59 protein-coding genes, 1 tRNA gene and 1 riboswitch (2 of these 61 running past the window's edge) are annotated in these 53,668 nt (G+C 68.5%); of the genes, 27 read left to right on the top strand and 33 right to left on the bottom strand.

Going from position 1 to position 53,668, the window contains the following annotated elements; all coding sequences use genetic code 11:
* From OM960_RS03955 to OM960_RS03940, 4 genes are all read left to right on the top strand, one after another.
* A protein-coding gene (locus tag OM960_RS03955) for an MBL fold metallo-hydrolase (protein ID WP_432759507.1) crosses the window boundary here: on the top strand, nt 1-679 show its 3' portion. The gene continues 383 nt to the left of window position 1, outside the view; the window shows 679 of its 1,062 coding nt (coding positions 384-1,062); its start codon lies off the left edge, out of view; its stop codon occupies nt 677-679.
* Nucleotides 676-1,128 (top strand): DUF6173 family protein, encoded by a 453-nt coding sequence (locus OM960_RS03950; RefSeq protein ID WP_263335755.1) that lies wholly within the window; start codon nt 676-678, stop codon nt 1,126-1,128. The genes OM960_RS03955 and OM960_RS03950 overlap by 4 nt, the downstream gene beginning before the upstream one ends.
* 119 nt (nt 1,129-1,247) lie before the next feature.
* The gene (locus OM960_RS03945; protein WP_263335466.1) at nt 1,248-1,382 is read left to right on the top strand and encodes an aa3-type cytochrome c oxidase subunit IV; all 135 of its coding nucleotides are present in this window, start codon (nt 1,248-1,250) and stop codon (nt 1,380-1,382) included.
* Between the two features lie 24 nt (nt 1,383-1,406).
* On the top strand, nt 1,407-2,033 hold the full coding sequence (locus OM960_RS03940; protein ID WP_263335467.1) for a hypothetical protein: 627 nt from the start codon (nt 1,407-1,409) through the stop codon (nt 2,031-2,033).
* Between the two features lie 12 nt (nt 2,034-2,045).
* On the opposite strand, the gene OM960_RS03935 is transcribed toward OM960_RS03940, so the two are convergent.
* Nucleotides 2,046-3,101 carry a hypothetical protein gene (locus OM960_RS03935; protein WP_264771118.1) on the bottom strand — a complete coding sequence of 352 codons (1,056 nt, stop codon included), beginning with the start codon at nt 3,099-3,101 and terminating at the stop codon, nt 2,046-2,048.
* 33 nt (nt 3,102-3,134) lie between these two features.
* Entirely contained in the window at nt 3,135-3,605 is a 471-nt protein-coding gene (gene greA, locus OM960_RS03930; RefSeq protein WP_263335469.1) for a transcription elongation factor GreA, read from the bottom strand.
* Nucleotides 3,606-3,958: 353 nt separating this feature from the next.
* On the opposite strand from greA, the gene OM960_RS03925 reads away from it, so the two are divergent.
* The 4 genes from OM960_RS03925 to OM960_RS03910 all read left to right on the top strand — a co-directional run bounded on the left by OM960_RS03925 (nt 3,959) and on the right by OM960_RS03910 (nt 8,774).
* Complete coding sequence (locus tag OM960_RS03925; RefSeq protein WP_263335470.1) at nt 3,959-5,608, top strand: electron transfer flavoprotein-ubiquinone oxidoreductase; 1,650 nt, start codon at nt 3,959-3,961, stop codon at nt 5,606-5,608.
* The gene (locus tag OM960_RS03920) at nt 5,608-6,039 is read left to right on the top strand and encodes a DUF1493 family protein (RefSeq protein ID WP_264771117.1); all 432 of its coding nucleotides are present in this window, start codon (nt 5,608-5,610) and stop codon (nt 6,037-6,039) included. Before OM960_RS03925 ends, OM960_RS03920 begins: the two co-directional genes overlap by 1 nt.
* Nucleotides 6,040-6,226: 187 nt before the next feature.
* Nucleotides 6,227-7,936: a tetratricopeptide repeat protein gene (locus tag OM960_RS03915; protein WP_264771116.1), complete on the top strand. Its 1,710-nt coding sequence runs from the start codon at nt 6,227-6,229 to the stop codon at nt 7,934-7,936.
* Nucleotides 7,926-8,774: a 4-(cytidine 5'-diphospho)-2-C-methyl-D-erythritol kinase gene (locus OM960_RS03910; protein ID WP_263335473.1), complete on the top strand. Its 849-nt coding sequence runs from the start codon at nt 7,926-7,928 to the stop codon at nt 8,772-8,774. The genes OM960_RS03915 and OM960_RS03910 overlap by 11 nt, the downstream gene beginning before the upstream one ends.
* 4 nt (nt 8,775-8,778) lie before the next feature.
* Here the strand turns inward: OM960_RS03910 and OM960_RS03905 are convergent, their stop codons facing one another.
* The 4 genes from OM960_RS03905 to ilvD form a co-directional block, all read right to left on the bottom strand.
* Nucleotides 8,779-9,153 carry a hypothetical protein gene (locus OM960_RS03905; protein WP_264771115.1) on the bottom strand — a complete coding sequence of 125 codons (375 nt, stop codon included), beginning with the start codon at nt 9,151-9,153 and terminating at the stop codon, nt 8,779-8,781.
* Nucleotides 9,154-9,163: 10 nt separating this feature from the next.
* Nucleotides 9,164-9,952: a DUF6478 family protein gene (locus tag OM960_RS03900; protein ID WP_264771114.1), complete on the bottom strand. Its 789-nt coding sequence runs from the start codon at nt 9,950-9,952 to the stop codon at nt 9,164-9,166.
* Between the two features lie 82 nt (nt 9,953-10,034).
* Nucleotides 10,035-10,694, bottom strand: a complete 660-nt coding sequence (locus tag OM960_RS03895; protein WP_263335475.1) for a hypothetical protein — start codon at nt 10,692-10,694, stop codon at nt 10,035-10,037.
* Nucleotides 10,675-12,408, bottom strand: coding sequence for a dihydroxy-acid dehydratase (gene ilvD / locus OM960_RS03890; RefSeq protein ID WP_263335476.1), 1,734 nt, complete (start codon nt 12,406-12,408; stop codon nt 10,675-10,677). Before ilvD ends, OM960_RS03895 begins: the two co-directional genes overlap by 20 nt.
* Before the next feature lie 133 nt (nt 12,409-12,541).
* Here ilvD and OM960_RS03885 point away from each other — a divergent pair, with 133 nt between their 5' ends.
* The 4 genes from OM960_RS03885 (at nt 12,542) to OM960_RS03870 (ending at nt 16,750) form a co-directional block, all read left to right on the top strand.
* Nucleotides 12,542-13,435: a CPBP family intramembrane glutamic endopeptidase gene (locus tag OM960_RS03885; protein WP_263335477.1), complete on the top strand. Its 894-nt coding sequence runs from the start codon at nt 12,542-12,544 to the stop codon at nt 13,433-13,435.
* A gap of 74 nt (nt 13,436-13,509) precedes the next feature.
* Nucleotides 13,510-14,427: an acetyl-CoA carboxylase, carboxyltransferase subunit beta gene (gene accD, locus OM960_RS03880; RefSeq protein WP_263335759.1), complete on the top strand. Its 918-nt coding sequence runs from the start codon at nt 13,510-13,512 to the stop codon at nt 14,425-14,427.
* Nucleotides 14,428-14,513: 86 nt separating this feature from the next.
* On the top strand, nt 14,514-15,788 hold the full coding sequence (locus OM960_RS03875) for a bifunctional folylpolyglutamate synthase/dihydrofolate synthase (RefSeq protein WP_432759506.1): 1,275 nt from the start codon (nt 14,514-14,516) through the stop codon (nt 15,786-15,788).
* A 245-nt stretch (nt 15,789-16,033) separates the two neighbouring features.
* The gene (locus OM960_RS03870; RefSeq protein WP_264771112.1) at nt 16,034-16,750 is read left to right on the top strand and encodes a hypothetical protein; all 717 of its coding nucleotides are present in this window, start codon (nt 16,034-16,036) and stop codon (nt 16,748-16,750) included.
* Nucleotides 16,751-16,801: 51 nt separating this feature from the next.
* Here OM960_RS03870 and OM960_RS03865 read toward each other — a convergent pair whose 3' ends face one another.
* Both OM960_RS03865 and zapE read right to left on the bottom strand, forming a co-directional pair.
* Entirely contained in the window at nt 16,802-17,701 is a 900-nt protein-coding gene (locus tag OM960_RS03865; protein ID WP_264771111.1) for a bestrophin family protein, read from the bottom strand.
* Nucleotides 17,702-17,873: 172 nt separating this feature from the next.
* Nucleotides 17,874-18,971 carry a cell division protein ZapE gene (gene zapE, locus OM960_RS03860; RefSeq protein ID WP_264771110.1) on the bottom strand — a complete coding sequence of 366 codons (1,098 nt, stop codon included), beginning with the start codon at nt 18,969-18,971 and terminating at the stop codon, nt 17,874-17,876.
* Nucleotides 18,972-19,126: 155 nt separating this feature from the next.
* Between zapE and OM960_RS03855 the strand changes: the two genes are divergently transcribed.
* The gene (locus OM960_RS03855; RefSeq protein ID WP_263335482.1) at nt 19,127-20,365 is read left to right on the top strand and encodes an MFS transporter; all 1,239 of its coding nucleotides are present in this window, start codon (nt 19,127-19,129) and stop codon (nt 20,363-20,365) included.
* A 64-nt stretch (nt 20,366-20,429) separates the two neighbouring features.
* Here the strand turns inward: OM960_RS03855 and OM960_RS03850 are convergent, their stop codons facing one another.
* The 9 genes from OM960_RS03850 to mbfA all read right to left on the bottom strand — a co-directional run bounded on the left by OM960_RS03850 (nt 20,430) and on the right by mbfA (nt 28,443).
* Nucleotides 20,430-21,341 carry an ornithine cyclodeaminase family protein gene (locus OM960_RS03850; RefSeq protein ID WP_264771109.1) on the bottom strand — a complete coding sequence of 304 codons (912 nt, stop codon included), beginning with the start codon at nt 21,339-21,341 and terminating at the stop codon, nt 20,430-20,432.
* Nucleotides 21,338-21,961, bottom strand: a complete 624-nt coding sequence (locus OM960_RS03845) for an HAD family hydrolase (protein ID WP_263335484.1) — start codon at nt 21,959-21,961, stop codon at nt 21,338-21,340. The genes OM960_RS03850 and OM960_RS03845 overlap by 4 nt, the downstream gene beginning before the upstream one ends.
* Nucleotides 21,962-22,025: 64 nt before the next feature.
* The gene (locus OM960_RS03840) at nt 22,026-23,009 is read right to left on the bottom strand and encodes a DMT family transporter (protein WP_263335485.1); all 984 of its coding nucleotides are present in this window, start codon (nt 23,007-23,009) and stop codon (nt 22,026-22,028) included.
* A gap of 54 nt (nt 23,010-23,063) precedes the next feature.
* The gene (locus OM960_RS03835; RefSeq protein WP_264771108.1) at nt 23,064-23,510 is read right to left on the bottom strand and encodes a YaiI/YqxD family protein; all 447 of its coding nucleotides are present in this window, start codon (nt 23,508-23,510) and stop codon (nt 23,064-23,066) included.
* Nucleotides 23,507-24,940 carry a Si-specific NAD(P)(+) transhydrogenase gene (gene sthA, locus OM960_RS03830; RefSeq protein ID WP_263335487.1) on the bottom strand — a complete coding sequence of 478 codons (1,434 nt, stop codon included), beginning with the start codon at nt 24,938-24,940 and terminating at the stop codon, nt 23,507-23,509. The genes OM960_RS03835 and sthA overlap by 4 nt, the downstream gene beginning before the upstream one ends.
* A 3-nt stretch (nt 24,941-24,943) precedes the next feature.
* Entirely contained in the window at nt 24,944-25,777 is an 834-nt protein-coding gene (fghA, locus tag OM960_RS03825; protein WP_263335488.1) for an S-formylglutathione hydrolase, read from the bottom strand.
* A gap of 12 nt (nt 25,778-25,789) precedes the next feature.
* Nucleotides 25,790-26,719, bottom strand: coding sequence for an AEC family transporter (locus OM960_RS03820; RefSeq protein WP_264771107.1), 930 nt, complete (start codon nt 26,717-26,719; stop codon nt 25,790-25,792).
* Nucleotides 26,720-26,761: 42 nt separating this feature from the next.
* Nucleotides 26,762-27,457 carry a nitroreductase family protein gene (locus OM960_RS03815; protein ID WP_264771106.1) on the bottom strand — a complete coding sequence of 232 codons (696 nt, stop codon included), beginning with the start codon at nt 27,455-27,457 and terminating at the stop codon, nt 26,762-26,764.
* An 8-nt stretch (nt 27,458-27,465) separates the two neighbouring features.
* On the bottom strand, nt 27,466-28,443 hold the full coding sequence (mbfA, locus tag OM960_RS03810; RefSeq protein ID WP_263335491.1) for an iron exporter MbfA: 978 nt from the start codon (nt 28,441-28,443) through the stop codon (nt 27,466-27,468).
* Nucleotides 28,444-28,609: 166 nt separating this feature from the next.
* Here mbfA and OM960_RS03805 point away from each other — a divergent pair, with 166 nt between their 5' ends.
* Together OM960_RS03805 and OM960_RS03800 are read left to right on the top strand one after the other, a co-directional pair.
* Nucleotides 28,610-28,792: a hypothetical protein gene (locus OM960_RS03805; protein WP_263335492.1), complete on the top strand. Its 183-nt coding sequence runs from the start codon at nt 28,610-28,612 to the stop codon at nt 28,790-28,792.
* A gap of 103 nt (nt 28,793-28,895) precedes the next feature.
* Complete coding sequence (locus tag OM960_RS03800; protein ID WP_263335493.1) at nt 28,896-29,528, top strand: TetR/AcrR family transcriptional regulator; 633 nt, start codon at nt 28,896-28,898, stop codon at nt 29,526-29,528.
* Here OM960_RS03800 and OM960_RS03795 read toward each other — a convergent pair.
* Together OM960_RS03795 and OM960_RS03790 are read right to left on the bottom strand one after the other, a co-directional pair.
* A complete protein-coding gene (locus OM960_RS03795) occupies nt 29,525-30,241 on the bottom strand; it encodes an NYN domain-containing protein (RefSeq protein ID WP_263335494.1) in 717 nt (238 codons plus the stop codon). The genes OM960_RS03800 and OM960_RS03795 overlap by 4 nt on opposite strands.
* Before the next feature lie 42 nt (nt 30,242-30,283).
* Nucleotides 30,284-30,766, bottom strand: a complete 483-nt coding sequence (locus tag OM960_RS03790) for a GNAT family N-acetyltransferase (protein ID WP_263335495.1) — start codon at nt 30,764-30,766, stop codon at nt 30,284-30,286.
* Nucleotides 30,767-31,030: 264 nt separating this feature from the next.
* On the opposite strand from OM960_RS03790, the gene OM960_RS03785 reads away from it, so the two are divergent.
* Entirely contained in the window at nt 31,031-31,798 is a 768-nt protein-coding gene (locus OM960_RS03785) for an ion channel (protein ID WP_264771105.1), read from the top strand.
* Between the two features lie 38 nt (nt 31,799-31,836).
* Here the strand turns inward: OM960_RS03785 and OM960_RS03780 are convergent, their stop codons facing one another.
* Complete coding sequence (locus OM960_RS03780) at nt 31,837-32,370, bottom strand: GNAT family N-acetyltransferase (protein WP_264771104.1); 534 nt, start codon at nt 32,368-32,370, stop codon at nt 31,837-31,839.
* 129 nt (nt 32,371-32,499) lie between these two features.
* Here OM960_RS03780 and OM960_RS03775 point away from each other — a divergent pair, with 129 nt between their 5' ends.
* Both OM960_RS03775 and OM960_RS03770 read left to right on the top strand, forming a co-directional pair.
* Nucleotides 32,500-32,928 carry a MarR family winged helix-turn-helix transcriptional regulator gene (locus OM960_RS03775; RefSeq protein WP_263335500.1) on the top strand — a complete coding sequence of 143 codons (429 nt, stop codon included), beginning with the start codon at nt 32,500-32,502 and terminating at the stop codon, nt 32,926-32,928.
* Nucleotides 32,929-32,999: 71 nt separating this feature from the next.
* Nucleotides 33,000-33,407 (top strand): hypothetical protein, encoded by a 408-nt coding sequence (locus OM960_RS03770; RefSeq protein WP_263335502.1) that lies wholly within the window; start codon nt 33,000-33,002, stop codon nt 33,405-33,407.
* 85 nt (nt 33,408-33,492) lie between these two features.
* Here OM960_RS03770 and OM960_RS03765 read toward each other — a convergent pair whose 3' ends face one another.
* A complete protein-coding gene (locus tag OM960_RS03765; protein WP_263335504.1) occupies nt 33,493-34,620 on the bottom strand; it encodes an S-(hydroxymethyl)glutathione dehydrogenase/class III alcohol dehydrogenase in 1,128 nt (375 codons plus the stop codon).
* 83 nt (nt 34,621-34,703) lie between these two features.
* Between OM960_RS03765 and OM960_RS03760 the strand changes: the two genes are divergently transcribed.
* From OM960_RS03760 to OM960_RS03750, 3 genes are all read left to right on the top strand, one after another.
* Complete coding sequence (locus OM960_RS03760) at nt 34,704-34,976, top strand: I78 family peptidase inhibitor (RefSeq protein ID WP_263335506.1); 273 nt, start codon at nt 34,704-34,706, stop codon at nt 34,974-34,976.
* A 64-nt stretch (nt 34,977-35,040) separates the two neighbouring features.
* Entirely contained in the window at nt 35,041-36,690 is a 1,650-nt protein-coding gene (locus tag OM960_RS03755) for a Y-family DNA polymerase (protein ID WP_264771103.1), read from the top strand.
* A 62-nt stretch (nt 36,691-36,752) separates the two neighbouring features.
* The gene (locus tag OM960_RS03750) at nt 36,753-37,103 is read left to right on the top strand and encodes a DUF2794 domain-containing protein (RefSeq protein ID WP_263335509.1); all 351 of its coding nucleotides are present in this window, start codon (nt 36,753-36,755) and stop codon (nt 37,101-37,103) included.
* A 78-nt stretch (nt 37,104-37,181) separates the two neighbouring features.
* Here the strand turns inward: OM960_RS03750 and OM960_RS03745 are convergent, their stop codons facing one another.
* The 3 genes from OM960_RS03745 to OM960_RS03735 all read right to left on the bottom strand — a co-directional run bounded on the left by OM960_RS03745 (nt 37,182) and on the right by OM960_RS03735 (nt 39,869).
* Nucleotides 37,182-38,021 carry a C40 family peptidase gene (locus OM960_RS03745; protein WP_264771102.1) on the bottom strand — a complete coding sequence of 280 codons (840 nt, stop codon included), beginning with the start codon at nt 38,019-38,021 and terminating at the stop codon, nt 37,182-37,184.
* The gene (locus tag OM960_RS03740) at nt 38,018-39,403 is read right to left on the bottom strand and encodes a leucyl aminopeptidase family protein (protein WP_264771101.1); all 1,386 of its coding nucleotides are present in this window, start codon (nt 39,401-39,403) and stop codon (nt 38,018-38,020) included. The genes OM960_RS03745 and OM960_RS03740 overlap by 4 nt, the downstream gene beginning before the upstream one ends.
* Nucleotides 39,404-39,488: 85 nt before the next feature.
* A complete protein-coding gene (locus OM960_RS03735; protein ID WP_264771100.1) occupies nt 39,489-39,869 on the bottom strand; it encodes a hypothetical protein in 381 nt (126 codons plus the stop codon).
* 149 nt (nt 39,870-40,018) lie between these two features.
* Here OM960_RS03735 and OM960_RS03730 point away from each other — a divergent pair, with 149 nt between their 5' ends.
* The 4 genes from OM960_RS03730 to OM960_RS03715 all read left to right on the top strand — a co-directional run bounded on the left by OM960_RS03730 (nt 40,019) and on the right by OM960_RS03715 (nt 42,772).
* Entirely contained in the window at nt 40,019-40,666 is a 648-nt protein-coding gene (locus tag OM960_RS03730; RefSeq protein ID WP_263335516.1) for a carbonic anhydrase, read from the top strand.
* A 112-nt stretch (nt 40,667-40,778) separates the two neighbouring features.
* Nucleotides 40,779-41,756 (top strand): sodium-dependent bicarbonate transport family permease, encoded by a 978-nt coding sequence (locus OM960_RS03725; RefSeq protein WP_264771099.1) that lies wholly within the window; start codon nt 40,779-40,781, stop codon nt 41,754-41,756.
* A 2-nt stretch (nt 41,757-41,758) separates the two neighbouring features.
* On the top strand, nt 41,759-42,070 hold the full coding sequence (locus tag OM960_RS03720) for a DUF3240 family protein (protein WP_263335519.1): 312 nt from the start codon (nt 41,759-41,761) through the stop codon (nt 42,068-42,070).
* A 78-nt stretch (nt 42,071-42,148) separates the two neighbouring features.
* A complete protein-coding gene (locus OM960_RS03715; RefSeq protein ID WP_264771098.1) occupies nt 42,149-42,772 on the top strand; it encodes a tetratricopeptide repeat protein in 624 nt (207 codons plus the stop codon).
* Nucleotides 42,773-42,788: 16 nt separating this feature from the next.
* On the opposite strand, the gene bluB is transcribed toward OM960_RS03715, so the two are convergent.
* From bluB to OM960_RS03680, 7 genes are all read right to left on the bottom strand, one after another.
* Entirely contained in the window at nt 42,789-43,553 is a 765-nt protein-coding gene (gene bluB, locus OM960_RS03710) for a 5,6-dimethylbenzimidazole synthase (RefSeq protein WP_263335522.1), read from the bottom strand.
* A gap of 44 nt (nt 43,554-43,597) precedes the next feature.
* Nucleotides 43,598-43,779: riboswitch (cobalamin riboswitch) on the bottom strand.
* Nucleotides 43,780-43,889: 110 nt separating this feature from the next.
* On the bottom strand, nt 43,890-44,486 hold the full coding sequence (locus OM960_RS03705) for a hypothetical protein (RefSeq protein WP_264771097.1): 597 nt from the start codon (nt 44,484-44,486) through the stop codon (nt 43,890-43,892).
* Between the two features lie 3 nt (nt 44,487-44,489).
* Nucleotides 44,490-45,512 carry an aspartate-semialdehyde dehydrogenase gene (locus tag OM960_RS03700; protein ID WP_263335526.1) on the bottom strand — a complete coding sequence of 341 codons (1,023 nt, stop codon included), beginning with the start codon at nt 45,510-45,512 and terminating at the stop codon, nt 44,490-44,492.
* Nucleotides 45,513-45,609: 97 nt separating this feature from the next.
* Nucleotides 45,610-46,818: a trans-sulfuration enzyme family protein gene (locus OM960_RS03695; RefSeq protein WP_263335527.1), complete on the bottom strand. Its 1,209-nt coding sequence runs from the start codon at nt 46,816-46,818 to the stop codon at nt 45,610-45,612.
* A gap of 96 nt (nt 46,819-46,914) precedes the next feature.
* Complete coding sequence (locus OM960_RS03690) at nt 46,915-47,535, bottom strand: glycosyltransferase family 29 protein (RefSeq protein WP_263335529.1); 621 nt, start codon at nt 47,533-47,535, stop codon at nt 46,915-46,917.
* The gene (locus OM960_RS03685) at nt 47,532-48,584 is read right to left on the bottom strand and encodes a glycosyltransferase family 4 protein (RefSeq protein ID WP_264771096.1); all 1,053 of its coding nucleotides are present in this window, start codon (nt 48,582-48,584) and stop codon (nt 47,532-47,534) included. Before OM960_RS03685 ends, OM960_RS03690 begins: the two co-directional genes overlap by 4 nt.
* 44 nt (nt 48,585-48,628) lie before the next feature.
* Nucleotides 48,629-49,813, bottom strand: coding sequence for an MFS transporter (locus OM960_RS03680; RefSeq protein ID WP_264771095.1), 1,185 nt, complete (start codon nt 49,811-49,813; stop codon nt 48,629-48,631).
* Nucleotides 49,814-49,912: 99 nt separating this feature from the next.
* Between OM960_RS03680 and thpR the strand changes: the two genes are divergently transcribed.
* The gene (gene thpR, locus OM960_RS03675; RefSeq protein ID WP_264771094.1) at nt 49,913-50,455 is read left to right on the top strand and encodes an RNA 2',3'-cyclic phosphodiesterase; all 543 of its coding nucleotides are present in this window, start codon (nt 49,913-49,915) and stop codon (nt 50,453-50,455) included.
* Between the two features lie 257 nt (nt 50,456-50,712).
* On the opposite strand, the gene OM960_RS03670 is transcribed toward thpR, so the two are convergent.
* Nucleotides 50,713-50,789, bottom strand: a tRNA-Pro gene (locus tag OM960_RS03670).
* Between the two features lie 180 nt (nt 50,790-50,969).
* On the opposite strand from OM960_RS03670, the gene OM960_RS03665 reads away from it, so the two are divergent.
* Nucleotides 50,970-52,565, top strand: coding sequence for a Na/Pi cotransporter family protein (locus OM960_RS03665; RefSeq protein ID WP_264771093.1), 1,596 nt, complete (start codon nt 50,970-50,972; stop codon nt 52,563-52,565).
* A gap of 88 nt (nt 52,566-52,653) precedes the next feature.
* On the opposite strand, the gene leuB is transcribed toward OM960_RS03665, so the two are convergent.
* Nucleotides 52,654-53,668 carry the 3' portion of a 3-isopropylmalate dehydrogenase gene (gene leuB / locus OM960_RS03660; protein ID WP_264771092.1) on the bottom strand. The gene runs 92 nt beyond the window's last position, so 1,015 of the gene's 1,107 nt are visible here — the last part of the coding sequence; its start codon lies beyond the right edge, outside the window; its stop codon occupies nt 52,654-52,656.

Below are 53,668 nucleotides of genomic sequence, written 5' to 3'. Positions count from 1 at the left end.
CGAACATCCCGTCCCGGTGGCCGAGACGCTCGAATTCTGGCGCGCGGCCGGAATGGCACCCGATCTCTTCGCGGCGCGCGCCGCCGAGCGGCCGTTCAACTTCTGCGACGTCGTCGCGCCCTTGCCGCTCGGCTATACCCGGATTGCCGAGGGCCAGCGGCTCAGGATGGGAGGGCGCGACTGGACTGTCCGCATCGGCCACGGCCATGCGCCCGACCACGCCACCTTCTGGGAGGTGGGCGGCAATCTCGTCATCGGCGGCGACCAGCTCCTGCCGTCGATCTCGGCCAATCTCGGCGTCTACGCCTCAGAGCCCAGCGCCGACCCGGTCGCCGAGTGGATCGCGAGTTGCGAGGCCTTCCGCCCCCATGCCCGCGCGGGCCAGCTCGTCCTGCCCGGCCACAAGCTGCCCTTCACCGGCCTGCCCACACGGCTCATCCAGATGATCGAGAATCATACCGGCGCGCTTGCCCGGCTGCAGGCGCATCTGACGACGCCGCGCACCGCCGCCGAATGCTTCGCGCCGCTCTTCAAGCGCCCCATCGGCGAGGGCGAATACGGGCTCGCTCTGGTTGAAGCGGTCGCGCATCTGAACCATCTTCTCCATGCGGGCCTTGCGGTGCGCGCGAAACGCGAAGACGGAGCCTGGCTGTGGCAGACCACGAACCCACCGACATGATCCATACCTCGGCCGAGGTCCACGAAGCCTCCGCCCTTCCCTGCGCGCGGGTCGTGCACACCGCGCCGGACGCGCCGAAGACCGCGGAGCTGGAACCCCTGCCCCAAAGCGTCGCCGCCCAGCCGATCGAGGAGAAGAGCCCGGCGCAATGGGCCTATGAGCGGCTGATCCTCTACATAAAAAATTTCGAGGCCCAGCTCGACAACGAGCACGAGGTGGCGATGGGCTTCACCGGCGGCGATGCCGGGGTGCTCCGGATCGAGGGGATCGGCTATTTCGACCCCGACATCGTGACCTTCTATGGCCGCGACGACGACGGCGGCCGCAACCAGCTGATCCAGCATGTGAGCCAACTCAACGTGATGCTGCGGGCCCTGCCCAAGGCGCCCGAGGTCGAGGAGCCACGCCGGATCGGCTTCCGCCTCGCCGCCGATCTCGACCGCAATTGACATCGCCTGCGACCGTGCCGCCGCGGTCGCCTCGAAGCGGGCCATGTTGTGCCGGCGGGGCGTGACAGGCCGCGCCAAATCGGCTATTCGAGGCGAAACGCGAACGCAGGAGCGACGATATGGCCGAACACAAGCACGGCAGCATGGATATCCGGACCCAGGAAAAGACCTTCGACGGCTTCGTTCGCTTCGTGACCTGGGGCGCGGCGATCTCGATCCTCGTGCTGATCGTCCTCGCGCTCGCCAACGCGTGATTCCGCCGGAAACCTGATCCGACGATGCGCCGGCTCGCCCTCACCCTCATGCTGCCGCTCGCCCTCGCGGCCTGCGGCGCCGAACCCGTCTGGGCGCCGGACGAGGCCGTAACCCGCGCCCGCTTCATCTCGGGCCAGCCGCCCTCGATCACGCTTTATACGGTCGTGCGCAAGAACGGCGGTTCGGGCGAGCATTCGGGCCTCCTGATCGACGCGAGCCAGCGGGTGATGTTCGATCCGGCGGGCACCTGGCACCATCCCTGGGTGCCCGAGCGCAACGATCTGCACTACGGCATCACCGAGAAGATGCGGAAGTTCTATATCGACTACCATGCGCGCGAGACCTACGACGTGATCGAATACCGCATCCCGGTCAGCCCCGAAGTGGCCGAGATGGCGCTCCGCCGGGCAGAGTCCTACGGCGCGGTCAACAAGGCCTTTTGCGGCAGTTCGGTGAGCGACATCCTCACCGGCCTGCCCGGCTTCGAGACCATCCCGCGGACCTTCTTTCCCAACAAGGTCATGAACGCCTTCGCCGAGCTTCCCGGCGCGACGATGAAGGTCCACCACGACGGCGATCCGGACAACAATTCCGGCGTCCTCCTGGTGCAGGCGAAATCGACGGTGGAAATCCAGAACATCAACAACTGAGCCCCGGCTGGCTCAGTCGAAGATCCCGGTCACCCGGCCGAGCAGCATGAAGGCGCGCGCGGTCCGGGTCTCGGCCAATGCCGTGATCTCGGCGTCGCTCGCGTTCTTCTCGAACTCGGTGACGGTCCGGTCGAACTGGCGCAGGAAGTGATGCGCCGCGTCGCGGAAGATCGTGTCCTGCCGCATCCGCCCCGCGGTGAGGGCGAGGCTCGAGCGGTCGCGCACACCGCCGAGACCGGCGATCACGCGGCCGCGCTCGCCTTGCGCGAAGCGGCGCCAGATCTCCGGCCGCGGCTGGTCGGGCACGAGGTCGTCCATGTAGATCCCGTCCTGGCTGAGGAGCGTCAGGACGTCCTGTGCGGCACGGATCAGCTTGGCAAGACCGCGATCCTCGAGCGCCCGGCGCAGCGCCCGGAATCCCTCGTTGTCGTTCGGGCCTTCCGGGAAGTTCATCGCCCGGACGAAATCCGCGACCGAGACCGGCGCAGCGAGCGCCTCGGCCGGGGTACCGAGCGCCAGCGCCGGCTGATCGTCGCCCGCGGCGGCGGGCTTCGGGGCGCGCAGCGCCGCCTTGCGATCGACGACCGGCTCGGGCGCGGCACCGTCGCGGCGCGAGGCGAAGGTGGCAACGGCGCTCACCGGCTGGCGCGCCGTCGTCACGATCTCGTCAAGCCGCCGCTCGACCGCGCCGCGCGCGGCCCCGCCGGCCTGGGCCTGGCTCACATAGGCATGCCTCATCGCGTCGATCGCCGCCTGCAGCCGCTGCGTCTCGGAGCGCATCTGGCGCGCAGTCTTGAGCGAGATCGCGGCGATCCAGATCAGCGCGATTGGCAGGAAGATCGCGACCAGCACCATGATCGAGCCAAGCGCACCACCAGAGCCCGCCGTTTCGCCGGCGAACAGGTAGAAGCCGCCCACGAGCGCCAACCAGACCAGGCTGACCGCCCCCGCCACGATGTCGCCGGGCGCGATGCCGCGATCCGATTGGAGTCGCGAGTAGATCCCGAAATCGGCGGGGGCATCGGCCGGGGGCTCGGTCCCCGCCGTGGTTTGCTGCTCTTCCGACATCTGGCGTCCCTCCGCGTCCCGCCCGGGCCCCGATCAGACGTAGCGGATGCTCAGGACTTCGTAGCTCTTCTCGCCGCCAGGCGTGCGCACCTCGACGCTGTCACCAGCGTCCTTGCCGATCAGCGCGCGGGCAAGCGGCGAGCGGATATTGAGAAGGCCGCGCTCGATATCGGCCTCGGCCTCGCCGACGATCTGGTAGGTCCGCTCCTCGTCGCTGTCCTCGTCGACGAGCGTCACCGTGGCGCCGAACTTGATCGCGCCCGAGAGCTTCGCCGGGTCGATGACCTCGGCGCGGCTGAGAATCGCCTCGAGTTCCTTGATCCGGCCCTCGACGAAGCTCTGGCGTTCGCGGGCGGCATGGTATTCGGCGTTTTCCGACAGGTCGCCATGCTCGCGCGCCTCGGCGATCGCCTTGATCACGGCGGGGCGCTCCACCGTCTTCAGGGCCTTCAACTCCTGGTCGAGCGCGGCATGCCCCGCGCGGGTCATCGGTATCTTTTCCATCTTCGCCCGTAATAGAACAATGCCCAACAATGCCAGCGCGCTGCGCAACACTAAGCTGTAAACCCGGTTCGCCGCCGGAAAGTCAATAGCCGGGCGCCGACGCGCCGGTCAGGCAGCGAGAAAACGCGTCGGGCGCGCGGGCAGGATCTGGCCCGAACCCGACGGGGGCGGCGCGAATCCTGCCGCTTTTGGCGCGTTTCCCGGAGCGCAGGCGCACTATTGTCGGCGCCGAACGGCAGGGCGGACGGCGCGCGGATTCTGCGCGGCGTCATTGTTGCGTCATGCCACTCGGTAAGCTAACGATCTTGCGCGACGGATGAGGCACTCAGGCAGGCGCAGGGAAAGGAACAGGAATGGCCCAGATCGAACGGGAATCGATGGAATATGACGTGGTGATCGTGGGTGCCGGCCCGGCAGGGCTTTCGGCCGCGATCCGCCTCAAGCAGCTTGACGCCGACCTCAATGTCGTCGTGCTGGAAAAAGGCTCCGAGGTCGGCGCGCATATCCTGTCGGGTGCGGTTCTCGATCCCGTGGGCCTCGACGCGCTCATTCCCGACTGGAAGGAGAAGGGCGCCCCGATCAAGACCGAGGTCAAGGCGGACAACTTCTACATGCTCGGCGAGGCCGGCAAGATCCGCATCCCGAACTGGCCGATGCCGCCCCTGATGAACAACCACGGCAAGTACATCGTCTCGATGGCCAATGTCTGCCGCTGGATGGCCGAGCAGGCCGAGGGCCTCGGCGTCGAGATCTTCCCGGGCTTCGCGGCCTCCGAACTCGTCTACGGCGAGAACGGCGAGGTGAAGGGCGTCGTCGCGGGCGTGATGGGCTTGAATGCGGACGGCACGCCGGGCCCGAACTTCGAGCCGGGCATGGAACTGCACGGCAAGTACGTCTTCATCTGCGAAGGCGTGCGCGGCTCGCTCGCCAAGGAGATCATCGCCAGGTACGACCTGTCGAAGGGCCACTGCCCGCAGAAGTTCGGCATCGGCATGAAGGAGATCTGGGAGATCGACCCTGCCAAGCACAAGGAGGGCACGGTCACCCACACGATGGGCTGGCCCCTTGGCAAGAACGCCGGCGGCGGGTCGTTCATCTACCACCTCGAGAACAACCAGGTCTATGTCGGCTTCGTGGTGCACCTGAACTACCAGAACCCGCACCTCTATCCCTACATGGAGTTCCAGCGCTTCAAGCACCACCCGATGGTCGCGGAGCTTCTGAAGGGCGGCAAGCGCGTGGCCTACGGTGCCCGCGCGATCTCCGAGGGCGGCTGGCAGTCGATCCCGAAGGTCGTGGCGCCGGGCGCCGCACTTCTGGGCTGCTCGGCCGGCCTCGTGAACGTGCCGCGGATCAAGGGCAACCACAACGCGATGCTCTCGGGCATTGCCGCGGCCGAAGCCGCCCACGCGGCGATCAAGGCCGGACGTTCGGGTGACGAGCTTGCCGCCTACGAGACCGAGCTGCGCACAGGGCCGGTGGCCAAGGATCTGAAAAAGGTGCGCAACGTGAAGCCGATGTGGTCGAAGTGGGGAATGATCCCGTCGCTCGTCCTCGGCGGCTTCGACATGTGGACCAACAACCTCTTCGGGGTCTCGCTCTTCGGCACGCTGAAGCACGGCAAGAGCGACGCGGCCGCGACCGGCGAGGCGTCGAAGTTCCCGGTGATTGACTATCCGAAGCCCGACGGGGTCCTGTCCTTCGACCGGCTCACCAACGTCTCCTTCTCCTTCACCAACCACGAGGAGAGCCAGCCGGCGCATCTGAAGCTCAAGGATCCGTCGGTTCCGATCTCGGTCAACCTGGCGAAATACGCCGAGCCGGCGCAGCGCTATTGCCCGGCCGGCGTCTACGAGGTGGTCGAGAAGGACGGCAAGCCGGAATTCGTGATCAACTTCCAGAACTGCGTCCATTGCAAGACCTGCGACATCAAGGACCCGAGCCAGAACATCAACTGGACGACGCCGCAGGGCGGCGACGGCCCGAACTACCCGAACATGTGATGGCCGCGCCCGGCCGCCGGGACGTCGCCGCCTTCGTCGAGGAACAGCTCGGCAGGCGGCTCGACCCGGTGGCCGAGGCCGACATCCTTGCCGCGACCGGCTGCGACGGCGACGGCGACGACGCCTTCGCGTTCCTCGAAGCCTTCGCAACCCGTTTCGGCACCGACCTGTCCGGTTATCGCTGGGAGTTCCATCATGCCGACGAGGGGTCGCTGTTCGATCCCGGCTGGCCGTTCCGTCCTCCCGGCCGCAGAGTGGCGCGAATCCCGATCTCTCTCGACCTCCTGACGGAGGCGGCGCAACGGCAGATCTGGCCGCTTTACTATCCGCCCCATCGCCCTGACCGCAGGCGGTTCGACCGGTTCCACCTTCCAATCGCCGTCGCGCTCGTCATCGCCGTGGTTCTCGTCCTCGCCCGCATCGCTGGGTGATTCGCACGCACCTCACGCCACGGCCGCAAAGCGCCGACTCTCCGGTAACGAGCACGCGAAACGCCGCCACAGCCGGGGGACTGCCCCAAAACCGACATAATCCATGTCCGATTTACGCAAAGCAACCGTTGCTTTGAGACGCCCGGGCCACTACGTTCGCGCCACGATCGTTCGGAAGGAGACCCACGTGCCGCAAGTGCGCCCCCTGCCCCTCGTTCTCGCCCTTGCCCTCACATTTGGTACCGTCCAGCCTGCTTTCACGGCAGATGGCGTGGCGGGTCCGTACCTTGCCGGACGGATTGCCAGCCGGGTGTCGGACTATGATGTGGCGGCGGAGTACTTCAACCGGGCTCTTCTGTCGGACCCGAACGATGCCGGGCTGCTCGAGAACGCGATGATCGCCCAGATCGGACGCGGCGCGATCGACAAGGCGCTGCCGATGGCGCAGCGGCTCGACGACGCCGGTATGTCGAGCCAGATCGGCGATCTGGTGATTCTCGCCGCCCTGGTTCGCAACGGCCAGTTCGAAGCCGCGCTGGACGAGCTCGACGGCGGCCGCACTGGCGGCCCGCTGGTCGACGGCCTGTTCCGCGCCTGGTCGCTCGTCGGCATGGGGCGCATGGCCGACGCGACAGCGGCTTTCGACGCGGTCGCGAGCAACGAAGGCTCGCGCGCGTTCGGCCTCTATCACAAGGCGCTGGCACTCGCGGCGGTGGGCGACTTCGAAGGCGCCGACTACATCTTCTCGGGCGAGGCGGATGGACCGCTGCGCGCCACCCGCCGCGGCGTCATCGCCCATGCACAGATCCTCAGCCAGCTCGAGCGCAACGGCGACGCGGTGGAGCTGATCGACGCGATCTATGCCGAGACCGGCGATCCCTCGTTCTTCGCGCTGCGCGAGGAGTTGGCGGCGGGCAAACCGGTTTCCTTCACGGTGATCCGCAACCCGACCGACGGCCTTGCGGAAGTCTTCTACACAGTGGCGAGCGCCCTCAACACAGAAGCGGCCGACGTCAACACGCTCGCCTTTGCCCGGCTTGCGGAATACCTCGCGCCGGACCAGTCGGAATCGGTGCTGCTCTGCGCCTCGATCCTCGAAGCCCAGGGCCAGTTCGCGCTGGCGAACGAAGCGTTCAACCGCATCTCGCGCAACGATCCCGCCTATGTCGCGGCCGAGCTCGGCCGGGCCGACGCGCTGATCGCGGGCGACAAGGCCGATGCTGCAATCGAGGTGCTGCAGCAGCTCAGCCGCGATCATGCCGACCGCTCCGACATCTGGGCCGCGCTTGGTGACACGCTACGCCGTCAGGAACGCTTTGGCGAAGCGGCAGACGCCTATGACAAGGCTGTGGCGCTCTTCACCGAAGAGGATCCGGCCCAGTGGGTCATCTACTACACCCGCGGCATCGCTTACGAGCGCGAGAAGGAGTGGCCGAAGGCCGAGGCCGATTTCCGCAAGGCGCTGGCGCTCAATCCCGACCACCCCTCGGTGCTGAACTATCTCGGCTATTCCTATCTAGAGATGAACACCAATCTCGACGAGGCCATGGCGATGATTGAACGCGCGCTGGCCGGGCGGCCCGACAGTGGCGCGATCACCGACAGCCTCGGCTGGGCGCTCTACCGGCTCGACCGCTATGACGAGGCGGTCGGCCACATGGAGAACGCGGTCGAACTGATGCCGCTCGACGCGGTGATCAACGACCACCTCGGCGACGTCTACTGGGCCGTCGGACGCAAGCGCGAGGCGGAGTTCCAGTGGAAGCGCGCGCTCTCGCTCGAACCGGCGACGGAAGAGGAAGCCCAGCGGATCCGCCGCAAGCTCGAGGTCGGACTCGACCTCGTGCTGAAGGAGGAAGGCGCCGAACCGCTCAAGTTCACCAAGAATGGCCAATGAGTCCTTCGCCGCGGCGAAGGTCAATCTGACGCTGCATGTCACCGGCCGGCGGGCCGACGGCTATCACCTGCTCGACAGCCTCGTGGTCTTCGCCGGCACCGGCGACCGGATTCGCGTGTCCGAGAGCGAAAGCCTCGGGCTGACGATCACCGGCCCGGAGGGAGCGGGTCTCGACGCCGGGGCCGACAATCTCGTGCTGCGCGCGGCGCGGGCTTTCGAAGTCGAGCGCGGCGCCGCGATCGAGCTCGACAAGCAGCTTCCGGTCGCCTCGGGCATCGGCGGCGGCTCTGCCGATGCGGCGGCGACGCTGAGCGCGCTCGCAAGGCTCTGGAACCTGCCGCTGCCGGCACCCGACGCGGTGCTCGCGCTCGGCGCCGACGTGCCGGTCTGCCTTGCCGGCAGACCGGCGCGGATGCGCGGCATCGGCGAGCGACTGGACCCGGTCGGGGGACTGCCCGAGGGGCTGGCGCTGGTGCTCGTCAATCCCCGCGTCGCCGTGCCGACGCCCGCCGTCTTCGCCGCGCTTGAGCGTCGGGACAATCCGCCAATTACCGAGATCCCCAAGGGCTGCGATGCGACCGACTTCGCGCTCTGGCTCGCGGTGCAGCGCAACGATCTCGAAGCGCCCGCGATCGCCATTGCCCCGGTGATCGCGGAGGTTCTTGCCGCGCTTCGCGCCTGCGGCGGTCTTTTGTCGCGGATGTCGGGATCCGGCGCTACCTGCTTCGGCCTATTCGCCGACCTTGCCGCCGCCACGCGTGCCGCGCGCCGGATCAGCATCGAGAAACCCGGCTGGTGGACCAGGGCCGCGCCGGTGCTGTCCGCGCCGGCGGCCTGAGCCCTCAGCCGGCGGCCTCGGCGCAGTGCCGCCGGAACGCCCTCTTCAGGAGATCGAGCTCGGCCCTGAGCAGGTCGAGTTCGGCGCGGATGTCGTCCTCGATCGCGACACCCGCGATGATCGTGAACTGGCCGAGCCGCTCACCGCTCGCGGCATCCTGAACGAGGAAGGTCTGCACCCCGTCCGACAACGCCGCCACCGGGATCGGCACCGACACCATCCAGGTGCCGGCCCGTGCCGCCGCCGCGACGGTGACGCCGTCGAGCTGGCGCTCCCGGTGCCAGATCTCGATCCGCGGCGGGGTCGGACCCGAACCGCCCAGTTCCGCCTCCCAGCGCCCCGCGCTGATCCGTCCACTGCCCAGAACGGCCGTCGTCATCGTCCCACCCTCACATCTCCGCCCGCGCCCGCCGGCTCAGCGTCACGTCGCGGAGCACGAACTGGTTCATCTCCGGTTTCTCGAAGATCAAGTCGATCCAGGCCCGCTCCAGCCGCTTCTCGTTCATCTTCGTGTGGGCGAGGTCGAACTCCGCCACCAATGCACCGTCTGCGGGCGCCACCCCGTGCACGACCTGCTCGGTGTTCGGCCCGTGCTTCAGGTTCAGCCGCACGAAGATCTTCCGGGGGGTTTCCACTTCAAGAGCGGCATCCAACCGGACGATGTGGTGCAGTGTCAGCCCGTCGACCGCCGCCGGCGGCAGCTCGATCACCAGCGACAGGAACGATCCCTCGAACCGTAGCACGTCCAGCTTCAACCCGTAGGGCGGAAGGTCGTCTGCACCCGCGTTCCGGATCTGGCGCAGCGTCACCTCGCGTGCGGGGCAATCGTGAAACAGCGTCGCCTCCGATCCGATTGCGCTGCGCGGTTCGGCCGGGGCGATGCCGCCCGGTGTTACCGGAGCGCGCCAGATCTCCGGCCGCCAGGCCCAGTCGCTCATTGGCGGACGGCGGATCGCCCGCGCGCCGCTCTCCGCCTGCGCCAGCCGCCCGTCGGCAACCCGCAGCAGCCGGTCGAGTTCGCTCCGAAGCTGGCGGGCCGGGCCGTGCAGGCGCCGCAGCACCGAGACATCCGCCGTCTCCGCACGCGACGCGATGCGCTGCCAGCGTTGCAGCGTACGCCTGAAGAGCACCTGCTCCAACAACCTGTCGTAGATCCGGGTCATCGCCTGCGTGGCCATCGTAACCTTGTCGCGTGAGCGAAACTGCACTTCTTATCGTTGTGTTTACGACACGGGGCAACCCTGGTTGCCCCGCGCTGGGTCAGGATGCCGGTTCGGTGGCGGTGGCCGCCGGTACCGGATTGACCGCCTTCATCTGCGCGACGAACCCCTCAAGGGCCCGGCGCTTCTCCGCCGCCGTGAGCGGCCGGTCCTGAAGGCCAAGCGCCGACAGCGTCACGATTCGCCCCTTGAGCGCGAGAATTGCGCGCCAGTATTCCGGCTCCACCGCCCGGCCATCCGACGCCGAGGCATCGCTGAGCCGCAGGTAGAGCACGTCGCCTGCCGCCGCCACTTCTTCCACCGTCACCGTCTCGGCCTTGCCCGAGCGGCTCAGGGCGGCGCGGCCGGGGGCGGAGCGGAAGAAGGCGGCAAGCCCCTCGAAGCTTTCCGCCATCGGCGCCGAGAGCGGCGCGCCGGGCAGGACCGAGGCGGTCAGCACCGCCGGCCGCACCGGCTGTGCCGCCGTCCGCGAGCCGGAGATCGCGGCGCAGGAGCCCAGAAGCACGAAGGCGCCCTCCGCCCCGTCACGGCTGACGCTCCTGTCGATGCAGTAGCCGGACGGGCCGGTCACCGTCACCTCGCCACCTGCGACGATGATCGCCCGGCTCGCGCCGCCGAAGCCGCTCGCCGCGCAGGCCGCGAGCCCGAGGCCGGCGGCCAGCGCGACGGCGGCCCTGGTCTTACTGGTCCATGTAGACATGACGCTCGGCCCTTGCACCGGGATGCGTCACCGCGCCCTTGCGGGCGCCACCAACGAGCTGCGCGTATTTCCAGAGCGCCCCGGAAGCGTATTGGGTCGGGCGCGGCCCCTTCCATTCGGCCTTGCGGCTCGCCAGCTCGTCGTCGGAGAGCGCAACCGACAATTCGCCGGTGATCGCGTTCAGCGTGATCATGTCGCCGTCCTTGAGAAGCGCGATCGGCCCGCCATGCGCCGCCTCGGGGCCGACGTGGCCGACGCAGAAGCCGCGCGTCGCGCCCGAGAAGCGGCCGTCGGTGATCAGCGCCACCTTCTTGCCCATGCCTTGGCCGGACAGCGCCGCCGTGGTCGCCAGCATCTCGCGCATCCCCGGACCGCCTGCCGGTCCCTCGTTGCGGATGACGATGACCTCGCCCTCCTTGTAGGCGCGCGCCTTCACCGCCTCGAACGCATCCTCCTCGCATTCGAAGACCCGCGCCGGGCCGGTGAAGACCTGCTCTTCCGGCTTCATGCCCGCGACCTTCACGATGGCGCCGTCCGGCGCGAGGTTGCCCTTCAGGCCGACGACGCCTCCGGTCTTGGTGATCGGGCTCGCCGAGGGATAGATCACGCGCCCATCGGCCTCGCGGGTGATGAGGTCAAGCTCCTCACCCATCGAGCGGCCCGACGCCGTGATACAATCCTCGTGGATCATGCCAGCCTTGCGCAGTTCCTTCATCACCACCGGCACGCCGCCCACCTCGTAGAGGTCCTTGGCGACGAACTGGCCGCCGGGCTTGAGGTCGACGAAATAGGGCGTGTCATGGAAGATGTCGCAGACGTCGAAGAGGTCGAAGTCGATCCCCGCCTCGTGCGCGATCGCCGGCAGGTGCAGCCCCGCATTGGTGGAGCCGCCGGTGCAGGCCACGACCCGCGCCGCGTTCTCCAGCGCCTTGCGCGTCACCACGTCGCGGGCACGGATGTTCTTCTCGATCAGGTTCATCACCGCCTCGCCCGAGGCCATGCCGTATTCGTCGCGGCTCTCGTAGGGCGCGGGCGCGCCCGAGGAGTTGAGGAGCGCAAGCCCGATCGCCTCGGACACGCAAGCCATCGTGTTCGCCGTGAACTGGCCGCCGCAGGCGCCCGCCGAGGGGCAGGCCACCCGCTCCAGCACCGCGAGCTCGGCATCCGAGTAGTTGCCAGCCTGATGCTTGCCGACCGCCTCGAACACGTCCTGAACGGTCACGTCCTGGCCATTCAGCCGGCCCGGCAGGATCGAGCCGCCATAGATGAAGACCGACGGCACGTTGAGCCGCACCATCGCCATCATCATCCCCGGCAAGCTCTTGTCGCAGCCGGCAAGGCCCACGAGCGCGTCATAGCAATGGCCGCGCATCGTCAGTTCGACCGAATCCGTGATCGCCTCGCGCGAGGCGAGCGAGGAGCGCATGCCCTCATGCCCCATCGCGATGCCGTCGGTGACGGTGATCGTGGTAAACTCGCGCGGGGTGCCGCCGCCGACCTTCACGCCCTGCTTCACCGCCTGAGCCTGCCGGTTCAGCGCGATGTTGCACGGTGCCGCCTCGTTCCAGCAGGTGGCCACGCCCACCCAGGGCTGGTGGATCTCCTGCTCGGAAATGCCCATCGCGTAGAAGTAGGACCGGTGCGGCGCCCGCGCGGGGCCCTCGGTCACATGGCGGCTGGGCAGTGCGGACTTGTCGAAACGGCGGTTCTTCATGGGCTGGCCTCCCGTCAAATGTCGGCCCTGCAATAGGCGAGCGCGGCGCGGGACACAAGAAGTGCCGCGCGCGAGAAGGTGCCGATTCCGCCGATTGTGGGCGCCCCCGAGAGCGGCTAGCCTCGCGGGAGCCATGATCCGCGCCTACGCTTCCCACGAGGACTATGTCGCGCCCGCCCGCCGCCGCCCGGCGCTCTGGCGGCTCTTGCCCGCATCGGCGCTGATCGTGGCTGCCTACCTCCTGCCGATCCTCGGCCTCAGCACCTGGCTCAGCGTCCAGTACGGACAGCCCGTCGCCGACGCGATGATCCGCCGGATGCTGGCCGGAGAGACGCCGGGCGGGATGCTCCTGCTCCTATGGTCCTTCCTCGGGCTCGCGCTCGGTCCGATGGCGGCGGTCCGGATCTTCCACCGCCGCAGCGCCGGCACGCTGATCGGCCCCTCGCCGAGAAGCGCGCTGCGCGACTTCGCCCGCGTCCTCCTGCCGATCCTCGCGCTCGAGATCCTGCTGCTGCCCCTGGCACTCCTCGGGCTCGAGGTCCGCCCCGGCCTCGGCTTTCTCGCGTTCCTCGGCTACCTGCCACTGGCGCTTCCCGGCATCCTGATCCAGACCGGAGCGGAGGAGCTGGTGTTCCGTGGCTACCTCCAGCAGCAGCTCGCCGCGCGCTTCCGCTCGCCGTTGATCTGGATCGGCATCCCCTCGGTGCTCTTCGCCTGGGGCCACTACCTGCCGGAGGATTTCGGCCCGAACGCCTGGCTGGTCGCACTCTGGGCCGCGGTCTTCGGCCTTCTCGCCGCCGACCTCACCGCACGCACCGGCACGCTCGGCGCGGCGCTCGGCTTCCACGCCGCCAACAACATCTCTGCGCTTCTCATCGTCGGACTCGCCGGCAATCTCGACGGGCTCGCGCTCTGGACGGTGATCTTCGACCCCGCCGACCCCGACGCTGCGCGCCCCGCACTCCTGCTCGATTTCGCCTCGATGGTGATCGCCTGGCTGGTCGCCCGGATCAGCCTGCGGGTCTGATTGCAATTCCCGCGCGCCCGGACTATCTGGAGGGCTTGACCGGCCCCCGCCGACCCGAGCTCAAGGCAGATGCGATGAACTGGATCACCAACTACGTCCGGCCGACGATCAATTCGCTGTTCTCGCGGCGCGAAGTGCCCGACAACCTGTGGACCAAGTGCCCCGAATGCGGGACCATGCTGTTCCACCGCGAGCTGACCGAGAACCTCAACGTCTGCACCAATTGCGACCACCACCTCGCGATCAGCCCGCGCGACCGCTTCGCCACGCTGTTCGACGGCGGCATCTTCAGCGAGGTGAAGGTGCCCGAGCCGATCGCCGACCCGCTGCATTTCCGCGACCAGAAGAAATACCCCGACCGCCTCAAGTCCGCCCAGAAGGCAACCGGCGAGAAGGAGGCGATGCTGGTTGCCGAGGGCGAGATCGGCCGCACGCCGATCGTCGCCGCGGCCCAGGACTTCGCCTTCATGGGCGGCTCGATGTCGATGTATGTCGGCAACGCGATCATCGCCGGCGCCGAACGCGCGGTGAAGCTGAAGCGCCCCTTCGTGCTCTTCTCGGCCGCCGGCGGCGCGCGCATGCAGGAAGGCATCCTCGGCCTCATGCAGATGCCGCGCACCACGATCGCGGTCGAGATGCTGAAGGACGCGGGCCTTCCCTACATCGTCGTCCTGACCCACCCGACCACCGGCGGCGTGACCGCCTCCTACGCGATGCTCGGTGACGTCCAGATCGCCGAGCCGAACGCGCTGATCGGCTTCGCGGGCGCCCGCGTCATCGAACAGACGATCCGCGAGAAGCTGCCCGAGGGCTTCCAGCGCTCCGAGTACCTCCTCGACCACGGCATGCTCGACCGGGTCACCCACCGCAAGAAGCTGAAGGACGAACTCACCGGGATCCTCCGGATGCTCACCCGCCAGCCCCCGGCGGTGAAGGGCGACCTGCCGAAGCCCGAGGCGAAGCCGGCCCCGAGCAGCATCGCCGCGAAGTAACCTTCATCTTGCCGAAAACATCCTCGGGGGGTCCGGGGGGCAGACAGCCCCCCGCGCCGACGCCCGACCCCAGCGCCAGCGAGGCCATGATGTCCCAAGGTTCCGACCTGATTCTCGCGCGCATGTTCGCGCTGCATCCCAAGATCATCGACCTGACGCTCGACCGGGTCTGGCGCCTCCTCGAAGCCCTCGACCATCCCGAACGCAAGCTGCCGCCGGTGATCCACATCGCCGGCACCAACGGCAAGGGCTCGACCCAAGCGATGATCCGCGCCGGGCTCGAGGCGATGGGCGACACCGTCCACGCCTATACCTCGCCGCATCTCGCCCGCTTCCACGAACGCATCCGCCTCGCCGGGGACCTCATTTCCGAAGATCACCTGACCGAGATCCTCGAAGAATGCGAGGCGGCCAACGGCGGCATCCCGATCACCTATTTCGAGATCACGACCTGTGCGGCCCTCCTCGCCTTCGCGCGCAACAAGGCCGACTGGACGCTGCTCGAGGTCGGCCTCGGTGGCCGCCTCGACGCGACCAACGTCGTCGACCAGCCGCGGCTCTCGATCATCACCCCGGTGTCGATCGACCACCAGCAATACCTCGGCGAGACGCTCCCCGAGATCGCCGGCGAGAAGGCCGGCGTGATCAAGCGCGGCGTGCCGTGCGTCGTCGGCCCGCAGGAGCCCGAGGGCCTCGCGGTGATCGAGGCGAAGGCCGCCCGCCTCGGCGCGCCGCTCCTCGCCCACGGCCAGCACTGGAACGTCTGGGAGGAACGCGGCCGGCTGATCTTCCAGGATGAGAACGGCCTTCTCGACCTGCCGCTGCCGAACCTTCCCGGCCCGCACCAGATCGACAACGCCGGCGCGGCGCTCGCAGCCCTGCGCCATCTCGGCGCGACCGAGGCCGCCTGCGAGGCCGCGGTGACGAAAGCCTACTGGCCCGCCCGGATGCAGCGCCTCGGCCACGGCCCGCTCGTCGATGCGGGGGGGGCTTGCGAGCTCTGGCTCGACGGCGGCCACAACCCGGCGGGCGGCATCGCCGTCGCCGCCACCCTCGCGCGGCTGCCGGCGAAGCCCACCCACATGATCCTCGGCATGCTCAACACCAAGGACATCGCGGGCTACCTGCGCCCGATCGCCGCCGCCGCGAAGACGCTCACCGCCGTCTCGATCCCCGGCGAGGCCAACACGCTGACAGCGGAACAGACGCAGGAGGCCGCCGCCAGGGCCGGGATCGAGGCCGGCACCGCCGAGAGTGTCCTCGCCGCTGTGCAGGCAATCGCCGCCAAGGATCCCGGCGCCCGGATCCTGATCTGCGGCTCGCTCTACCTCGCCGGCGGCGTGCTGAGGGAAAACGGCTGACCCTGCCCCGGCAGGGTCGACCGAACAGCCCGGCGCCCCTGTTGCTGCCTCCGAGGCAGTCCGGACAGCTGAGCATCCAAGAACAGCCACTTCCCCGGTGCTGCACTGAGGCGGCAATGGCGGCTTGACAGGCCGCGCCACTCGCGACCTAGTAAAGAGGGCGGCAATTCACTCACCCATGCCGCGTGCCGACCGCAGAAGATCGGTGTTCGGCTCGCAGGTTCTCAAACGATCGGTTTCCGAGATTGCGTTTCCTGATCAGCCTCCTTTGCGCGGCTCTCGTGTCCCTCGCCGCCGCGCGCGCGGACACCATCAGGAACCGAACCGACGGCCTGGTGACGCTCGGGACGCGCACGTTCGATTTGCGCAAGAGGACGCCGATCCAGGATCTTCAGGTCGAGAATGAATTCGTCTCGCTCTCGGATGTCGACTGGATCTGGGATCTGACGCAAGCTGATCCACATCTGCAAAACACGGTTATCCATATCAAGGATCAAACTGCATTGCATGCGGGCGTAGAGCCAACATGGGCCCCGGACGCAGCGTCACGCTTTCACCCTGATCCGACTCTGCCGCCGCTTTTTGATCTCGACGGCTATAAGGTCGGCTGGCAGGGCCTCCATGAAGCGCCTGCGCGGGGTGACGTCCTTATCTTCCCCGAGTTTGACTCGAAGCGCTTCTATGCGCGTTGCGGTTTCGATCGCGCAGAGCCGAAGCCAATATTCTGCGCCGTGAGTTTCCGCTATATCCCGGATCGAAATCTCTTGGTTACGACGCGCATATATCAGGTGACTGCGCCGCTGAACAACTTTGCCGAGATCGCGGCGCGGGTCGAGGCATTGGTGAGATGTCTCGACGTCACCGAGGCGCTTCGCGCGGGCGAGAAGATCCCGGCGATCCCCGACCTCGTGCCCGCCGATCTCGCGGCGGGCGGAAGGTGCCGAGCGATGCCGTCGAGCTGAACCTCCGGGCCGGTATCGCAAGCCGCACCGATAGCGCAGCCCCGCGGCACGTCAGCTGAGGACTCCGTCCACCGGGCGCAAAGGTTCCGGCGGCTCGCGGCCGAGCGCCTCGGCGGCGGCGATCTCAATCACCCGGCACATCGCGTCGAGGGGCAGGCCGTTCGCGGCGTCGCGGAACGGGTGCTCGAGCTCGTCGCTGACCGCGTTGAGGCCGAAGAAGACATAGGCGACGGCCGCCGCCACGGCGGGCGCGAAGCCGCCTGCGTTCTCGATCAGCGCGAAGGGCAGGATCAGGCAGTAGAGGTAGCTGGTGCGAAGGACGAGCAGCGAATAGACGAAGGGGATCGGCGCCGAGGCGAGCCGTTCGCAGCCCGCCTGCGCGAGCGCGATCCCCGAGAGCCGCTCGGCGAGCGCGCGCTGGCCCATGTCGGAGAGCCGCCCGGCCTCGGCCTCGGCGCGCAGGACGGCCGCGATGGCGCGCAGCGCCGCGTCGGGCGGGTTGCGGCGGCTGGCATGGTCGGGGGCGGCCGGATCCCATGCCGCCGCGGCGGCGATGGCGTCGGTGCCGCGCAGCCAGCCGCGGTGGAGATGGGCGAAACCAGCGAGGCCCTCCATGACCGCCGCGCGCGCGGGTCCCGCCCCGAGGAACAGTTGCGTCTCGCGGCCGAGGCTGCGCGCGTCGGCGATGAGTTGCCCCCAGAGCTTGCGCGCCTCCCACCAGCGGTCATAGGCGGCGTTGTTGCGAAACCCGAGGAACAGCGACAAGGCCACCCCGAACACGCCCATCGCCGGGATCGAGACATGCGGCAGCGCGACGATGTGACGGTCGACGAGGAGCACGCCGAGGGCGAAGAGCGCGAAGGCCATGATGCGGCCGGCGATCCTCGGCACGATCGAGCCCTGCATGACGAGGAGCAGCTGGATGAGGCTCGGCGTGTCGCGGACGATCATCAAGGCCCTCCGGGGCGCGGCGGTTGCGGACGGCCCTTGGTGCCGCGGCGCGAGCGGAGCCGCGCGCACGAAGGCGACATCGCGATGACGGCGACCGGCGTTCCGGGGGGCGGCCGTCCGGTCCGGCATCGAGCCCGCCCGGACGGCGCTGCCGCGGGACATGCCGGGCCGGCTACTCCGCCGCCCGGCCGAGGCCCCAGTCGCGGCCCTGCATCTCGCGCAGCCGGCTCGCGGTGCGCTCGAACTCGAAGGCGCCCTCGCCCTCCACATAGAGCCGTTCCGGCGTGTCGGCGGCCGAGGCGACGAGCCGCACCTTCGCCTCGTAGAGCGCGTCGATCAGCGTCACGAAGCGCTTGGCCTCATTGTAGTTCTCGGCCGAAAGGTGGGGGATGTCGTCGAGGATCAGCACCCTGACCGCATTGGCGAGCGCGAGGTAGTCGGCGGGACCGAGCGGGCGGCCGCAGAGCTCCCAGAACGAGGCGCGCGCCACCCCGGCATGGTAGTCCTTCAGGACAAGGTCGCGGCCCTTGATCCGGAGCCGGAGTTCGGCATCGCCGCCGCCGCCGGTGAGCTCGGTCCAGATCCGCGCGATCGCCGCGGCGGCCTCGGGCCCGGCGGGCGTGAAGTAGACCTGCGCCCCTTCGAGGCGGTGCTGGCGGTAATCGGTCTCGCTCTCGATCTCGCGCACCTCCATCCGGGTCTTGAGGAGCGCGATGAAGGGCAGGAAGAGCGGCCGGTTCAGCCCATCCTTGTAAAGGTCGTCCGGCACCCGGTTCGAGGTCGTCACCACGGTCACGCCGCGGTCGAAAAGCATCTGGAAGAGCCGGCCGACGATCATCGCGTCGGCGATGTCGGTGATCTGCATCTCGTCGAAGGAGAGAAGCCGCAGGTTCTCGGCAATCTCCTCGGCGACGGGCAGGATCGCGTCGTCGACCCCGGTCTTGCGGACCTCGTGGAGGCGCGACTGCACCTCCTGCATGAAGGCGTGGAAATGCACCCGCCGTTTCGCCGTGATCGCGACGTTCTCGTGGAAGAGGTCCATCAGCATCGACTTGCCGCGCCCGACCCCGCCCCAGAGATAGAGGCCCTTCACCCCCTCGGCAGGTTTCGCGAAGAGCCCGGCGAGGAGCCCCTTCTTGCGCCCGGTCGTCGATTCCAGCGCCGCACGGATGCGCTGCAGCTCGGGCAGGAGCGCGCGTTGGGCGGCATCCTGGCGCAAGGCGCCCGAATGGGTCATCCGGTCGTAGATCTCGGTCAGAGTCTCGCTCATGGGGATTCGATAGCCTGCAAGCCGCGCCCTGAAAAGCCCGCTTGGCTGGTTCGGACGGCGCGGGCCTCGTCACGCGGCGGAATTGTCGCGATCACAATTCTCGATTTGACCGGGCGGGCAGGCTCGGTCAGGGTCGCCCGGCACGAGGAGACGCCATGCAGAGCCGAGCCCCCCTCATCACGCCGGTGCTGGTCGCCGGCCTCCTGATCCTTCTGGTCTCGAACGCGATCCGGTCGAGCTTCGGGGTGTTCCAGATCCCCGTTGCCACCGAGTTCGGCTGGCCTCGATCCGAGTTCAGCTTCGCCATCGCGGTCCAGAACCTCGCCTGGGGAATCGGCGCGCCGCTATTCGGCGCGATCGCCGAGCGGTTCGGCGACCGCAAGGCGGTGATCCTCGGCGCGCTCTGCTACGCGGCAGGGCTGGTCCTCTCGGCGCGGGCGGTGAGCCCGGAGGCGCATCAGATGCTCGAGATCCTCGTCGGCTTCGGCATCGCCGGGACCGGTTTCGGCGTCGTCCTCGCGGTGGTCGGCCGCGCCGCCTCGGACGAGAACCGCTCGCTCGCGCTCGGGCTTGCCACGGCGGCGGGATCGCTCGGCCAGGTGCTCTCGGCGCCGGTGGCCGAGATCCTGCTTTCGCACTTTCCCTGGCAGACGGTGTTCCTGATCTTCGCGGCAGCGATCCTCTCGGTGATCGCGGTGCTGCCGCTGATGCGGGCGCCGGAGCCGTCGGTGACATCGGGGGCCGACGTTTCCATGGCCGCGGCCCTGCGCCAGGCGTTCCGCGATCCGAGCTTCACGCTGATCTTCCTCGGCTTCTTTTCCTGCGGCTACCAGCTCGGGTTCATGGTCGCGCATTTCCCGGCGATGGTGACCGAGATGTGCGGGCCGATCTCGCCGGCGAGCCCGCTCGCGGCGATCGGGATCACCTCGACCTCGGCGCTCGGGGCGGCGGCGATCGCACTGATCGGGCTCGCCAATATCGCGGGCACGCTGACCGCGGGCTGGCTCGGGCGGATCTACCCGAAGAAATACGTCCTCGCCGGGGTCTATACCGGGCGGACGCTCTTCGCGGCGCTCTTCATCCTGTTCCCGATCACGCCGCTGACTGTGGTGCTGTTCTCGCTCGGCATGGGGTCGCTCTGGCTTGCCACGGTACCGCTGACCTCGGGGCTTGTCGGCCATATCTACGGGCTGCGCTACATGGGCACGCTTTACGGTATCGTGTTCCTGTCGCACCAGATCGGGTCCTTCATGGGCGTCTGGCTCGGCGGCAGGTTCTACGACACCTACGGCGACTACACGCTGGTCTGGTGGGTCGGGGTGGCGGTTGGCGCGTTCTCGGCGATCGTGCATCTGCCGGTGCGGGAGCGGCGCATGGCGGCCCTGCCGGCGTGAGGGCGGCGAGGCCGGGGGCGCTGCCCCCGGACCCCCGGAGTATTTCCGGACAGAAAGTGGGGGGTCAGCCCTGCGCCGCGTCGAGAATGTAGCGCGCCGTCATCAGGTCGAGATGGGCGCCGCCGCCGTTCTTCGAGAGCGTGATCTCGTCGTCGGATCTTCGGGTGAAGGCGCCTGAGGCGAGGTCGTAGAAATCGGCGATCACGTCGGCCTCGGTGATCGCGCCCTCGGCGATCGGCACCATCAGCTCGCCGATATGGTGGATCGTCGTGGCGCGGGCATCGACGAAGACGCGGGCACGGGTGAGGGTCTCGCTGTCGGCCTCGCGCATGTCGGGTCGGTAGGCGCCGATCAGGTCGAGATGGGTGCCGGGCTTCAGCCAGGCGCCGCGGATCATCGGTTCGGTCGCCATTGTCGCGGTGGCGATCACGTCGGCCCTGCGCACCGCCGCCTCGAGGTCGGGCTCAGGGGTGGCGCCGGTCGTCTCGGCGAAGGCGCGGGCGCTTTTCTCCGACCGGGTCCAGACGTGGAAACGCGCCTTCGGGAAGGCGGCGGAATAGGCCTCGACCATCGAGGCGGCGACGGTGCCTGCGCCGACGATCAGGAAGGTCTCGGCATCCGGCCGCGCCAGCCGACGCGCGGCGAGGAGGCTGTCGGCGGCGGTCTTCCACTTGGTCACGAGGCCGAAGTCGATATAGGCCTCCGGCAGCCCGTCGCGGTCGGCGAAGAGCGCCACGATGCCGTTGAGATTGGGCAGGCCGAACCGGTGGTTCTTTGGGTAGATCGTCGCAGCCTTGACCGCGAGCCCCATACCGTCGATCCAGGCCGAGCGGGTGAGGAGCGTATCGGCGCCGCGCCGCAAAACCGTGTCGCCGACCTCGGCCCTCGGCAGTAGGTGACCGGCCTCCAGCGCCTCGGTCAGCCTGATCCAGTCGAGCTTCGCCTCGACCTCCGGTCCGATGATCGCGATCGTCATGACGCCTCCTTCTCGTTCAGCAATCCCAGCGCGACGAGCCGGGCGGCAAAGCCCGCCGGCCCGTCGAAATGATGAACCTGCCAGCCGCGCCTCTGCGCCGCCTCGATGTTCTCGGCCCGGTCGTCGGCGAAGAGGAGCCGGTCGGGGGCGATGCCGCAGTCCTCCTCGACGATCGCGTAGATCCGCGGATCGGGCTTGGTGACCTTGAGCCGGCCGGAGACATAAAGCCGGTCGAACTCGGCCAGGAACGGGTAGTGCGGTGCAGCATGGGCGAAGGTGTCGTCGCCGAAATTCGTAAGCGCGAAGACAGGCACGCCGCGCGCCTTCAGCGCCCGAAGGAGCCGCACCGACTGCGGGATCGCCGGCGAGGCCATGTCGAGCCAGTTGTCATGCCAGAGCCGGATCTTGTCCGTCCATTCGGGGTGGCGCGCCGCCCAGTCGTAGATCGTGTCGCGGAACGGCGCGCCGGCGTCGACCGCCTCGTTCATCGCGTGAAGGTCGATCTCGGCGAACATGCGGACCCGGTCGGCGGGCGCCATGATCGTGTCGTAGAACCGCTCCGGCTGCCACTGGATCAGCACGTTGCCAATATCGAACACCACCGCCTCGGGCCGGGACATCCGCGCCTCCTCCTCTCGCCTCGCGGCCGACACTAACGGGCGGTACGGGAAAGGGAAGCCCCGCTCATCGGGCCGGAGGCGGCCGGCGCGCCGCGATCCGCCGCCGCGCCGTGGCATCGCGCAAGAACAGGTAGAGCCCGCCGCCGAGGATCAACGCGATCCCGGCCCAAGTCGTGCCGTCGGGCCATTCGCCGAAAACGACAATGCCCCAAAAGACGGCGAGCGGCATCGCCACATACTCGAACGGCGCGATCAGCGCCGCCTCGGCCAGCCGGTAGGCCTGGCTGACCAGAAGCGCGGCCAGGCCATTTGCCACACCGAGCGCGACAAGGACCAGCCAGTCAGAACCCGGCGGCCAGACCCATTCGCGAAACAGGAAGGCTATCGGGCCGCTACCGCCGTCGGCGAGCCGGCCATCACCGAAGGCCAGGCCCATTGCCGACGAGACCAGGATGAAAACGAGCTGGATGTAGACTGCCATCGTGATCGCGCGCTCCGTGCCGCCGATCTTCCTCGTCAGGATTGCGAGCATCGCATAGGCCACCGCCGCCGCGATCGGCAGGATCGCGGCAGGCTGAAACGCCGCGCTGCCGGGCCGCAGCATCACGACGACGCCGGTAAGACCGGCGATGACCGCGACCCAGCGCCGCGCGCCGACCGTCTCGCCCAGGAGGACCACCGAGAGGACGGTGATCAGGAGCGGGCTGATGAAGAAGATTGCCACCGCGTCGGCAAGCGGCAGCACGGCGAGGCCGGCGAAGAAGGCGCTGTTGGCAACAACGACACAGAGCCCGCGAAGGCCGTGCATGCCGAGCCGCCGGGTCCGGAGCATCCGGTAGCCGCCGCCGAGCGGCACGATCACACCGAGCAGCATCGCCAGCGCGACGAGAGAGCGCACCAGAACCACCTGGTGCAGCGCGTAATCGCCGCTCAGGAACTTGATCGTCATGTCGTTGATCGAGAACAGGACCATCGCGCCAATGACGCTGGCGATGCCCGTCACCCGAAGCTCGGTCTGACGGGCGCTATCAGCTTCGGCAAGTCCCATGATCCCATATCGCCGGCGCGAATGCGTCGTGTCTCGCCTACCCGCGACATCGCGCTAGCGCGCGGCGGCGCGCATCATCCGGTCGAGCGCGTCGAGGAAGCGCGAGCGGTCCTGTTTCGAGAACGCCCGTCCGCCGCCCTGCCGGAACGGGTCGGCGGCGCGGAGGTCGGCCATGAGGTCTCGCGTGGCGAGCGCGTTGCCGATATTGGCCTCGGTCAGCGCCTCGCCGTTGTGCTTGAGGACCCGCGCGCCGGCGGCCACGCATTTCGCCGCGAGGGGAATGTCGCCGGTCACGACGACATCGCCCTTCCCGGCGCGTTCGGCGATCCACTTGTCGGCCTCGTCGGGGCCTTCGGTGACGAAGACCGTCTCCACCAGCGGATGCGCCGAAGGGCGGATGCCGCCGTTGCAGACCATGTAGACCCGCGCGCCGAGCCGTTCGGCGACGCGCAGGCATTCCTCCTTCACCGGGCAGGCATCGGCGTCGACGTAGAGGCTCACGGCTTGGCCTTCGCCTTCGTGCGCGGCACCTTGTATTCCTCCGGGATCGGCATCCGGTTGAAGGCGTCGAGCCCGGCGATTCGGTAGGCCTCGGCGAGCGTCGGGTAGTTGAAGGTGTTCTCGACGAAATAGTCGACCGTGCCCTTCAGGTTCAAGACCGCCTGAGCGATGTGGATGAGCTCGGTCGCACCTTCGCCGACGATCTGCACACCGAGGAGCCGCCGCGTCTTGAGGCTGACGAGCATCTTCAGCATCCCGTGCTCAAGACCCATGATGTGGCCGCGCGAGGTTTCGCGAAACCTCGCGATGCCGACCTCGTAGGGGATGCCCCGGCCTTGCGCCTCTTCCTCGGACATGCCGCAGGTGGAAATCTCGGGCACCGAGTAGATCCCGTAGGGGAACCACGGGCTTTCCGGCAGCGTCGGCGTTTCGAGCGCGTGGCAGGCCGCGACCCGGCCCTGCTGCAGCGAGGTGGAGGCGAGCGACGGGTGGCCGATCACGTCGCCGGCGGCATAGATATGCGGCACCGCGGTCTGGTAGGTCTTGCGGTCCACCGTAAGCCGCCCGCGATGGTCGGTCTCGAGTCCCACCGCCGCGAGGTTCAGCGCGTCGGTCGCGCCGTTCCGGCCGGCAGCGTAGAGCAGCATCTCGGTCCGCACATGGCGGCCATTGGCGAGGCTCACCTCGACATGGGTGTCCGCGTCCTCGATCTTCTCGATCGCCGATCCGAGCCTCAGGTCGAGCCCGTTCTCGCGGACCTGATGGGTGAATTCCTGGATCGTGTAGCGGTCGATGAAGTCAAGGAAGCTCTCGCGCGGCTCGATCAGCGTCACCCGGACGTCGAGCACGGTGAACATCGTCGCATATTCGACCCCGATCACGCCGGCGCCGATGACGCAGAGCGAGCGCGGCAACTGGCCGAGTTCGAGGAACTCGTCGCTGTCCACCACGGTCCGCCCGTTGAAGGGCACGTCCTTCGGCCGGTAGGTCTTGGTGCCGGTGGCGATCAGGAACTTGTCGGCGGTAAGCTGTACCGTCTCTCCTGCCTGGGTCGCCACCTCGATCTTCTGTGGGCCGATGAACTTCGCCGAGCCGAGCAGCGTTTCGACATGGTTGCGATTGAACTGGTGCTCCAGCACGTCGACCTCGTAGTCGAGCGTCTTGTGGAGCCGGTTCTTGAGGTCGTCGGAGCTGATGTCCTCCTTCACCCGGTAGGAAAGGCCGTAGAACGACCGCTCGCGCCAGCCTGAGAGGTTGAGGACGGTCTCGCGCAGAGTCTTCGAGGGGATCGTGCCGGTATGGACCGAGACGCCGCCGAGGCGATCCTTGCGGTCCACGACCAGCACCTTGCGCTTGAGCTTGCCGGCCTGGATCGCCGCCGCCTTCCCGGCCGGACCGGAGCCGATGATGATCAGATCGTACTGCGACATGGCTCAGTTCCCGTAGAGCGCCTCGGCATGGAAGGCGATGTGGTCGTGCATGAAGCTCGAGACGAAGAAGTAGCTGTGGTCATAGCCCGGCTGCATCCGGAAGGTACCGTTCTGGCGCCGCTCCATCATCGCCTGCGCCAGCGCCTCGGGCTTCAGAAGCTCGAGGAACTGGTCCTTGGAACCCTGGTCGATCAGCACCGGCCCGTCGAAGCCGAGGCGCTTCATCAGGAGCGTCGAATCGTGCGGCGCCCAGAGGCTCTCGTCGGCGCCGAGATAGGCGGCGAGCTGCTTCCGGCCCCAGTCCGACTGGCTCGGATGCGCGATCGGCGCGAAGGCCGAGACCGAGCGGAACCGCCCCGGCAGCCGCATCGCCATGGTCAGCGCGCCATGCCCGCCCATCGAATGGCCGGTGATCGCCTGGCGATCCTCGGCGATGGCGAAGTTCGCGGTGATGATGTTCGGCAGTTCCTCGGTGACGTAATCCCACATCCGGAAATGCGGCGCCCAGGGTTTCTCAGTCGCGTTGACGTAGAAGCCAGCGCCCTTGCCGAGGTCATAGGCCTCGTCGTCGGCCACGCCCTCGCCGCGGGGGGAGGTGTCGGGGAAGACGAGCGCGATGCCGGCCTCGGCAGCCCAGGCCTGCGCGCCGGCTTTCACCATCGCGTTCTCATGGGTGCAGGTCAGACCCGAGAGGTACCACAGCACCGGCACCGGCCCCTCCGCCGCCTGTTCGGGCAGGAAGAGGCCAAAGGTCATGTCGCAGCCGCAGGCGTCGGAGGCGTGGCTGTAGACCCCCTGGATGCCGCCGAAGGACTTGTTTTCCGAAACCGTCTGCATGGTCTTCCTTTCTTACGCGCCGGTGATCCAGCCGATCACCAGTGAAACCGTCACGATGCTTGCCATCGTGGAAATCAGGATCGAGGCCGAGACGCGCTGCGGCGCGACCCCGTAATGGCGGGCGAGGATGTAGACATTCCCCGCCACCGGCAGGGCCGCCGCCGCGATCATCACCCCCGCCGCCTCGGGCTCCACCCCGAAGACGAGAAGCGCCGCGACGGCCACCGCCAAGGGATGCAGTACCAGCTTCGCGGTGGAAAGCCAGACCGCAACAGACATCCTTTCGGCCGTTTTGGACACGAGCGAGGCGCCGATCGCGAAAAGTGCGCAAGGCGTGGCCGCCGCGCCGAGGAGTGCCAGGAACTCCTCGGCCGGCGCAGGCAGCGGCAGGCGCGCGGCCGAAAAGGCCATGCCCGCAGCCATCGAAACGATCATCGGGTTCTTCATCAGGCCGAGCGCCAGCGCGCCCCCGATGCGCGGCGAGACCTTGCCCTCGCGCGAGGCGGTGATGATGAGGGTGATCAGGCTCGAAAAGACGATGAGGTCGATCGCAAGCACCATGAGCACCGGCCCCGCCGCTTTCGGCCCGAGGATCGCGGTCAGCATCGGCACGCCGAGAAAGCCGGTGTTGCCGATCACCGCGCATTGCGCCTCGACCGCGGCCTCGGTCGCCGGCCGGCCGCGGGTCCGCGCGACGAGCGTGGCGAGGAGATAGACCGCGAGGCAGCCGGCGAGATAGGCCGCCGCGAACCGCGCGTCGAAAATCTCGGCGAGCGGCAGGGTCGCGGCGAAGCGGAACAGCATCGCCGAGAGCGCGAAGTAGAAAACGAAGCGCGTCAGCCACTCGCTCGCGGCCTCGGGAAAGACCCGCACGCGCCCGGCGGCCCAGCCAAGGCCGATCAGCGCGAAGAAGGGCAAGGTCTTGAGAAAGATCGCAAGCATCGCCGTCGCGCCTAGCACGGGCCGCGGACGGTAGCCAGCACCTCAGCCGCGCCGCACGGTCAGGATCTCGGCGAGCGGCTTCTTGATCTTCGCCGCCGCCGGCACGGTCGCCTCCGCCGCCGGATGGCCGACCGCGAGGATCATCACCGGTTTCTCGCTCTCCGGCCGGTCGCAGAGCGCATTCAGGAACCGCATCGGGTTGGGCGTGTGGGTCAGGGCCGAGAGCCCGGCATGGTGCAGCGCCGCGATCAGGAGACCGGTGGCAATGCCGACGCTCTCGGGGACGTAGTAGTTCTTGTAACGCTCACCCTCCTTCGTGACGCCGTAGCGCTGCGCGAAGACAACGATCAGCCAGGGCGCGATCTCCAGATGCGGCTTGGAGGCGCCGGTGCCGATCGGCTCCAGCGCCTTCAGCCATTCCTCGCCGCCACCGCCGGCGTAGAAGCTCTCCTCCTCGGCCTCGGCGGCGGCGCGGATCTCGGCCTTCATCGCCGGATCGGCGATGGCGACGAAATGCCAGGGCTGGTGATTGGCCCCCGAGGGCGCGGTGCCGGCGGCCGCGACAGAGGCCGCGATCACCGCTTCGGGCACCGGATCGGGGCGGAAGTCGCGCACCGTGTGGCGCTGGGCCATGTAGGCGCGGAACGCCTCGGCCGCCTTCAGCGCCTCGGCCTCCGGCAGTTCCACCCGGTCCGGGAGCGGCAGCGGCTCGTAGCGGAGCTGGTCCTTGGAATACATCGCGCCCCCTATCCGCCGCCGATCAGCACGCCCGCCGCGAAGACCAGCGCGCCGCCGAGCACGACCTGGAAGGTGGCGCGGAAGAACGGCGTCTCCATGAAGCGGTTCTGGATCCAGACGATCGCCCAGAGCTCGACGAAGACCACGGCGATGGCAATGGCGGTCGCGGTCCAGAAATCCGGGATGAGATAAGGCAGCGCATGGCCGAGCCCTCCGAGCGCCGTCATCACCCCCGAGGCGACGCCGCGCTTCCACGGCGCGCCGCGCCCCGAAAGGACGCCATCGTCATGGACCGCCTCGGTGAAACCCATCGAGATGCCGGCGCCGACCGAGGCGGCAAGCCCGACGAGCAGCGTCGTGTGCGGGTCATGCGTCGCAAACGCGGTGGCGAAGATCGGCGCGAGAGTGGAGACCGAACCGTCCATCAGCCCGGCAAGCCCCGGCTGCACCCAGGTCAGCAGGAACTGCCGGTGCGCGGCGCGGTCCTCCTCGCCCCGTGCCTCGGCATCGAGATGCGTCTCGGCGAGGTCGCCCGCCTTCTTCTCGTGCTTGGCCTCGGCGGCCGCGAGATCGCCGAGAAGCTTGCGCGTCTCGGCGTCCTGCGTCGCGGCGGCGGCACGGCGGTAGAAGGCCTCGGCCTCGCGCTCCATCGCCTCGGCCTCGGTCCGCATTCGCTCGAGCCCGAGGTTTTCCACCAGCCAGACCGGCCGACGGGCGTAGAACCCGGCCACATGCTCGCGGCGAATGAGCGGGATGACCTCGCCGAACCGGGCGCGGTGGCGCTCGATCAGCCAGTGGCGGTGCTTGTCCTCCTCGCGCGCCATCGCCTCGAAGATCTCGGCCGAGGCGGGATAGTCGGTGCGCAGCCTCTCGGCATAGGTCCGGTAAATCCGCGCATCGTCCTCCTCCGACGAGATCGCGAGCGCGAGCACTTCCTGCTCGCTCAGGTCCGAGAATCTGCGGCGGTTGGCGAGGCCGGGGATCATGACACACTCCTCTGGAACGGGATCAACCTAGGCGGCGGCGGCGGGGGCGGCAAGACGGGGTGTTATGCATGAACTGAACGGTTTGGTTCATTTATTTCTTGTATATCTGAACGTATCAGTTTAGAAAATACCCACGAAACGAAACCGTTCAGTTCGGAGAGATTCGATGCCCCGTTTCCGCCCCGCACTTGCCGCCTTCGCCTTTGTCCTGACAGCCACGCCCAGCCTCGCCTTCGGCTTCTCCGTCGACCTGCCGCGGCTCGACTTTCCGACCGCACCGACCGAGACCACGCGCGGCTGCGCAACCATCACGTCGCCTTCCGGCACGTCCTGCGTGCAAGGCGGCTGATGCATCGCTTCGACGCCGCGACGGGCGATCCCGCCCGTCGCGCCCCTCCCCGCCTTGCCGCCGCGATGCGGCGCGGTCTATCATCCGGGCCCGGAGGAGAAGAATGGTAGCGACACCCGAAGCCGTGACCGTCAAACGCGGCCGCAAGTTCGACCAGGTGCTCGAAGGCGCCCGGAAGGTCTTTCTGCGCGACGGATTCGACGGCGCGAGCGTCGACGACATCGCCGCCGAGGCGGGCGTTTCCAAGGCCACGCTCTACAGCTACTTCCCGGACAAGCGGATCCTCTTCATCGAGGTCGCCAAGGGCGAATGCCACCGCCAGCAGCAGGAGGCCGAGGCGCTCGCCAACCTCACCGCGCCGCCGGAATGCGTCCTGCCCGAAGCCGCGCGGCGGATCATCGACTTCTCGGTCTCGGAGATCGGCCGCGCCGTCTTCCGCATCTGCATCGCCGAGGCCGAGCGCTTTCCCGAGCTCGGCCGACAGTTCTATGAAAGCGGCCCGGCACGGGTGCGCGAGCGTCTCGCGGCCTATTTCAACGGCGCGGTGGCGCGCGGCGAACTCGCGATCGAGGACGTTTATCTCGCCGCCGACCAGTTCGCCGAGCTTTGCAAGGCCGACATCTTCACGCTGGTGAGCTTCGGCATCAAACGCGACTTCACGCGGGCCGACCGCGAGCGTGTGGCCAAGGGGGCGGTCGAGATGTTCCTCGCCCGCTACGGCGTCAAGCGCCCCTAGTCCACCCGCCGCACGTAGACGTGGTTGCCCTCGCGCTTGGTCTCGAAGCGCTTCAGGTCTGTGACGAGGTCCGAAAGCTTGCGCTTGCCGTAGGTCCGGGTGTCGAAATCGGGATTGTCGGCGGTGATGCGCTGGCCGATGAGGCCGAGGAGATACCAGTCGTCCTCCTGGTCGATCTTGTCCATCGCCTTGACGATCAGGTCGATCGCCTCGATCGGCGGCCGCTTGGCCTCCGACTTCGGTGCGGCGGCGCCCTTCGCGGGCGGCTCCTCCTCGACGATGTTCTCGATGAAGACGAAGCGGTTGCACACGTTGCGCAGGGCCTCGGGGGTCTTCGCCTCGCCGATGCCGATCACCTCGAGCCCGTCCTCGCGGATCCGGCTCGCGAGCCGCGTGAAGTCGCTGTCGGACGAGACCAGGACGAAGCCGTCGAACTTGCCGGCATGGAGGATGTCCATCGCGTCGATCACGAGGCCGATGTCGCTCGCGTTCTTGCCCTTGGTATTGGCCGACTGCTGGTGGGTGACGAGGCCGAGCGCCCGCGCCTTCTCCTTCCAGCCGCCAAGCTGGGGATTGGACCAGTCGCCATAGACCCGGCGCAGCGCCGGTTCGCCATAGGCGGTGATCTCCTTCAATATCGCCTCGGCATGCCGGGCGACGACGTTGTCGGCGTCGATGAGGACGGCCAGAAGCGGAATGTCGGCGCGCGCCATCAGGACTGCCTTTCGGGGGAATTTGTCATGGCCCGCACCCTGTCACAGATCGCGGTACATCACCAGCGCGTCCACATAGCCCTCGCGCGGATGCAGGAAGGCGCCGGGGAGCCGCCCGACGGTGGCGAAGCCCGCGCCTTCCCAGATCGCGATGGCACGGGTGTTGGTGGCGACGACTAAGTTGAACTGCATCGCCCGGTATCCCTGCCTGCGAGCTTCATCGAGCGAATGCGCCAGCAGCGCCCGCGCCACGCCCTTGCCGCGGGCCGCGGCGGTCGTGCAGTAGCCGGCATTGCACACATGCGCGCCTCCGCCCTTCTGGTTCGGCCTGAGATACGAGGTGCCGAGCACCCGCCCCTCGGATTCGGCGACGAAATTGACGGCACCGGCCGGGCGCCAGTAGGCGAAGGCGCCTTCGCGCCCGCCCCTCGGGTCGGCAGCAAAGGTATCGCCCGCCTCGATGACGGGCCGAAGGATCGCCCAGATGGCGTCGTCGTCGTCGGGTGTGGCTGGTCGTATGTTCATCTGTCCGGCCTCATCACTGTTCGCCCCGATATTCGGCCGCCCGGTGCGCAGCCGCAAGGTACCCCGCGCACCGGAGGCGGAGACGCGAAGGTTCGCACCGGTTCCTGCCGCGCACGGGGTCGCCGTGAATCGCCGCTCTCCGCCAATGGCTTGCGGCAGCGACAACGGAGGATTTCGATGACGCGGGCAGCGGAATCTGTACTGTGCTCTGACGGGCGGTCTCGGGCGCTCCGGCATGATCCGGCCCGATAGGGAGAGTGCAGCATGGAGCGGCTGAAGGCGCGCGTGATCGAACTCTACACCGGCCAGTCGCCGGCCGCGCGGCGGCTGCGTTACGGCCTGATCCTGTTCGACCTCGCCACCGTCGTCTATTTCATCATCTCGGTCCCGCTGCCCGCGTCGCCGGCGCTACGCGCGGTCAATACGGCGCTTGCACTCGTGATCGCGGTCGATTTCCTTTTCAGGTTCTGGATCTCCGACAGCCGCTGGCGCCATCTGGGGCGCATCTATGTGCTCGCCGATCTTGTGGTGCTTCTGTCGCTGCTGCTGGACCCGCTGTTTAGTCTCGACCTCACCTTCCTGCGCATCCTGCGCGGCATCCGGCTGGGCCACTCGGAATACCTGTTGCAGGACCTGCGGAGAGACTGGCGGTTCTTCCGCGAACACGAGGATGCGCTGGTGGCGTCGCTCAACCTGGTCATCTTCGTCTTCGTGACGACCTCGGCGGTCTTCCTGTTCTTTGCGGAGCGCGGCGGTTCCGCAGCCTATGTGGATTCGCTCTACTACACGGTCACCACCCTGACCACGACGGGCTATGGCGACCTGACACCGAACACGCCGGGGGAAAAGCTCGCCGCGGTGGTGATCATGGTGGTCGGCGTCTCGCTGTTCCTGCGCCTGGCCGGCGCGGTCTTTACCCCGTCGCGCGTGCATCACCCCTGCCCGAGCTGCGGGCTGACGCGGCATGACCCGGACGCGGTGCATTGCAAGCATTGCGGCGACTTGCTGAGGATCGAGACGCGCGGCGGGTGACGCCGTCCAGGCAAGCCGCCCATCGTGGTGCCCGCGCTCTACACCGCAGCCTGGACCGGACAATGGATATACATGTCGGTGTCGCGGTCCGATAGCGCGTCCGATCTCTTGAAACCCGCCTTCCGCGGCACGGCCGCCGAGGCGGGATTGCCATTTGCGACGCCCCCGAGGAGCGTGACCGGCCGCCCCTGCTCGGCGAGCCAGTCCACGAGCCCGGCCACCAGTTCGCTCGCATATCCCTTGCCCCACTCGGGTTCCGCGAGCGGGTAGCCGAGGTGCATCGCCGCGCCGCCCCCCTCGTCGGCGAACTCGGCCAGGATCAGAAGCCCGATCAGATGCCCCTGCGCCGCATGACGGACGGTGTAGACCGCGGCCTCGCGGCCCCGCCCCGCCACCCAGAGCGCAACGGCCCCCGCACCGGGCGCGATCTGAAGCGGTTCGGGCAGATGCTCCAGAACGCCGGGGGTCAGCAGCCGCTTCAATTCGTCGACGAGCCGGGATCGCGCGGGCTCGGCGGCAATCGCATCCGCCCAGGTCTCGACGATCAGGCGTCTGGTTGAAAAACCGTTCATTCGCCTCTTTCCGCACGGCTCATCCGCGGGCTCCGGCCGACAGCTAGCCGATATTCGTTCCCTCGCTTGACTTTTCCCGCGCGCCCATTAGTTAGGATGTCTGACTTACCAACGGGGGGGGGGGGCGCAATGGATTTGGCAAGGCTGATCGAACTCGTCCACCGCCACGCCCATCGCCAATGGGCGATGCAGGGCGGAGCATCCGGCGTGAGCCACAGCGAGTTCGAATATCTCCGCTCCATCCGCGAGCAGGAGGCACGGAAGACCGACAGGCACGATCACGGCCAGCACCTGCAGGACGTGGTCGACGAGATGGGGGTCCGCAAGGCCTCGGCCAGCGCGATGGTCGTGAAGCTCGAGGAGCGTGGCCTTGTCACGCGGATCCCGTGCCAGTACGACGCCCGCGCCCAGCACATCCTGCTGACCGAAGCCGGTATCGACATGCTCCGGCGAGGCGAAACCGTCTATGCCGCCGCCGCCCGGACGCTTCTGGACTCCCTGTCCGACACCGAGCGCCGGAAACTGGATGCCGTGTTCGACGGCCCCGCGCCGGCATGACCCGGCTGCTTAAACTTTGAGCCTACAAGTAAGTCAGGCTAACTAATCAACAACACAAACAGGAACTCAAGATGACCTTTGAACTCGTGCTGATCGGAACCGCCCTACACATCCTGATCTGGGAGAAGCTGCCGGAATGGGGCAGTTGGTTCAACGCGCTTCTGGCGCGATTGCCGGGCCCGCTGCGAGCACTCTACGGGCAATGGCACTGCCCCTATTGCGCCGGCTTCTGGATCGCGCTGGCGCTTCACGCACTGACGGGCCTCTGGACCGTGCCGGCGCTCGCCGGGCTTCCGGCAAGGCTCGGCCCGCCGGGCGACGCCATCGGCTGGTTCCTTGATGCGCTGGCCTCAGCGACGCTGATCTACGCCGCGATCCTGTCGCTCAAGGCGGTCGGCCTGCCGGCGATGAAGGCGCATCTGATGAAGGAGGACTTCGTCAAGTCCGCTTTCGGCGCGGAAGCCGGGGCGCGGAACTGACCAAATCCGGAGGTCCGGCACAAAAAGGCAAGGCGGTCGAAGCCTTGCCTTTCCGTTCGGGAAGGTTCCCCGCAGTTGCGCGCGGTCAGTAGACCACGACCGAGCGGATCGACTCGCCCGCGTGCATCAGGTCGAAGCCCTTGTTGATCTCGTCGAGCTTGAGCTGGTGAGTGATCATCGAGTCGATCTCGATCTTGCCCTCCATGTACCAGTCGACGATCTTCGGCACGTCGGTGCGCCCGCGCGCGCCGCCGAAGGCGGTGCCCTTCCACACCCGCCCGGTGACGAGCTGGAACGGCCGCGTCTCGATCACGGCGCCCGCCGGGGCGACGCCGATGATGATCGACTGGCCCCAGCCCCTGTGGGTGCATTCGAGCGCGTCGCGCATCACCTTCACGTTGCCGGTACAGTCGAACGAATAATCCGCGCCGCCGATCTGGTCGAACGGGGTCTTGGTGATGTTGACGATCTCCTGGACGACGTTCTCGCAGTCCTTCGGGTTGACGAAATGGGTCATCCCGAACTTCTCGGCCATTTCCTTCTTGGCCGGGTTGAGGTCGACACCGATGATCTTGTCGGCGCCCGCAAGCCGCAGGCCCTGGATCACGTTGAGGCCGATGCCGCCGAGGCCGAACACCGCCGCCGTCGCGCCGATCTCCACCTTCGCGGTGTTGATCACCGCTCCGATGCCGGTGGTCACGCCGCAACCGATGTAGCAGATCTTGTCGAAGGGCGCGTCCTCGCGCACCTTGGCGAGCGCGATCTCGGGCAGGACCGTGTAGTTCGAGAAGGTCGAGCAGCCCATGTAATGCAGGATCGGGTCACCATCCAGGGTCGAGAAACGCGACGTGCCATCCGGCATCAGGCCCTGTCCTTGAGTCGCGCGGATCGAGGTGCAGAGGTTGGTCTTGCGGGAAAGGCAGGACGGGCAGGTCCGGCATTCCGGCGTGTAGAGCGGGATGACATGGTCACCCTTCTTCAGGCTGGTGACGCCGGGGCCGACATCGACGACGACGCCCGCGCCCTCGTGGCCGAGGATCGCCGGGAAGAGCCCTTCCGGGTCCGCGCCCGAGAGCGTGAATTCGTCGGTGTGGCAGATGCCGGTGGCCTTGATCTCCACAAGGACCTCGCCAGCCTTCGGGCCGGCCAAGTTCACCTCCATGATTTCCAAGGGCTTGCCGGCCTGAACGGCCACGGCGGCGCGGGTACGCATCGGGGATCCTCCCATCGTCTTGTTGTGCTCGTCAGACCCTGTGGCATACTCGCCGCCAATGCAATTCGGGAAACGACATTCCAGTGAAAGCTTCTGCCATCTTCCTCGCGATTCCGCTTCTGGCCGCCTGCGTCGAGGCGCCGGCGAGTCCGGCCGTCCCTGCCGAGGCGACCTGCTCGGCCGAAAGCCTGCAACATCTTGTCGGGCAACCGGAAAATGCCTTCGATCCAACCGGGCTCGATGAGCCGGTGCGGGTGGTTCACCCGGACGAGGCGGTCACGATGGATTACAACCCCGGCCGGTTGAACGTCGAGATCGGCGCCGACGGGATGATTGCCGCAATCCGCTGCGGCTGAGCGACTCGACTCCGGCCGGGGCGGAGGGTAATATGGAACATATCAAGAACATTATGTCGCCCTCATGGTCCAACGCCGGATTCTCTCGCTCTGGTTCCCCCGTCTCGGCGCCGAACGGCTGGTGCGCCGGATGCGCGGCATGCCGGCCCCGGCCTTTGCCGTCGTCGGCGAGGAGGCGAACCGCCAGGTCCTGACCTCGCTCACCGCCGCCGCCGAGGCCGAGGGGCTCTATCGCGGCCAGCCCCTGCGCGATGCGCTGGCGATGAGCCCGGCGCTTGTCACCCGGTTCCGCAATCCCCGCGCCGAGGCGCAGTTCCTCACCGCGCTCCGCCGCTGGGCCGGCAAGTTCAGCCCCTGGGTCGCAGAGGAGCCGCCCGAGGGGCTGGTGATCGACCTGTCCGGCGCGGCGCATCTCTTCGGCGGCGAGGAGGGCGTGCTGGGCGCGGTGGCGGAGGATTGCGCCGGGCTCGGCCTGACGGTCGAGGCCGGCATCGCCGACACGGTGGGCGCGGCCTGGGCGCTCGCGCGCCATGCCGGGCGCGAGGCGGCGCGGGTCAGGAACGGCGACGCCATCGACCAGGAGGCGCGGGCGACGCGGTCACGCGCAGCCAAGCGGCACTGGATCCGCGGCGGCCCGGCGCCGGTGCCGGAGATGCCGCCGGTGCCGCAGGCCCGGATCTCGGCCCCCGGCCAGCTCCGGCAGAGCCTCGCGCCGCTGCCCTTGGCCGCGCTCCGCATCGACGACGACACGGTTCATGGCCTCGCCCGGCTCGGGCTGCGCCATGTCGGCGACATCATGGGAATGCCGCGCGCCGCGCTGTCGCGGCGCTTCGGCCTCGGCCTCATCCGCCGACTCGACCAGGCGCTTGGGGTCGAGACCGAGCCGGTCTCGCCCGCCCGCGCGCCCTTGCATTTCGCGGTGCGGCTGACGCTGCCCGACCCGATCGGGCTCGCGGAGGACATCATGGCCGGGATCGACCGGCTCCTGCCCGCGCTCGCGGCGCGGCTCCGCGACAAGGGCCGGGGCGCGCGGCGGGTGCGGTTGCAACTGTTCCGCGCCGACCAGTCGATGCAGGAGATCGAGCTCGGCCTCGCCCGGCCCTCGGCCGATCCCGACCGGCTGCGCCCGCTCCTGATGCTGAAGCTCGACGAGGTCGACCCCGGCTTCGGCATCGACATGCTGCGGCTCGAGGCGCATGTAACCGAGCCGGTCCATGCCCGCCAGGTCCGCGGCCCCAACGATCCCGGCGATGCGCCGGGGCGCAGCGCCGCCGAGACCGCGCTCGACGACCTGATCTCGAAGCTCGGGGCGCGGGTGGGGATGGAGGCGATCACCCGGCTCGCGCCGGCCGACAGCCACATCCCGGAGAAATCGGCGAAGATCCTGCCCGCCGCCTGGTCGAAGCCCGCCGTCGACTGGCCGCCGCCCCGTACCCCGCGGCCGCTGGTGATCTTCCGCCCCGAGCCGCTCGCCGCGCCCGAGGACCCGATGCCGCCCGCGCGGTTCCGCTGGCGCCGCCGCGACCTCGTCACCACCGCGGCCACCGGGCCGGAGCGGATCGCGCCGGAATGGTGGCTCGACGAGCCCGACTGGCGCTCTGGCACCCGCGACTACTGGCGGGTGGAGGTGGAGACGGGCGAGCGGCTCTGGCTGTTCTTCGCCCATGGCGGCGCGGTCTCGGGCGGCTGGTACTGTCAGGGCACATTCCGCTGAGCGCGCGGCGCCAAAGCGCCGGCAGGCTTGATTTGTTGCCAAACGAATGTAACATTTCTCTTATGACGGTCCAGACGCCGACCCCGTTCCGCGCCTCCCCTTCCCCGCCCGAGCAGGTTTCATTTGATCGTCTGGAGCTTGGCCAGATCCTCGGACTCTACGGGCGCATGGTGGCGGCGGGCGAGTGGCGCGACTACGCCCTGTCCTTCCTGCGCGACATGGCGGTGTTCTCGGTCTTCCGCCGCGCCGCGGAGTTCCCGATCTACCGGATCGAGAAGCATCCGCGGCTCAGGAGCCGCCAGGGCATGTATTCGGTCATCGGCATGGACGGGCAGGTTCTGAAGCGCGGCCATGAATTGCCCGTGGTGCTTCGGGTGCTCGAACGCAAGCTGATCCGTCCGGTGGACGATTGACCCCGGTGCGCGGGTGGCGGCTGCGGGAGCCTCCGGCGGGGATATTTTCGGCAAGATGAAGGGGATGGGCGCGCCCGGTCAGCGGCGGGCCGCGAGCCGTTTCACCGTGCTGGGGCGGCCGTCGCCCTGACGCGCGATGCGGGCGATCGCCTCGGCGGTCCCCTCATGGGCCACCGCCATGTGGAAGGCATTGGCGTGGATGAGCTGGGTTTCGCTGACCGCCATCGCGACATGGCCCTTCCAGAACAGGAGGTCGCCGCGCCGGTATCCGGCATCCTCGGGCAGCGGCGCGCCGAGGGCGGCCTCCTGCAGGTCGCTGTCGCCCGGGCAGGCGATGCCGCAGGCGAGAAGCGCGGCCTGGACGAGACCCGAGCAGTCGATCCCGGACCGCGCGTTGCCACCCCAGAGATAAGGGGTGCCGGTCAGGCTTTCCGCCACGCCGGCTGGGTCGTCCGCCCAGTCGCCGAGCGGCTTCAGATGCATCCGCGGCACGAAGAGCCCCTCGGCGGTCTCGAGGAAAGCGAGGTGTTCGGCCGTGACGGTCAGCCGCGCGCCGAGCGTGAGGCTCGCCACCTCCGGCCGCTTGATGTCGGGTTCGCGGTAGAGATGGGTCGCGGGGGCCGAGACCCAGTGGGTGGCGGCGCGGTCGGCGCCGATCACCGGCTCGGCGAGGTAGCCGCAATAGCCGTCCTTCTCGGCCTGGACGAAGGCGAAGCCGCCGTGCCGGTCGAGCACCAGCACCCGTTCGCCCATCAGCACCTGGCGGTCGCGCGGCCCGTCCGGTCGCGCGAGGAGGTCGGCGAGCGGCGCCGCGATCCGTGCCCAGTCGCCCGAAACGTAGCGGTCGGCCGCAACCTGGCCTTCGAGCGCGGCATGCGCGACCCGGCCGTTCGCCGGGGTGAGGCGCCGGTCGCTCACAGCCCGAGCACGCCCGGAAGCGCCTCCAGGAGCGCCCGCGCGCCCTGGCCGACGCCGCCCTTGGGTCGCCCCGGTTCCGCCTTAGGTTGCCATCCGTAGATGTCGAAATGCGCGTAGCGGGGCGTGTCCGTGACGAAGCGCCGGAGAAAGAGCGCGGCCGTGATCGATCCGGCCATGCCGCCCGCGGGCGCATTGTCGAGATCGGCGATGCCGGGCTCGATCATGGTCTCGTAGGGTTCCCAGAACGGCAGCCGCCATAGGGGATCCGCGATTGTCGCCCCGGCCTCCGCCAGTGCCGCCGCGATGATATCGTCGTCGCAGAAGTAGGGCGCGAGGTCGGGGCCCACCGCGACCCGGGCCGCGCCGGTGAGCGTGGCCATCGAGACGAGAAGGTCGGGCTTCTCCTCGTCGGCGAGCGCCAGGGCATCGGCGAGCACGAGCCGGCCCTCGGCATCCGTGTTGTTGATCTCGACCGTCAGGCCCTTGCGGCTTTTCAGGATGTCCTGCGGCCGAAAGGCATTGCCGCCGACCGCGTTCTCCACAGCCGGGACCAGAACCCGGAGCCGGAGCTTCAGCCCGAGCGCCATGATCATGTGGGCGAGCCCGATCACCGTCGCCGCGCCGCCCATGTCCTTCTTCATTAGCCCCATCGACGCGGCCGGCTTGATGTCGAGCCCGCCGGTGTCGAAGCAGACCCCCTTGCCGACCAGCGTGAGCCGCGGCCCCGCCTCGCCCCAAGTTAGGTCGAGAAGCCGCGGCGCACGGTCCGAGGCGCGGCCCACGGCGTGGATCATCGGGAAGCCGTGGGCGAGGAGATCGTCGCCGCGGATCACCCGGATCTCGGCGCCGAAACGGCGGCCGAGCGTGGTGAAGGCGTCCTCGAGTTCCGCCGGCCCCATGTCGGCGGCAGGCGTGTTGATCAGGTCGCGGGTCAGTGCCTCGCCCTCGGCAATCGCCAGAAGCCGCGCCGCATCGACGCCCGCCGGCGCTTTCAGCCGTGCGACGGGCGTCTTCACGGATTTGTAGCGTGTGAAGCGATAGGTCGCGAGCAGCCAGCCGAGTGCCGCCTCTTCGGCCTCCCGAGGGCTGAGATCGCCTTCGAGATGCCAGTCACCCGAGGGCAGGTCGGCCACCGCGCGCGCGATCTGGAACCGTCCGCGCCGCCGCGTTGCCGCGCTGCCCCAGCCGAACACCGCACCCGCCGGCGCCCCGTCGAGACCCGGCAGAACGTAGATCTGGCCGAGCGCCCCGGTAAAGCCCAAGGCGTCGAGCCAGGCGCGTTCCGCATCACTGCGCCCGGCAACGAACGCGGCGGCCTCTGCCGCCTCCACCAGGTGAAGAGGACGCGATGCGGCGGCGGGATCGGCGAAGGAAAACGGCATTCTGGCCTCGGAGCTGATTGCCCCGCCAGACTAGCCGCCCCCGCAGCGCCCGCAAGGGGCACCGCGGAAGCGCTGCCGTTCACGCTCAGACCGTCAGGTCGCGCAGGTCGCAGACCGCATTGAGGGACCGGTCACCGATCCGGATCAGTCGTGCCAGCGTCGCCGCCTGTGCGGCATGGTCACCCGCCTCCGTCGCCCGCACCACGTCGTCGGCGACGCGCGCGAAGCTGGGCATTCCGATCTGCTCGGCCACCTTGACCAGGAGCCGCGCGCTGCGCGTCAGTTGCGCGGTGCGCCCCTCGTCGACGAACCGCTGCATCTCGGTCAGCCGCGCGTTCAGTTCCTCCATTGCACGGCTCAGAACCCGTTCGGCCCCTGCCTCTCCCAGTTCGGCATAAAGCGCCACGAGGCAGTCCGGATCTACCCGGACTCCTTCCTCGTGGTGCAAAACCGCAAGTTTCGCCACCCGTCGCCCTCCGATGTCACGCCCCACGCGTGCGCTTACCGTGCGGCGCCTCTCTCAAGAATTTCTTGATGCGGCTCCGAAAAAAGTCTCGAATTCTAAACGCCTCGCGGCTATCCCGGAATACGGCCCAAATCACGAGGCGAGGACAAATGCAAAACGCGAAACCGCTGCCCTCCTACCTGGTGCATCGTTACCACGGCTGGAAAGCCACAACCTGGACTGAGAACCGCGCCTGGTACCGCCGTCTTGCCGATGAAGGCCAGCGCCCGCGCGCGATGGTCATCTCGTGCTGCGACAGCCGCGTGCATGTCACCTCGATCTTCGGCGCCGACCAGGGCGAGTTCTTCATCCACCGTAACATCGCCAACCTGGTGCCGCCCTACAATCCGGACGGCGAATATCACGGCACCTCCGCCGCGGTGGAATACGCGGTCACGACGCTCAAGGTCGCCCATGTCATCATCGTCGGCCACTCGCTCTGCGGCGGCGTCAAGGGCTGCCATGACATGTGCACCGGCCACGCGCCCGCCCTCGAGGAGAAGTCGAGCTTCGTCGGCCGCTGGATGGACATCCTGCGCCCGGGTTACGAGCGGGTGAAGGACCTGCCCGAGACCGAGCGCCTGCGCGCCCTCGAAAAGGAGGCGGTGCTGGTCAGCCTCGAGAACTTGATGACTTTCCCCTTCGTGCGCTCCGCGGTCGAGGGGGGCGAGATGACGCTGCACGGTCTCTGGAACGACATCGGCGAAGGCGGGTTGGAGCAATACGACCCCACCACCCACAAGTTCGTGCCGATCTGACATTTGAGAGCTGAAGAGCGCGGCCGGACTTTATTTCGAAGCGGCCGCGCCCTGCCCCTTGTTTTGGCCGCCGGCCCGGCTATCTACGCCCGAACTCAAAGCGGGGGTGACGGTGGACGCGATTCTTTCGGTCATGGGACAAAACCTGCTGTCCCCGATCATCCTGAGCTTCGCGCTCGGCCTTGCCGCGGCGCTCGCGCGCTCCAGCCTCTCGGTGCCCGAGGCTGCTGCCAAGGCGCTGTCGATCTACCTTCTCTTCGCGATCGGCTTCAAGGGCGGCGCCAGCGTCGCCGCGCACGGGCTCGACGCGCGGCTCGCGCTCGCGCTCGTCGCCGGCATCGGCCTCAGCTTCGCGATCCCGATCGTGGCCTTCACGCTCCTGCGCAGCCTGACCCGGATGTCGCGCGTCGATGCCGCCGCGGTGGCGGGCCACTACGGCTCGATCTCGATCGTCACCTTCGTCTCGGCGACCGCGATCCTGACCAGCCGCGCCATCGACTACGAGGGCTACATGGTCGCCGTCGCCGCCGCGATGGAGGCACCGGCCATCGTCGCGGCGCTCTGGCTCGCCGCGCGCGGCGGCTCCGGCGTGAAGATGGATGCCGAGCTCTGGCGCGAGGTGATGTTGAACGGCTCGATCGTGCTTCTGATCGGCGCCTTCCTCATCGGCGCGGTGACCGGCGAGCGCGGCCTCGCGGAGATCGAGAGCTTCATCGTCTCGCCGTTCAAGGGCGTGCTCTGCCTCTTCCTTCTCGACATGGGGCTCGTCGCCGGGCGCGGGCTGAAGCAGTCGCGCGGGCTTCTCTCGGCCGGCGCGGTCGTCTTCGCCGGGCTCATGCCGATGATCGGCGCGGCGATGGCGTTGCCGGTGGCGCTGATGCTCGGCTTCTCGGCCGGCGGCACGGCACTGATGATGACGCTGGCGGCCTCGGCCTCCTACATCGCGGTGCCGGCCGCGATGCGGGTGGCCTTGCCAGAGGCCAATCCCTCGATCTACCTGACGCTCTCGCTCGGCGTCACCTTCCCCTTCAACCTCTCGCTTGGCATCCCGCTCTATGTCGCGGTGGCCGGGCTTTTCGCCGGAGGCTGACCATGCAGACCCATCAGGCCAAGCGCGTCGAGATCATCATCGAGGCCCCGCTCGAACACCGGCTGACAGACGCCATCGTCGCGGCCGGTGTCACCGGCTTCACGATCCTGCCGGTGCTCGGCGGCTCCGGCCGCTCCGGGCAATGGAGCCGCGACGGCCAGGTCTCGCTCGCGGGCGGCATGGTCGCCGTGGTCTGCATCGTCCGTCCCGAGCGGGTGGACACGCTCCTCGACGCCGCCTTCAAGGTGGTCGAGCGCCATATCGGCGTCGTTTCCGTCAGCGACTGCGAAGTGCTGCGCGCCGAGCGGTTCTGAGCCGTTCCCGGTCCCCGCATCGTGACCGCGCGTGTTTGCGCGTCATGGTAGGCTGGGTCGCGACAGGAGGCTCTTGCCATGCATGGATCGCGCCCCGCGCTCCTCGCGGCTGGCATTGCGCTGGCCATGATCCTGCCGCCCGCACCGGCCATCGGCGGACACGGCTTCGGATATGACTACGGCGTCCATCACCGCTATGAGCGCCGTCAGGCCGCACCGCGCGTTGTTCCGCCGAGCTATTCCCGCGCCCTGTCCCTGTTCCAGCTGCGCGATTACGATGCCACCCGTCGCGAGCTTCGTGCGCTCGTCGAGACCGGGCCGGGCGACGCGGACGCCTGGACCCTGCTCGGCCTCGCGAGCCTGAGGCTGCGCGACTACACCGGGGCCGAGGACTACTACGCCGAGGCGCTGAGGCTCGACCCCGGCCATCGCGGCGCGCTGCAGTATCAGGGCGAACTCTACATCACCCAGCGCCGCTACGAGGCGGCCAAGGCCAATCTCGCGCGGCTCGAGGAGCTTTGCGGCAGCTGCGCGGAGCGGGATGAACTTGACCGCGCGCTGGTCCGCGCCGGCCAGTCCCCCGAAAGCGCGCCGCTGCTCAGGGCGCCTGGCGACGCCGCCGCCGGCGTGCGGCGCCTTGAGTTGCCCGAGGCGCCGAGTGACGGACCAAGGCGCCTCAAGGCACCAGGCGGCGGATCCTGACCCGGCGCCCCGGCCGTCAGGCCAGCCGCTCTGAGAGGAACCGGCCGGCCTCGATGGCCTCCTGATCGGCGCCGAGCCGCTCGGTCAGCGCGCCGTCGGCCCGCGCATTGCCCCAGCGGTCGTAATGGACGTGGTCGGTGATCGGCAGTCGCTTGCGCCAGCCCGCCGCCTCGAGTTCCGGCCGCGCATGGAAGCCCCGCACATGACCGACGCAGAGATAGGCAACCGGGATCACGTCCTTCGGCAGGCCGAGCACCCGCTTTAGCGCGCCGTTGTCGAGGATCGAGACCCAGCCGACGCCCAGCCCCTCGGCCCGCGCCGCGAGCCAGAAGTTCTGCACAGCGCAGACCGAGGAGAAGAGGTCCATCATCGGGATATGGGTGCGCCCGATCACCACCGGCCCTGCTCGGCTGCGGTCGCAGGTGATGCAGATGTTGAGGGGCGATTCGAGGATGCCTTCGAGCTTGAGGTTGCGGTAAACTTGGCGCCGGTCCCCCTCGAACATCATCGCCGCCTCGGCATTGGCCTTGGCGAAGAGGTCGTGCACCCGGCCGCGAATCCCGGGCTCGCGCAGGACGAGGAAGTCCCAGGGCTGCATGAAACCCACCGAGGGCGCGTGATGCGCCGCCATCAGCACCCGGCTGAGTCGTTCCGGGTCGACCGCGTCGGGCAGGAAGTCGCCGCGTGTGTCGCGGCGGTTGAGGATGGTGCGGTAGACCGCTTCGCGGGTGGCGGCATCGTAGCTGTCGGGCGGCGTGAGCCCGGTCTTGGTATCGGCCATCGGAGTCCCCTTGGATGGTCCCGCGCAAGCCGCCGTCCGCGCGGCCCGCGCCATCCCTTCCGGCCGGTCTTCTGACTCGGGCTCATTCCGCCCGGACCCCTTCCCGGCCCTACGGCCAGTGGTCATCGTCCGGCAGTCCCCCTCACAGCGCTGGGCACGTCGCGGAATTGCACCGCATTCCCGATTCTCCCGCGCGAAGGCGGGCACCGGAAGGTGGGGCGAACCTTACCCGGTGGCCCGGCGATGTCAGCCGGAAAGCGGGCGCGAATGCTGCCGGCAGGATGAGTGGAATTGACGCATGCCCCGGCCGGGCCGGATCCGAACGCCGGGCCCGGCTCAGAAGGCGCTGCGCAGGCCGACGACGACCCCGTTGGACGAGGCGCCGGGGCCGATGAGACCGTAGCCGTCCGATCGGTGATGCAGGCGCAGGAACACGCTCCGGTCCGCCTCGCGCCCGAGATCATGCGCAAGCTCGAAATGCCAGTAGATCAAGTTCTGAGCCGCTTCGCCGTCGCCGCGCCGCTCTTCGAGCGCCGGCACCTTGGAGGCATGGGAGGGACCGATGCCGAAGGCGAAGCTGTCGATCACCCAAAGGACCGGCCGCTTCGTCTCGAGCCGCGCGACGACCGGCAGGTTGAACTCCCAGTGGTCCTGAAGGTTGAAATGGCGGACCACCTGCGGCTCAAGCCAGAACGACAACTCGCCGACACGAGTTGCGACCGGATTAAAGAGACGGAAATCCGCCGCCACGCCCACGAGGCCCGGCTCTTCGTACCTGGCGTTCCACGGGGTGAAGACCAGCTCTTCCCAGGGATTGTCGGTGAGAATGCCGCCGAAGACGCTGATCTCGCGCCGCGTCTCCGCCTGTGCCGGCCGCTCCGTGATCAGGCCCAGCGCAACCAACAGGATCATGGTGCGCAAGGCCAGTCGCATGTGTCACCCCTTCTTCAGGCAGCGGTTCCCGAGCGTCTCGGCAATCTGAACCGCATTCAGCGCCGCGCCCTTGCGCAGGTTGTCCGAGACGCACCAGAGATTCAATCCGTTGTCGATGGTCGAATCCTGGCGGATCCGGCTGATGAAGGTCGCGTAGTCGCCGACGCATTCCACCGGCGTGACGTAGCCGCCCGGCTCGCGCTTGTCGACGACCATGACGCCGGGCGCCTCGCGCAGGATGTCGCGCGCCTCATCCTCGTCGAGAAACTCCTCGAACTCGATGTTCACCGATTCCGAGTGACCGACGAAGACCGGGACGCGGACGCAGGTCGCGGTAACCTTGATCGTCTTGTCGAGGATCTTCTTGGTCTCGGCGACCATCTTCCACTCTTCCTTGGTCTGGCCGTCCTCGAGGAAGACGTCGATATGGGGAATGACGTTGAAGGCGATCTGCTTGGTGAACTTCTTCGGCGCCACTTCCTGGCCCGGCACATAGAGGCCCTTGGTCTGGTCCCAGAGCTCGTCGATGCCATCCTTGCCCGCACCCGACACCGACTGGTAGGTCGAGACGACGACGCGCTTGATCTTCGCGCGGTCATGCAGCGGCTTCAGCGCCACCACCATCTGCGCGGTCGAGCAGTTGGGATTCGCGATGATGTTCTTGTTCTTGTACATCTCCACCGCGTCCGGGTTGACCTCCGGCACGACGAGCGGGATTTCCGGGTCGTAGCGGTAGAGCGAGGAGTTGTCGATCACCACGCAGCCCTGCGAGGCCGCGATCGGCGCGTATTTCTTCGTCGCCTCCGAACCGATGGCAAAGAGCGCGATGTCCCAGCCGGTGAAGTCGAAACCCTCGATGTCCTTGGTCTTGACGGTCTTGTCGCCGAACGAAACCTCGGTGCCGAGCGACCTGCGCGAGGCAAGCGCGGCGATCTCGTCGACGGGAAATTCCCGCTCGGCGAGGATGTTCAGCATTTCGCGGCCCACATTCCCCGTGGCGCCGGCGACAACGACCTTGTAGCCCATCTGGGGTCTCCTAACGTTAAGGACGAGGCCCCTTAGCCGATCGCGCCCCGCAGATAAAGGCCCCGCCGCGCCGCAGCGCGGAAAAAACGCCGCAGGATCACAATACTCGGGCGAGATCGGCGATCAGATCCTCAGCATCCTCGAGCCCGACCGAGAGCCGGAACACCCCGTCGCCGGCGAAGGCGCGGTAGCTCTCCCTCGCGGCACCGTCGAGCCGGAACGAGCTGTCCATCAGGCTGTCGGTCTCCATCCAGAAGATCAGGCTCCGGTGATGGCCGAGCGAGACCGCGTAATGGATGATCTCGAGCCGGTCGATGAAGCCCTGCGCCAGCGCCCGGCCCCGCGCCGCGTCGCCGACCTGGAACGAGATCATTCCGGATGTGTTGGTCATCTGCCGCCGCGCGAGTTCGGCCTGGGGATGCGAGGCGAGGCCAGGATGGATCACGCGGGTCACCGAGGGGCGGGTTTCCAGCCATTCGGCGATCCGGATCGCGTTCCGCTGGTGCGCCTGCATCCGCAGGGGCAGCGTCGCCATGCCGCGGGCGATCAGCCAGGCGTTGAAGGGCGAGAGAATCCCACCGTGATGGATCGCCGCCTCGGCCCTGAGCTTCGCGACAAGCTCGGCACTGCCCGCCACCGCGCCGCCGACCGCGTCGCCGTGGCCGCCGATGTACTTCGTCACCGAATGCATGATCAGATCGACGCCGAGCGCCCGGCTGTCCTGCCCCAAGGGCGAGGCGAAGGTCGCGTCGCAGGAGAGCAGCGCCCCGGCGTCATGGGCGAGCCGCGCCACCGCCGCGAGATCGGTGAGCCGGCCGATCGGGTTCACCGGCGTTTCGGTGTGGACGAGCTTGGTCTCCGGCCGGATCGCCGCTGCCACCGCGTCGAGGTCGGACATGTCGACCAGCGTCACCGCGATCCCGAGCCGGGGCAGCGTGTCGCGCGCGAGCTCCGCGACCCCGGCATAGGAGACGTCCGAGACGACCGCATGATCGCCGGCCGAGAGGAACGTCAGGAAGATCGCCGTCGCCGCCGCCATGCCGGAGGCGAGGCAGAGGCAGTCCTCGGTCCCCTCAAGCGCCGCGATCTTGCGCTCCAGCAGCGCGACGGTGGGGTTGCCCCAGCGGGTATAGAGAAAGCCGGCGTCGTCGCGGAGGTCATGGGCGGAAAAGCCGGCCACCTGATCGGTCACGAAGGTCGAGGACATGTGCAGCGGCGGCGCCGAGGCGCCGGTCGCGGGGTCCGGTCCCTCGCCGGCATGGATGGCGGTGGTGTTCGGGCCGAGCGATGCGTTGCGGTGATCCATGGCGGTCCTCTCCGGTTTTCCCGAAGCCTCGCCCCGAACGCCTGTGCGCGCATCCCCGATTGCGACATGGTCGCGGCGTTTACCGGTTCCGGGCGCTCAGACCCCGGCCTGGCTCACCCGGTTGTCTTCGCGCAGGAGCCGCTCGACGAACGCCTTCTCGGCAGCGAAATCATGCGGCACCTGATCGGCGCGGCGCGATCCGGTGAGCGAGAGCGAGGCGAAGAAGTCGAAGCCGTGAAGGCGGAGCGAGGCGAGCCCGCTCGCCGCCAGCAGGTCGATCAGCATCGCTCCGGTGGTCGGCGGCGCGCCGAGCCGGTCGCGCAAGGCCGCCCAGTCGGCGAGCGGATGCAGGTAGAAGCCGGGCGACGTCGCCACGCCCCACGGCAGGCGCTTGCGCTTGTGCGACATCCAGAGGATGCGGCTTGCGCCGATGCGGTGCAGATCCTCGGCGCCGATCGAGGTGGCGAGCGCCAGCCAGTCGGTGCGCCGCCCATGCGTGCGCGAGGCTGGCATCGGCGCCCGGTTGATGCGGATCACCAGATCGGCCGCGTCGATCTCGAACCCCTCGTCGCGCTCCGCGAGCGAGCGGGCATTGCCGACGAGCGCCACGCGCTTGCCGTCAAGCTCGGCGAAGAGGTCGGCCCGCGCCACCGACAGCGCCGCGAGCGGTGCCTCGCGCCGGAGCGCCCGCGCGAGGTAGAAGCCCCCCCGGTTCACCAGCTCTCTCCCGCCAGAAGCCGCCGGTAGAGCGCGACGATGGCAGCCGCCTCGTCCTCGATCCGGAACGCCTGCCGCACCCGCTTAAGCGAGGCCGCACCGGCCCTTGCCCGCATCTCCGCGTCATCGAGGAAGGGCGCCACCGCCGCCGCGAGCGCCGGAATGTCGCCGGGCGCCACCAGCGCGCCGGTCTCCTCCGTCACGATCTCCTCGAAAGCGCCGACGCGGGTCGCCACCACCGGCACGGCGCAGGCCATCGCCTCGATCGGCGTGAGGCCGAAGCCCTCCCAGCGTTGCGGCGCGACATAGAGGTCCAGCACCCGGTACCAGTCGGCAATCTCGTGGACCGGCACCTCGGGCAGGAAGCGGATGCGGTCAGCCAGGCCGGCCGTTGCGACCTTCTCCTTTAGCCCGGTCAGGAAGCCGTCATGCCCCTCGGTCGCCCGCCCCATCACGAGCGCCGTCACCCCTGGCCGCCCGGGCAGGAGCGCGAGGGCGGCCTCGACGAAGGCGTCGGTCCCCTTTTGCGCCCGGATCCGCCCGTAGCAGCCGAGGATCACCTGATCCTTGGGCAGGCCGAGTTTGCGCCTCAGCGCGGCGCGGTCCTCGGGCCGCGAGAACGCCTCGGTGTCGATCCCGTGCAGGATCACCTCGGCCCCGCGTTCGAGATAGGCGGCGGTCTTTCGCGAGGTGGCGATCACCCCGTCCATCCGGCCGATGAGCCAGCGGGTATAGCCGGTATGCTTGCGCTGCGAGGCCGACGTGAAGAGCAAACGCAGCCGCCGCCTCAGGACATGCTTCAGCATGAGCCCCAGCAGCATCTCGGTGTTGCGCCGGGCATGCCAGACCCGGACCCGGTCGCGCGGCATGAGGAAAAGCCGCGACAGGGTGACATGCGGCACATGAGGGGGCAGGCCCGGCCCGGTCGCGGCAATGCCGATCATCCTTGCCTGCAAGGGCACCAGCCGCACGATCGTCGCCGTCACCCCCGAAAGCCGCCGCTTCAGGTTCGGTGCAATCACCTCGATGTCACGGATGTCGGGGGCCATGTGCTCTCCTTCGCGGGATGGTTAGCCCATGGGGCGCCGCAATTCTAGCCCGTCGCGTCGCGGCTGAAGAGGTAGAGAACGAGGCCGATCAGCAATGGCACGAGGAAGAAGAGGAAGAGCGCGGCGAACGGCGCCTCGGGACTCGCGGCGCCCGCCTCCATCGCCCGGTGGAACCGGCCGCTGGTGAATTGCAGGATCCCGGCGCCGCCGATCCCGAACATATTGAGGAAGGTCACCCCGCGCCCGACGAGATGGGGCGGAAAGAAGCTCCGCCCATGCGCCATGATCGCCGGGAAGGACGAGCCGAAGAAGCCCACGGCGGCAAGAAGCGCGGTCGCCGCCCAGAACCCCGCGCCGGGCGCGAGGGCAAGCGCCCCGAGTGCCACCGCCCCGGCCGCATTGCCCCAGAAAACCACCCATTTCCGCGTGCCGAAGATCCGGTCGAGCGGCCCGTAGGCGAAATTCCCCGCGACCATCGCGAGCGCCATGACAAGCGTCACCCGCCCGATCGCGAGCGCGTCTACGCCGAAGACCTCGGCGAGATAGGGCCCCGCCCAGAGCCCCCTTATCGCGGCGGCCGGCGCATAGGCGACAGCCATCAGCGGCAGAATCGCCCAGAGGCCGGGAATGCGGAGGAGATCGACGACCGACCCGCGCCCGGTCTCCGGCGCCGCCAACCGCTCGGGATCGCGCACGAAGATCCAAAGCGCGAGCGCCACCGCGACCGTCACCGCGGCGAGCCCGGTGAGCGCCGGCCGCCAGCCGATCTGCTCGACGAGCCAGGCCAAGGGCGCCGCCCCGGCGATGTTGCCGAGCGAGCCCGCGCCGATGATCGCGCCCGCGAGCGTGCCGAAGACGGCCGGCCGGTAGACCCGCGCGAAGATGTAGTAGGAGGCCATGAGCACCGGCGAACAGCCGATCCCGATCAACGCCATGGCGAGATGCACCGCGCCGGGACTTTGTGCGAGCGCGAAGACAAGCGCACCGCCGCCTCCGCCAAGACCGAGCAGGACCGAGGCCGTCAGACGCGGTCCGATCCGGTCGAGCGCGGCACCCACCGGCATCTGCATCACCGCGAAGACAAGAAACCAGATGCCCGAGGAGAGCGCGAGATCCCCCGGCGCCGCGCCGATCTCGGCACCAAGCACCGGCGCCAGCACCGCGAGAAAGGCGCGGTAGAACTGGCTCAGCACATAGCCCGCCACCAGAAAGATGAGCCCCGCCCGCATGTTGCCTCGTTTCGCTCCGATGGCCGCGACCGTGCGGCAGAAACGGCGCTTGCGCAAGGCCGGCCTTGGATCGTCCCGCCCGCCGTCCTACAAGTCCTCATGCGCGCCTTTCTCGCCATTCCCCTGCCCGAGAGCGTCATCGACGCGCTGGAGGATTTGCAGGTCGACCTGCCGTTCGGCCGGCTCGTGCGCCCCGAGAACCTGCACCTCACCCTCGCCTTCCTCGGCGAGGAGCCGCCCGAGGTGATCGAGGCGGTCCACGAGGCCCTGCTGTCGTTCCGCGCGACGGACTTCGACCTGGAACTGGCCGGGCTCGGCACCTTCGGCGGCCGCGAGCCGGCAAGCCTGCACATCGCCGCGACGCGCAGCCCCGCCCTGCGAGACCTCCATGCGCGGCTCCGCAACCGGCTTCACGGCGCGGGGCTGATGTTGCCGCGCGAACGCTTCGCGCCGCATGTGACGCTCGCCCGGTTCCGCCGCAACAGCCCCGCCGCCGACCACCAGAGACTTGGCGCCTTCATCGCCGCACGGGGCGAGACCCGCCTCGCCCCCTTCCCGGTCACGCATTTCTCGCTTTTCCGCTCGATCCTCGGCGCCGATGCACCGGTCTATGACGAGCTCGCCCGCTACATGCTGGGTTGACAGCGCTGTGCCTCCGCCGGGGGAATACAGATGAGCGCCCGTTCCGGGCGCACGCCTTCTGGCACTTCGTGCGGTTTGCCTCCGGCGCGGATGCTTCTTGCAAGATGAAGACGTCACCGGCCTTCATCTTGCGAACAAATATCCGCCGCGGAGCGCAGCGAGTGACTGCCGCGCCCGCGGCAGGCGCGAGAGGAAAGGCTTGCGCCCGGAACGGGCGCACATTTGGGAAACTGTCGATTTCCGGATGTTCGGGAAATTGGTCGGAGCGAGAGGATTCGAACCTCCGACCCCCTGCTCCCGAAGCAGGTGCGCTACCAGGCTGCGCTACGCTCCGACCGTGCCGCGGGGGTTACCGATTCCCGCAGCGTTTGGCAAGGGAGAAAGGACAGGAATTTCCGGCACGGCGCGCACTGAAGCGCCGCGTTCGAACAGGGCCCGCAGGATGCGCGCTCTGGGCGTTTTGCGGACAACGCGGATAATGTAGGTCCGGGACGGTTAAAACGGCATGGGCGGCATGCAGGGCGACATTCTCACGCTTCTCGGCGGAATCGGCATGTTCCTCCTCGGCATGCGCCTGATGACCGAGGCGCTCGGCCAGCTTGGCAGCCGCCAGTTGCGCGCGGTGCTCCGGCGGCTCACGACGTCGCCGGCCACCGGAGCCCTGGCCGGGGCCGTCACGACCGCGGCGATCCAGTCGTCGAGCGCGACGATGCTGATGACCATCGGCTTCGTCGGCGCCGGGTTCCTGACCTTTCCGCAAGCGGTCGGCGTCGTCTTCGGCGCCAATGTCGGCACCACGGTCACCGGCTGGATGGTCGTGCTGCTCGGGTTCAAGCTGCATCTCGCGACCGCGGCGCTGCCTCTGCTCTTCGCATCCGGCCTCTTCGCGGCGCTGGGGCGCGGGCAGGCGGCGCGGGTCGGCGCGATGCTTGCCGGTTTCAGCCTCGTGTTCCTCGGCCTCGACATGATGCAGGCAGGGGCCGAGGGATTCGGCGGGATGATGATCCCGGAGGCACTGCCGGCCGACACGATCGGAGGACGCCTGGCGCTCCTCGCGCTCGGGGTTGCCGTGACGCTGGTGATCCAGTCCTCGAGCGCCGGCGTGGCGATGACGCTCGTCCTGCTCGGCTCGGACGCGATCACGCTGCCACAGGCCGCATCTATGGTGATCGGCATGGACATCGGCACGACGTTCAAATCCGTTGTCGCGACGATGGGAGGGTCCCGCGACATGCGCCGCACCGCCATGGCCCACGTTGCCTACAACCTCGTCACCGGGGCGGTCGCCTTCGCGCTCGTGGGGATCGCCGTGCCGGCCCTCGACCAAGCCTTCGGTGGCGACGGTCCGGCCGCGCTCGTGGCCTTCCACACGCTCTTCAACCTGATCGGCACCCTGCTCATGCTGCCCGTTGCCGCGCCCTTCGCGCGGCTGATCGAGCGGCTCATTCCCGGCAGCGGCGCCGTCCTCGCCGAGTCGCTCGACCGCCGCCTGCTCGCCGATGCAGAGGCCGCGCTCGATTCCGCCCGCGGCGCGACCTCCGCCGTCGCCGCGGCGCTCTTTGCCGCTCTTGGCGCACGGCTCAGGCGTGGCGGGACCGATGCGGCGCTCCGCGATCTTGCGCCGCGGATGGGGCCGGTCCTCGACGACATCGGCGATTTCCTGATCCGGATCCGCGTGCCCGAGGGCAAGACCGACACGCTCGCCCGGCGGACCGCACTCCTGCATCGGTTCGATCACTTGCAGCGCCTCTGGCACCGGACGCGCCAGAAGGAGCGGCTGCGGACACTCGCAGCCGATCCGGTGTTGCGGCGCCCGACCGAGACCCTGGGCGCGGCGCTCCGGCTCGCGGCGGCGGCCCCCGACACGGCGCCGAACGACGCACGGATGCGGCGCATCAACCGGCTGATCGGCGAGCGCACGGGACGGCTGCGCCGCTCGGCGCTTCTGGCCGAACATGCCGGCCTCGTCAGCCCCTCCGGAGTGTTCGAGCGGACCGACGCGATCCGGGCGCTTCAGCGCGCCGCGCATCATGCCGAGCGCGTGATCCACTACGGCCTTGTCGCCGCGGGCGAGGCGCAGGAGGCGAAATCGGCAGAACAGGAGCCTTGACCGGTTTCGCCCGCGGGACCCGGGAAGCAGGAAGGGGCGCCGAGGGCGCCCCTTTTCGCGTAGTATCGTGCCGCTTGAACGAGAGCGATCAGAGCGACGCGTCGAGCGCCGCAACGACCGCGTTGCCCATCTCGGCGGTCGAGACCGGCTTGCCGCCCTCGGGCCCCATCAGATCGGCGGTGCGGACGCCGTCGGCGAGCACCTTCTCCACCGCCTTCTCCAGCCGGTCGGCCTCCGCACCCTGGTCGAAGGAGTAGCGCAGCGCCATCGCGAAGGAGAGGATGCAGGCGATCGGGTTGGCCTTGCCCTGCCCGGCGATGTCGGGGGCCGAGCCGTGCACCGGCTCGTAGAGCGCCTTCGGCCGGCCGTTCGCCATCGGCGCGCCGAGCGAGGCCGAGGGCAGCATGCCGAGCGATCCGGTCAGCATCGCCGCGGCATCCGACAGGAGGTCGCCGAAGAGGTTGTCGGTGACGATCACGTCGAACTGCTTCGGCCAGCGGCAAAGCTGCATCGCGCCGGCATCGGCGTACATGTGGCTGAGTTCGACGTCGGGATATTCCTCGTCATGCACCTTCTGCACGACCTCGCGCCAAAGGATGCCCGATTCCATCACATTGGCCTTCTCCATCGAGCAGACCTTGTTCCCCCGCCGCCGCGCCAGTTCGAAGGCCGAGCGCGCGACGCGGGCGATCTCGGATTCCGTGTAGCGCTGGGTATTGATCCCCACCCGCTCGTTGCCCTCGGTGAAGATGCCGCGAGGCTCGCCGAAATAGACGCCCGAGGTCAGCTCGCGCACGATCATGATGTCGAGGCCCGCGACGACCTCCTTCTTCAGCGAGGAGAAGTCCGCCAAAGCGTCGAAGCACTGTGCCGGGCGCAGGTTCGAGAAAAGGTCCATCTCCTTGCGGAGCCTGAGGAGCCCGCGCTCGGGCTTCACCGAGAAGTCGAGCTTGTCGTATTTCGGCCCGCCGACCGCGCCGAGCAGCACCGCGTCGACCTCCTGCGCCTTCGCCATGGTCGCATCCGCGAGCGGCGTGCCATGCGCGTCGTAGGCAGCGCCGCCGACAAGATCCTCGCTGACGTCGAAGCGAAGCCCGCGCTTG

This window comes from Defluviimonas salinarum, from assembly GCF_026013545.1.
In the GTDB taxonomy this organism is placed as follows: Bacteria; Pseudomonadota; Alphaproteobacteria; order Rhodobacterales; family Rhodobacteraceae; genus Albidovulum; species Albidovulum salinarum.
The sequence above is the reverse complement of the archived record's forward strand: the minus strand, read 5'-3'. Positions and strand labels throughout refer to the sequence as shown.

Excerpts from the sequence above, each read along its gene's own strand:
- OM960_RS03715 (WP_264771098.1), top strand. The coding sequence starts at position 42,149 with ATGCATGGATCGCGCCCCGCGCTCCTCGCGGCTGGCATTGCGCTGGCC.
- OM960_RS03820 (WP_264771107.1), bottom strand. The coding sequence starts at position 26,719 with ATGCTTGCGATCTTTCTCAAGACCTTGCCCTTCTTCGCGCTGATCGGC.
- mbfA (WP_263335491.1), bottom strand. The coding sequence starts at position 28,443 with ATGATCCCCGGCCTCGCCAACCGCCGCAGATTCTCGGACCTGAGCGAG.
- OM960_RS03795 (WP_263335494.1), bottom strand. The coding sequence starts at position 30,241 with ATGGCGCGCGCCGACATTCCGCTTCTGGCCGTCCTCATCGACGCCGAC.
- OM960_RS03700 (WP_263335526.1), bottom strand. The coding sequence starts at position 45,512 with ATGGGCTACAAGGTCGTTGTCGCCGGCGCCACGGGGAATGTGGGCCGC.
- OM960_RS03695 (WP_263335527.1), bottom strand. The coding sequence starts at position 46,818 with ATGGATCACCGCAACGCATCGCTCGGCCCGAACACCACCGCCATCCAT.
- OM960_RS03910 (WP_263335473.1), top strand. The coding sequence starts at position 7,926 with ATGGCCAATGAGTCCTTCGCCGCGGCGAAGGTCAATCTGACGCTGCAT.
- zapE (WP_264771110.1), bottom strand. The coding sequence starts at position 18,971 with ATGAGCGAGACTCTGACCGAGATCTACGACCGGATGACCCATTCGGGC.
- OM960_RS03840 (WP_263335485.1), bottom strand. The coding sequence starts at position 23,009 with ATGGGACTTGCCGAAGCTGATAGCGCCCGTCAGACCGAGCTTCGGGTG.
- OM960_RS03780 (WP_264771104.1), bottom strand. The coding sequence starts at position 32,370 with ATGAACGGTTTTTCAACCAGACGCCTGATCGTCGAGACCTGGGCGGAT.
- OM960_RS03875 (WP_432759506.1), top strand. The coding sequence starts at position 14,514 with ATGATGTCCCAAGGTTCCGACCTGATTCTCGCGCGCATGTTCGCGCTG.
- OM960_RS03895 (WP_263335475.1), bottom strand. The coding sequence starts at position 10,694 with ATGTCTACATGGACCAGTAAGACCAGGGCCGCCGTCGCGCTGGCCGCC.
- greA (WP_263335469.1), bottom strand. The coding sequence starts at position 3,605 with ATGGAAAAGATACCGATGACCCGCGCGGGGCATGCCGCGCTCGACCAG.
- OM960_RS03950 (WP_263335755.1), top strand. The coding sequence starts at position 676 with ATGATCCATACCTCGGCCGAGGTCCACGAAGCCTCCGCCCTTCCCTGC.
- OM960_RS03845 (WP_263335484.1), bottom strand. The coding sequence starts at position 21,961 with ATGTCCCGGCCCGAGGCGGTGGTGTTCGATATTGGCAACGTGCTGATC.
- OM960_RS03885 (WP_263335477.1), top strand. The coding sequence starts at position 12,542 with ATGATCCGCGCCTACGCTTCCCACGAGGACTATGTCGCGCCCGCCCGC.
- OM960_RS03730 (WP_263335516.1), top strand. The coding sequence starts at position 40,019 with ATGCAAAACGCGAAACCGCTGCCCTCCTACCTGGTGCATCGTTACCAC.
- OM960_RS03900 (WP_264771114.1), bottom strand. The coding sequence starts at position 9,952 with ATGGCCACGCAGGCGATGACCCGGATCTACGACAGGTTGTTGGAGCAG.
- OM960_RS03935 (WP_264771118.1), bottom strand. The coding sequence starts at position 3,101 with ATGTCGGAAGAGCAGCAAACCACGGCGGGGACCGAGCCCCCGGCCGAT.
- OM960_RS03750 (WP_263335509.1), top strand. The coding sequence starts at position 36,753 with ATGACGGTCCAGACGCCGACCCCGTTCCGCGCCTCCCCTTCCCCGCCC.
- OM960_RS03720 (WP_263335519.1), top strand. The coding sequence starts at position 41,759 with ATGCAGACCCATCAGGCCAAGCGCGTCGAGATCATCATCGAGGCCCCG.
- OM960_RS03940 (WP_263335467.1), top strand. The coding sequence starts at position 1,407 with ATGCGCCGGCTCGCCCTCACCCTCATGCTGCCGCTCGCCCTCGCGGCC.
- OM960_RS03815 (WP_264771106.1), bottom strand. The coding sequence starts at position 27,457 with ATGTATTCCAAGGACCAGCTCCGCTACGAGCCGCTGCCGCTCCCGGAC.
- ilvD (WP_263335476.1), bottom strand. The coding sequence starts at position 12,408 with ATGAAGAACCGCCGTTTCGACAAGTCCGCACTGCCCAGCCGCCATGTG.
- OM960_RS03680 (WP_264771095.1), bottom strand. The coding sequence starts at position 49,813 with ATGCGGGCGGGGCTCATCTTTCTGGTGGCGGGCTATGTGCTGAGCCAG.
- fghA (WP_263335488.1), bottom strand. The coding sequence starts at position 25,777 with ATGCAGACGGTTTCGGAAAACAAGTCCTTCGGCGGCATCCAGGGGGTC.
- sthA (WP_263335487.1), bottom strand. The coding sequence starts at position 24,940 with ATGTCGCAGTACGATCTGATCATCATCGGCTCCGGTCCGGCCGGGAAG.
- OM960_RS03775 (WP_263335500.1), top strand. The coding sequence starts at position 32,500 with ATGGATTTGGCAAGGCTGATCGAACTCGTCCACCGCCACGCCCATCGC.
- OM960_RS03765 (WP_263335504.1), bottom strand. The coding sequence starts at position 34,620 with ATGCGTACCCGCGCCGCCGTGGCCGTTCAGGCCGGCAAGCCCTTGGAA.
- OM960_RS03865 (WP_264771111.1), bottom strand. The coding sequence starts at position 17,701 with ATGATCGTCCGCGACACGCCGAGCCTCATCCAGCTGCTCCTCGTCATG.
- OM960_RS03755 (WP_264771103.1), top strand. The coding sequence starts at position 35,041 with ATGGTCCAACGCCGGATTCTCTCGCTCTGGTTCCCCCGTCTCGGCGCC.
- OM960_RS03850 (WP_264771109.1), bottom strand. The coding sequence starts at position 21,341 with ATGACGATCGCGATCATCGGACCGGAGGTCGAGGCGAAGCTCGACTGG.
- OM960_RS03800 (WP_263335493.1), top strand. The coding sequence starts at position 28,896 with ATGGTAGCGACACCCGAAGCCGTGACCGTCAAACGCGGCCGCAAGTTC.
- accD (WP_263335759.1), top strand. The coding sequence starts at position 13,510 with ATGAACTGGATCACCAACTACGTCCGGCCGACGATCAATTCGCTGTTC.
- OM960_RS03945 (WP_263335466.1), top strand. The coding sequence starts at position 1,248 with ATGGCCGAACACAAGCACGGCAGCATGGATATCCGGACCCAGGAAAAG.
- OM960_RS03685 (WP_264771096.1), bottom strand. The coding sequence starts at position 48,584 with ATGGCCCCCGACATCCGTGACATCGAGGTGATTGCACCGAACCTGAAG.
- OM960_RS03740 (WP_264771101.1), bottom strand. The coding sequence starts at position 39,403 with ATGCCGTTTTCCTTCGCCGATCCCGCCGCCGCATCGCGTCCTCTTCAC.
- OM960_RS03920 (WP_264771117.1), top strand. The coding sequence starts at position 5,608 with ATGGCCGCGCCCGGCCGCCGGGACGTCGCCGCCTTCGTCGAGGAACAG.
- OM960_RS03785 (WP_264771105.1), top strand. The coding sequence starts at position 31,031 with ATGGAGCGGCTGAAGGCGCGCGTGATCGAACTCTACACCGGCCAGTCG.
- OM960_RS03855 (WP_263335482.1), top strand. The coding sequence starts at position 19,127 with ATGCAGAGCCGAGCCCCCCTCATCACGCCGGTGCTGGTCGCCGGCCTC.
- OM960_RS03805 (WP_263335492.1), top strand. The coding sequence starts at position 28,610 with ATGCCCCGTTTCCGCCCCGCACTTGCCGCCTTCGCCTTTGTCCTGACA.
- thpR (WP_264771094.1), top strand. The coding sequence starts at position 49,913 with ATGCGCGCCTTTCTCGCCATTCCCCTGCCCGAGAGCGTCATCGACGCG.
- OM960_RS03905 (WP_264771115.1), bottom strand. The coding sequence starts at position 9,153 with ATGACGACGGCCGTTCTGGGCAGTGGACGGATCAGCGCGGGGCGCTGG.
- OM960_RS03770 (WP_263335502.1), top strand. The coding sequence starts at position 33,000 with ATGACCTTTGAACTCGTGCTGATCGGAACCGCCCTACACATCCTGATC.
- OM960_RS03925 (WP_263335470.1), top strand. The coding sequence starts at position 3,959 with ATGGCCCAGATCGAACGGGAATCGATGGAATATGACGTGGTGATCGTG.
- OM960_RS03705 (WP_264771097.1), bottom strand. The coding sequence starts at position 44,486 with ATGCGACTGGCCTTGCGCACCATGATCCTGTTGGTTGCGCTGGGCCTG.
- OM960_RS03665 (WP_264771093.1), top strand. The coding sequence starts at position 50,970 with ATGCAGGGCGACATTCTCACGCTTCTCGGCGGAATCGGCATGTTCCTC.
- bluB (WP_263335522.1), bottom strand. The coding sequence starts at position 43,553 with ATGGCCGATACCAAGACCGGGCTCACGCCGCCCGACAGCTACGATGCC.
- OM960_RS03790 (WP_263335495.1), bottom strand. The coding sequence starts at position 30,766 with ATGAACATACGACCAGCCACACCCGACGACGACGACGCCATCTGGGCG.